This is a genomic window from Ruegeria sp. YTSC199 (assembly GCF_059609725.1).
Window position 1 is genome coordinate 1 of sequence record NZ_JBXWMF010000016.1, and the last position, 55441, is coordinate 55441.

Genomic DNA, 55441 nt, shown 5'->3' on the forward strand with positions numbered 1-55441 from the left:
ATCCAGCAAAATCAACCATCTTGCCACCCAACTCAACATGCAATGAATACAACGGTGTGCGATTAATCTCGGTCATGGGTCCAACCTTTCTTAGGTCATAATCTTTGAATGCCGCATTTGCCCGTTCTGCGCCAAGGCTGTTTGTTGCCCAACTTCCCACGCCTGTGTCGCAAGTCAACAGGCAGGGAACTTTGATCTGTGTCAGGGCTCGCCCGTTGCGGGCCGGGTAAAGGGTATACACCCGTATGCTGCACCCGTGTTTCTGATAGGAAACTTTTTTCTCTTACGCAACATCAAAATTCGGAAATCCAAACAGTCCCACGGCCCGCACCCCCTAAGCTGCTGAGATTTTTGCCGGACGTCCGCCGAACACCTCTGGCCCCTGCTTGCAACCTACCCTAAGACTTTGCCCGAGAGGGACCGCCATGTCACATATAACACTGGTACGCCACGGACAGGCTAACACCGACGCGCGCGATGAAAAGAGCTATGACAAGCTCAGCGAGCTGGGTCACCAACAGGCGCGCTGGCTGGGCGCGCATCTGCAATTCACGCGGACCAGCTATACACGTGTCTATTGCGGTACGCTGACCCGGCACATCGAGACCGCCGCCAGCATGGGACTGACCGAGCCCGTCCGCGATCCCCGGCTGAACGAGATCGAATACTTCACCATTGCCAGGCTGTTCGAAGAGCAGCACGGTGTGGTGATCCCGACGGACCGGGAAGGGTTTGTAGATCATCTGCCTCGCACCTTTGCCGCCTGGGCCAACGGTGAAATCAAAGATGCGCCCGAAACATTCGACGCGTTCGAGGCCCGCGTCTCGGGCGCTCTGCGTGACATCGGCACCGAGGGTGGCCCCGCGATTGTGGTGACTTCGGGCGGGTTGATCTCGATGGTGGTGCGGCAGGCCATGGGGCTGGATATTCCGTCGATGGCGCGGGTGGCCCTTGCCATCATGAACACGTCAATGCATCGTCTGCACCCGATTGGCTCGCAGCTGAGCCCGGTTCTGTTCAACGCTGTTCCGCATCTGGAAGCGCCGGACCGGCAATACGCCCAGACCCACCTGTAACCCCGGAGGTCCCTGATGCAGCTTTACTATGCCCCCCGGACGATCTCGGTCGCCGTTGCCATCGCCTTGGAAGAGGCCGGACTGGAGTATGAAGCGATCCGGCTGGACTTTATCGAGGGCGAGCAGACAAAACCGGCCTACAAGCAGATCAACCCCAAAGGCCGCGTTCCGGCGTTGGCCGTAGAGGGCGGCATCCTGACCGAAACCGGAGCTCTGCTGGAATATATCGCAGCGAAGGCCCCCGAGGCCGGGCTGGTGCCCGCTGATCCGGTCTTGGCTGCTCGCATGCGTGAAGTGATGTTTTACCTCGCCTCGACCATGCATGTGAACCACGCCCACAAGCTGCGCGGATCGCGTTGGGCCGACAAAAAAACCAGCTGGAAGGACATGAAAGGCAAAGTTCCCCAAACGATGACCGCGTCTTGTGACTATATCTCGTCCAACGGGTTGCGCGGGCCGTTTGTGCTGGGCGATGCGTTCTCGCTGGCCGATGCCTATCTGTACGTGGTCTGCAGTTGGCTGGAAGGTGACGGCGTTGACGTATCGGCCTTTCCAAAGATTCTCGCCTTCCGTGAGGCGATGGAGGCTCGGCCTTCGGTTCAGGCGGTGCGCGCCGCAGGAATGCTCTGACAAAAGGAAATACGATGACACATCTCTGGGTCCGGGCAGAACAGCGCCCGAACGAGGAACGGGTCGGGCTGACCCCCAAAGGTGCCGCCACGCTGATCGCTGCGGGCATCCGCGTGACGGTCGAGGAAAGCTCGGTCCGCGCCATCCCGATTGACGGCTACAAGGACGTCGGTTGCGAGATCGCGGCTGAGAATTCGTGGCCTGAGGCCCCGCAGGACGCGATCATCTTCGGGCTCAAAGAGCTGCCCGAGGACGGCACGCCCCTGCCCCACCGCCACATCATGTTCGGGCACGCCTATAAGGGCCAGCATTCCGGCCGCGCGCTGCTGGAACGGTTCAAGGCAGGTGGCGGCACGCTGTATGACCTGGAATATCTGGTGGACGAAAATGGCCGTCGCGTGGCTGCCTTTGGCTATTGGGCCGGGTACGCGGGCGCAGCTGTGACGCTCAAGACATGGGCCGCGCAGCAACGGGATGAGGAATGCCCGCCGGTTGGCGTCTATCCCAGCAAAGACGCACTGAATGCCGAATTGCTGACTGAGCTGGACGCCACCGGCACCGACCGTCCCCGCGCCATCGTCATCGGCGCCTTGGGCCGTGTTGGCACCGGCGCCGCAGACCTGTGCGAAGCGATGGGCGTGAGCGTCACCAAATGGGATATGGCCGAGACCGCCAGCGGCGGGCCATTCCCGGAAATCCTCGATCACAACCTGTTCCTGAATTGCATCTTCGCGCGCCCCGGCACGCCGGTCTTTGTCCCGCAAGAGGCGCTGACCGCCCCGCGTAACCTGACTGCCATTGGCGACGTGGCCTGCGACCCGGACAGTGATTACAACCCGGTCCCGGTCTATGATCGCGCGACCACATGGGACGCCCCCGCTCTACGCGTGGCCTCCGATCCGGTGATGGACGTGATGGCGATTGACAACCTGCCATCGATGCTGCCGGTTGAAAGTTCGGAAGACTACGCCGCGCAACTGCTGCCCTCACTGCTGACTCTGTCCGATCTGGACAGCGGCGTCTGGGGCCGGGCAGATGCAACATACAAAGCGCATATCGAAGGGATCTGAGCAATGACGATTCACTGGTGTGGTACCGGCCTGTCGGCCATCCCCGGCCTGCGCCGCCTGATCGAAAGCGGGCACAAGGTCACCATCTGGAACCGGACCATCGAAAAGGCCAAGGCCGAGGTCGGAGACCTGACCAACGACATCCGTACCTTTGATATCGACGCACTAGGCGCAGTGCTGGAAAAAGGCGACGTGATCGTATCAATGCTGCCGGGCGACTGGCACGTGCCGCTGGCGGAACTGGCGATCTCGAAAGAAGCCAGTTTCGTCTCGTCCTCTTACATCGCACCCGAAATGCGCGCGCTGGACGACAAGGCGCGCGAGGTCGGTGTGGCGCTGGTCAATGAGGTGGGGCTGGATCCGGGCATCGACCACCTGATGGCCCACGTGCTGGTCGCGGACTATCGCGCGTCGGACGCGTTCGATCCGCAGAACCACCTGAGCTTCATCTCGTATTGCGGTGGCATCCCCAAGAACCCCAACCCATTCCGCTACAAGTTCAGCTGGTCACCGCTGGGCGTGCTCAAAGCCCTGCGCTCGCCGTCGAAATCAATCCGCGATTACGCTCCGCTGGACGTCACCCGCCCATGGGATGCGATCACCAGCTACATCGCACCCCTGCCGACACCGGAAAGTTTCGAAGTCTATCCGAACCGCGACTCGATCCCCTTCATGGCCGAGTACCAGTTCGAGGAACACTGGCCGGTCAAGGAATTCGTCCGCGGCACCCTGCGGCTGAACGGCTGGGCCGATGCATGGTCGGACGTGTTCACCGAGATCGAGACACTTTCAGGCCCCGAAGGCGATGCGCGTCTGAAAGAGATGTCTGATCAGTTCTGGGCCGAGAACGCCTATGACGAAGGCGAGCCCGACCGCGTGGTTCTGTGCGTGGGCCTGAAGGCGGAAAAAGATGGTATCCCGGTCTGGCACAAGACCTATGTGATGGATGCGTGGGGCGACGCACGCGGCACCGCCATGGCCCGTCTGGTGTCTGTGCCTGTGTCGCTGGCCGTCGAGGCAGTGCTGAACCGCGCCATCCCCGCCGGTGTCCACGCCGCCCCCAGCGACCCGAAACTGGTGCAGGGCTGGATGGCTGAGATCGACAAACTGGCCCAGCATCTGCAGTTGGTGGAACACTTTAGCTGAACGAATGGCACCGTCCTTATCAAGACTAGGGCGGTGTCATCAGTTCAAAGCGACCTGCGTGAGATCAACGAGGTTGCGGCGCAGTTGCGGACTAAAGATATGCTCGTTTATGTATATCCAGCCCGCTTCGTTTTGTTCTTTAAACCCTTCGTAGTATTCAACCTTACCGTCGTTCACGCATTCGAAAGCCCGATGAAGGATAAGGTACTGAGCCGCGCTTTCAGGAGAATTGCCCGGCGAGACAGCCCCCAAATAAGCAGACTGAAAAACCTCTTTGGACTGCCAGCCCCCGCTCTCAATCAACTCCATCACTGTTTTGGTGTCAGTTTCCGCGAATGCTGCTTCGAGCTTTTCAGGGTTCATTTCTACCCACTTCGTTAATGCCTCATCACAGGTCAACACCGGATAGCCTGCCCGACGTTCGGGTAATAAGGGCGGGCACTCAGGTCCTGCAAATGCACATTCTTCAAAGAAGCCTTCCGCCGTTTGATCGTGTGCCAAATCCAACCAATACGCTTCTCTGAATGCGTCAACTGCTGGCCCATACTGCTTCAATTCAAGCCGCATCCGCCCAAGTTCGCGTGGCATCCATAACAAGCGCTCATTTTCCGCAGCCGGATATTTCTCCATCAACCGAGTATAAAATGCATCGGCCTCTTCGTACCGCTCCAACTTTTTCAAAAGGCGAAAACGCTGTTGCATCGTGTAGGTGTTCGCGGGGCCCAGACGATGGGCCTTTTCGATAGCGTCAAACGCGGCCTCATTATCCCCAAATTCGCCCAGAACATAACTGACCCACTGCCAAGCTTGGCGTTCATCTGCATTGAAAGCAACCGCATCCTCGAAGTCCTGCAAAGCACGCTACAGGTCCTCCCGTGTAACACACGCTCGGCCACGATAGATATGGAGGACTGCCATTTCTTTGGGCTTGTAACTCCTGACCTGCAGAAGCCTGCTGCAGCCCTGAACGGCCGCCTCTGGTGTGGTTTCCGGACTATGGTAACCCTCCGCAACCATATCTGCGGCCAAATCATTACGTTGATTTTGCTGATACAAAATAAATGCAGCGGTCAAAATCAGGCACGCCGCTGCCAGCCTCACAAATCGCCAACTCAATTGCCTGCCCCTACAATGCGCCAATCAACTTAAACGCTTTCTTTCTGGCATAGCTTCTGATGAGTGGCCATCTGCCTCCTCGAAAGTCGGCTGACAAAAAAAGCCATCCCGAAAAGTCGGAATGGCTTATTCTCGATCTGAATTCTCTCAGATGTAGCGCTCGATCACGTCGTCGATATCGCTGCGATTGATACCAAGCTCGGCCAGATCCTGATCGGATAACCAGTTCAGTTCCTGTGCGGCACGTACGATGTCCGATCTGATCGCTTGCAGCCGCATCGCCCGGTCAAACAGCAACACGGAACTGGCGTTTACCGATGGTTCGTTGTTGGGTTTGGAATCCAGCATTCTCTCCTCCATATTTGATGCCCGACGCGGCGCCTGGATCACTGCACTTGGCGGTGATAGGGCTGCTTGTGGTAGACGCTTTCATAGGCGCGCCGATTGATGTCACAGCGGGGAATGCCGATGTCTTCCAATTGCTCGTCAGTCAGCTTTTCCAATGACCGGACGGTTTTGGCGTAAATCCCGCGGCGGAATTGTTCGACCCGTGCTTCGGCGTAATTCGAGAACATACCGAAGAAGAGCCCCTTCTGCGGAGTAACTGTTTGTGCGTATCCCATGACTTTCTCCTTTCAGTCTGAATTGCATTTGTTGTTGCTAAAACAGATAAAGGCAGCCCGCGTTAACGCAGCCGGAGGAGCAGATTAAGACTGGTTAATGTGTTGGGTCAGTGCGCGTTGTCGGATTCCTTCAGATACACATGCGCCAGATCGACAAGGTTTCGACGCAGTTCGGGATTGTATAACCTTTCCGCATCCTCCCGAAGCTCTTCCGCGGAAACTCCACCACCGTCAGGAAAGTGGAATGTGCCCCCGGAAACGCATTCGAACACCCGGGCCTCGACCAATAATCTGCGTGCTTTTTCCGGCGTAGCCCCCTGAGCAAACGAGCGAATGGTCGTCGTGTACACAAACTGAAGCAGAAAGTCTTTTGTCCGGTCTTGTCCTTCAACCTGTTCAACCAATGACGGCTTATCAGCGTCTTCAAAGAGTATTTCGGCCAGATTTGGGTGCAGGGCCGCAAACTCGGCGCTTGCCTGATCACAACTTACGGAAGGATAAGTTGCGCGTGCCCCGGGAAACAACGCCGGGCAATCCGATCCAGCGAGACCACAGGTTTCAACGAATTTCCTGCGCGCATATGCATCGTTGGGATCTTTCCTGAGAGCGCGGGCAAATGCCTGCGCTGACGAAGTGAATTCCTGAGCTTTCCACCGAAAGAAACCAGCATATTTCCACGCCCATGATCCTACTTCATAGTGCTCCACCGCGTGTTCCACAAAGGGTTCGATTTCACTCAACCTGTCCAAACTGCGTAAAAGCTTGGCTTTTGTTTCCATAGAATAGTCATTCCCCGGAGCGATCTTCAGAGCGCCCTCTATCGCTTCCAGAGCCTGCAGGTAATCTTCGCTCCTGATAAAAACCATGGCCTTCCACTGCAACGGCACTTCGCTTTCGGGGTCGGCTGCAATTGCCAGATCGGCCTCACGCTTTGCGGCCTCCCAATCCTTCAACCCCATGTAAAGCCGCATTTTATTGCGGTAAGCCAAAGAGCGCTCAGCCGGATCGGAGACGGTCCAGTCCAACAGCAGATCGCAGGCGTCGAGAGTGGTTTGCACGTCACCCTTATCCGAGCTGCAGATATCAACCAACCTGTCATGTTTCTTGCGCAAAATCGGCAGCGCCACGATACACAGCACGACCAGAACAATGGCAACGCGGACAAATGTCAGTTTGCGTTTCGGGGGATCAACAGGAGTATCAGCGTTCATTCAATCAACCAAAAGTATATTCGGCTGGACTGAATCAAACCTGTACAGGTTTGTAAATTGCCTTGAAAACGATGCCCGCAAAAAGTGCGGGCATTCTATCTACATCAGATCGTTTTCCACATCCTCGGCCGAAATCCCCAGCGCATCCAGACCGTTCTCAAGGTGATCCGAAAGGTGCGGCGTGCCGATCAGGTAGTCGGCGCAAGGGGTCGAGGCCTCGGACTTGGCGGTTGCGATCGCCTCGGCCAGATCCTCGGCGAAAAAGCTCTCGCGCCCGATCCACATGACAGCGACCAGTTCGGCCTGCTCATCTTCGCCCATACGGTCGATAAAGGCGCGCAACTCACCCTCGGCGCGGTTCAGTTCGCGCCCCATCATGGCGACCTGAGCGATTTTTCTTGCCGAGATTTCCAACATGACCCAACTCCTCGTGTTCGCGGTTTCCATCCTAGCACAACCACTCGGCGGCTGCTGAGTCTTTGATCTTACGCAAACAAAGTGGCCTTATGGCTCGCGAATACGGGAAACCGGGTGACCGGGAATGGGGGCGCTGCGAAACGGACGGAACCGGGCTTTTTTGACCCACAGTTTCAACGCCTGCCACAGTATCAGGACAAATGCGCGGCGGGCACCGAACGGGCGGCGCAGCAGCGACCACAGGATTTTGCCATCACTGAGCGGTGCACGCGTCCCGGTCAGCGTTGCAATCAGCCCGCCATCCTTGCGCCCATAGTCGATCCAGACCCCCACCCGGTCGGGGCGATAGTCGAACCGGAAGGTATATGTGCCTTCGACCTTCTGAAACGGCGAGACATGCATCAGCTTTTCCGCCATGATCCGATCCGAGGGCTGGATCGGCGCAAAACCGGGGTTGTGGCACAGGTAACTGTGGCGCGTGCCGTAGGTGTTGGTGACCTCGGCCACCACAGCATAAAGCTGTTCCTCACCGTCGAAGCAAAACCAGAAACTGACCGGGTTGAACACATGGCCGAACACGCGCGGCTGGGTCAGCAGGGTGATACGGGCCGGTTGGGTGACACCCATCTGGTCGAGTTGCTCGCGCAGCCAGACGGCACCGTGCCCTTTGCCCGGCTCTCCGCCGTGATCGCGATTCCGCCAGTTGGTGACATTGACCCGGTTCATGGAAAACAGCAGCGGGGTAGCCGGGTGGCCTTCCGGGTCCAGCAGAATGTAGTCGACGGAATAGCGAAAGGCGTTCTGAACAGCCCCCTTCCGCCCGTGAAAGGTATGGCCTGCGATATGGTCGACCCTGTTCACGCTGCGTTCTCCGCTCTGCCTGTAAACCTTTCAAACGGCATTCTTTTCCTCATCTGTTTGTAACAGATAATACGAAAGTTAGCCCGATACGGATCAAAAACCGCAAACAAAGTGATCCGCCTTGGGCTGCCCCGCGTAATGTGGTTATGTTTACCGAGATCGATACCGCGACCTTGGATGAACCGGTGGCCGAGGGGCCAGCACTCAGGCCTTGGCGCGCTAAAAAACGCATCAGGGGCAAGCCGGTGAACAAAGCGGATGGCAGTTGCGACACCAGAGCTGAGTGGGTGAGCCACGTCAGCCGCATTCGAGATGCTCAGGATCAGGCGGCTTTTGCCGAGCTGTTCCAGCATTTCGCGCCGCGGATCAAGGCGTTCCTGATCAAGTCGGGATCAGACGCGACGCTGGCCGAGGAATGCGCGCAGGAGGTAATGGCGACCTTGTGGCACAAGGCCCATCTTTTTGATCCCACCCGCGCAACCGTGGCGACCTGGGTGTTTACGATCGCAAGGAACAAGCGCATCGACGTCCTGCGCAAACAACGCCGCCCCGAACCCGAGGACTTGTGGTGGGGCCCCGAGGCGGAACCGGAGCAGGACGACGTGATCGCGCTGCAACAGGAAACCGCGCAACTGCGTGACGCCATGGCGGCGTTGCCCGAGGCGCAACGAGAACTGATCGAAAAAGCCTATTTTGGCGATCTGAGCCACCGCGAGATTGCATCGCAGACCGGATTGCCGCTGGGCACGATCAAATCACGCATACGGCTGGCGCTGGACCGCTTGCGCCACGCGATGAACTGAGATGATGACGATGAGCAACAAGATCAAACATCACCTGACAGACGACCTGCTGATGGCCTATGCAGCTGGAACACTGCCCGAGGCGTTCGACCTGATGGTCGCCACGCATCTGTCTCTGTGCGACCACTGCCGCGCCCGAGCCGAGAGCTTTGACGCCGTTGGCGGCTGTGTCCTGCAAGAGCAGGACAGTCCGGTCAGCATGAGCGATGGTGCTTTGGCCGCGACCATGGCGCTGATTGCCCAGGGCGCGCCTATTGCGAAACCGACCCGTCCGGGGTGTTCGGTTCTGCCCGCACCTCTGCAGGATTACGTGGGGGGAGATGTGAACGACATCAAATGGCGCTCTATCGGCATGGGTGTTAAGCAGGCGATCCTGCCGACCTCACGCGAGGCCAGCGCGCGCCTGTTGTTCATCCCCGCCGGTGCAGCCGTGCCGGACCACAGCCACAACGGCGTCGAACTGACGATGGTCCTGCAGGGTGCATTCTCGGATGAGGTGGACCATTTCGCCCGCGGCGATGTCGAGATTGCGGATGAAGACCTGCACCACACGCCGACGGCGGATATCTCGGAAGATTGCATTTGTCTGGCTGTCACTGACGCACCACTGAAGTTCAGCAAACTGATGCCGCGCCTGTTTCAGCCCTTTCTGCGTATCTGAGGCATCGGAGCGGTTCGTGGTACACTAACCCGCTATTGGTCTGGGAGTTGATAATGAAAACGCGTTTGATCCTGAGTTTCGTCTTTGCTGGCCTCGCAAGCGCTGCGTGGGCGCAACGCGCGGCTGAAGTAAAGTTCGAACCCGGAAATTTCGGAACAATGGTCAGCGGAACCATTACCGGAGACGAGTATTTTGATTACAATCTCGGCGCCCAGGCCGGGCAAGAAATGTTTGCCGAGCTTCAAGTCAGCGACACCAACGGCAATGGCGTGATTTACTTCAACATCCTGCCGCCGAATAGCGACGGCGTCGCGATCTACAATGGCTCGATCAACGGCAACACCGCCCGAATCGATCTGCCGGAAGACGGAGATTACACGATCCGGGTCTACCTTATGGGTAATGATCGGGACACCGGCAAGACGGTCGGCTACAATCTGGACCTCTCGATCCAGTAGCCTTACCCCTCAGACTTGCCCAACGGAACGACGTTGGTTTGGTCATCGGGTGCGAGTTCTTCGAAGTCGAAATTGTCCAGCCGCTGCGCCCGGCGCCCGGCCTTCTCTGCGCTGATCTTGATCTCCGAGATGTCCTTGGCCGCCTGCCCGAAATGGCGGTCCAGATTTGACACACGGTCCCCCAGCCGCTCGACATCCTTGTGAAGCAAACCCAATTCCTTGCGGATCGCGCCCGCCTGCTCGCGCATCCGTGCGTCCTTGAGAATTGCGCGCATGGTGTTCAGCGTCGCCATGCAGGTAGTCGGCGAAACGATCCAGACACGTTTCGAAAAGCTTTCCTGCACCAGTTCTGGGAACTTGGCGTGCAGTTCGGCATAAACGGCCTCGGACGGCAGGAACATCAGCGCACCATCGGCAGTTTCGCCGTCCAGAATGTATTTCTCGGCAATGTCGTTGATGTGCTTGCGCACCGTGCTGCGGAACATCTGCACAGCTGCTTTCAGTTCGGCATCATTGGTCGAGGCGATCAGTGCCTCATACGCTTCCAGCGGGAATTTGCTGTCGATCACAATCGGCCCCGGCGGGTTCGGCAGGTGGATCAGGCAATCCGCGCGGCGTCCGTTCGACAGCGTTGCCTGCAGTTGGAAACTGTCCGAGGGCAGCGCCTTCGACACGATGTCGTTCAGCTGAATTTCCCCAAACGCGCCGCGGGTCTGCTTGTTCGACAGGATATCCTGCAGCGACAACACATCACCCGACAGCTTAGTGATGTTGTCCTGTGCCTTGTCGATGGCCGCCAGTCGTTCCTGCAACTGCGTCAGCGAGGTCGCGGTTTGCTTGGACGATCCATGCAGCGATTCCTTCATTCGCTCCTGCATCTCGGCCAAAGCCCGCGCTGATTTCATCGCGTTGTCCGCCAGCCGGTCATTCATCTGCTGCTGCACCGAGGACAGGCGCGATTCAACCGTCTGGATCACCTGCACCTGCGCATTGGCCTGCGTGTCCGAGACATGTTGCAACCCGCCCCGCAACTGCTCCTGCCCCTGCCCCAGTTGCTGCACGTTTTGGCCCAGATGGGCCATCTGCCGCGCCAATGGTTCTGCCATCCGGGCAGACCGCTGCGCCGCCCGCAGCGACAGGAACAGCAGCAGCAGGATCAACGCTATGACGCCGCCCCCGATCAGCATCACGGGGTCATTCAATGCAACTTGGGTGCCAGCAATCTCGATCATGTCGCCTCGGATGTTCTTGTTTTATTCTTCATAACCCGGCAACGCTGCCGGATCAACTGCGGCCGAACAAACGCTCGATATCGCTCAGCTTCAGTTCCACGTAAGTTGGTCTCCCGTGGTTGCACTGACCGGAATGGGGGGTTGCCTCCATCTCACGCAGCAAAGCGTTCATCTCTTCGGCCCGCATCCGGCGGCCTGACCGGACCGAACCATGACAGGCCACCCGGCTGAGGATCGCCTCGATCCGTGCCTGCACCGTCTGGCTTTCGCCCTGATCAGCCAGTTCATCAAGGATATCCAGGATCATCGCACGGGCATCGACCTCACCCAGGATGGCCGGCGTTTCGCGCACAGCGATGGCACCGCCACCAAAAGGTTCCAGCGTCAGCCCAAGGCGCGACAGGTCATCGGCCACCGCCATCAAACGCGCGCAGTCGCCCTCGGACAATTCGACGATTTCGGGGATCAGCAACGCCTGCGCGGCGACGCCATTCTCGGCCATCTGGGTTTTCAGCTTTTCATAAACCAGCCGTTCATGCGCCGCGTGTTGGTCGACAATCACCATGCCATCGGCGGTCTGGGCGATGATGTAGTTCTCATGCACCTGCCCGCGCGCCGCGCCCAAGGGCAGGTCGGCCATTGGCGTTTCTTCTGAAACGGGCGCAACAGGCATCGGTTCAACAACATTGCCACTATAGTCCTGCGATAGTTCCGCAAAGCCCGGAGCTTGCGCCCTGTAGGCCGCCTGACGCGCTGCGGGCGATGGCCGGTCCATCTGATACACGCGCGCAGGTGCAGGTTGAGAGGGGAGCGCCGGTTCGGGTCGCATCGCCCCCAACGTGGCATTGGCAACGGTGGTCGAGGCCCGGTGCCCCGCCTCTGCCAGCGCATGCCGTAGGGCTGAGACGATCAGCCCGCGCGCAACGCCCGGATCGCGGAACCGCACCTCGGACTTGGCGGGATGGACGTTCACATCCACCAGCGTCGGGTCGCAGTCGATGAACAGCGCCGCCGCCGGGTGCCGGTCACGGCTGAGGAAATCGAAATAAGCCGCCCGCAGCGCACCGGTCAGCATCTTGTCTCGCACCGGTCGGCCGTTGACGAACAGATACTGCGCCACCGCCGCGCTGCGGGAATAGGTCGGCAAGGCGGCATAGCCATATAACCGAATACCTTCGCGCGTGGCGTCGATCTGTAACGCATTCTCGGCAAACTCGCGCCCGATCACACGGGCCAGACGGGCATGCAACGCGTCGAACAGATCGCCATTCTCACGGTCGGCACGGAAAGTCACACGCCCCTCACCCCCGCCTGAGACATCGCGCAGGGTAAAGGTGATGGCAGGCTCGGCCATGGCCAGCCGTTTGACTGTATCGGTGATCGCCTGCGCCTCGGCCCGGTCGGTGCGCATGAATTTCAACCGGGCGGGTGTGGCAAAAAACAGGTCGCGCAGCTCGACCACCGTACCAGCTCGCAGGGCGGCTGGTTTGACTGCCTCCATCTTGCCACCAGACACGTGGACCTGCGCCGCGTCGGAGCCCGGCACCCGGCTGGTGATGGTCAGCCGCCCAACCGCGCCCAGCGACGGCAGGGCCTCGCCCCGGAAACCAAACGTGTGAATGTTCAGCAGATCCGAACCGTCGATCTTCGAGGTCGCATGTCGAGACAAGGCAAGCGGCAGGTCCTGCGCCGAAATCCCACAGCCGTCATCGGTGACGCGAATCAACGTCTTGCCGCCATCAGCGATATCAATGGCGATCCGTGCCGCACCGGCATCAATGGCGTTTTCCACCAGTTCCTTGACCGCCGAGGCCGGACGTTCCACCACCTCGCCCGCAGCAATACGGTTGATGGCGGCATCATCAAGTTGCCGGATAATGGGTGGGTTTTCGCTGATATTGGGGTGTGTCTGCGCCATACCACCAGACCTAGCACAGGCGCGCACGATTCTGCCACCGGTTTGGATGCCTGATTTTTGAGGAGGGGGCGTTCGAACAATCGCGCCCTGCCTATTTCAACAAACGGCAAACTGGGTCGCGATTGTCCGAACGATCCGAAGTGAGTGGTGGTCATTCAGAAATATTCTGCAGGCGGCTTAGCACGAATAATGCATAGCAAATCATTAACTCTGCATGCCCTTGCAGTCTGAGCAGGTTTCAGCCGACCGGTCGCGGACAGAGGTGGCAGGAACACGCCGTGTCAAGAGGCCTGGGGCGCTCCGGCGCGGGTACGGCATGGTCCCCACAATGCGGCAGAGGCCAAGATCAGGCCCGACATGGTGGCAATCATGCCCGCCGCGCTGACAGCGTCTGCTCTGCCCAGCCACAGCGGCCCATACCCCGCCAGCACATAACCCGAAACCGCCGAGACACTCGCGAAGACAACGCTCCACGCAATCTGGGTTTCCAGTCGGTTGGTCATCATGCGCGCGGCTGCTGGCGGGCAGATAAACATGGCGATCACGATGATCGACCCCACCGCGTCAAAGGCCGCCACGGCAGATATCGCCGCAACGATCACCAGCGCCATGCCCAGCGCGCCGGTGCGAATTCCGATGGTGCGTGCGAAGCCTTCGTCAAATGTGGAAATCTTCAGCGGTCGCCAGAACAAACAGGTGAACAGGATCACGCCCACCAACGTCAGCGCGATGCGCGGCAGTTCCGGCGGCAACCCGGCCAAGGCCGCCAGGTCCAGCAATGATGACCAACCCACCGCATCCAGCCAGATAAGACTTTCCAGATTGCCATAAAGCGCGTGTTCCACATCCAGATGCACGGTTGAAGTGTCGGTTTGTTCCAGCAACAGTACACCGCCCGCGAACATGGTGGTGAACACAACGCCCATCGCGGCACCAGGCTCGATCTGGCCCAGCCGCCGGATCGCCTCGATCATCACCACGGCCACCACCGCCGCTCCTGCCGCGCCCAGCATCATCGGCCAAGTCGAGATCGCCCCGGCCAGGATAAATGCCACCACGATGCCTGGCAGCACCACATGGCTAATCGCGTCCCCTATCAGCGCCTGCTTGCGCAGCACCAGGAAATTGCCGGGCAGCGCGCAGGCAATTGCAGCGAAGGTGCCAATCAGAAGGGGTGTCAACGAAAGGGGGACGAACTCTTGACCGCTCATCAGGGCACTCCCTGTGGGCCGCCGATCTGGCGGTCGATCTCGGTGATCTGGTCGCGGGTCAACACCGTCTCGATATCGCGCAGCCCGTCATAAAGCGCCGCCGTTGCCTCATGCGCCTGATCGGCGCGGACAATCTCCCAGCGTTTTTCGTCGCGCAGGGCTTTGGCCGCACGGGCCTTGCCGGCCTCGGTGGCGACACCATCGGCGCGGGCCAGCCCGGCGCGTTTCAACAGGCGCACGGTAAGTGGCTCATAGATTTTCTGATCCTGCGCCAGCGCCAGCAGACCTTGCCGGATATGTACCCGGCGCTGAAATCGCAAGTGTTTCAGTACCGCCGCCAGAACACCCCGGACCGGCGCCAACAGCAGGGACAGCGCAAAGAAAGCAAAGCTGACCAGTACGATGATTGGACCCGTTGGCAGGTTCGGAGCCGAGGCCGAAAGCGCCGCGCCCAGATACCCAGCCAAACCACCCGCGAGACCGGCCAGCAGTACCACGCGGTCTGAACGTTCGGTCCAGAACCGTGCCGTAACGGCCGGGATGATCAGCAGCGCCACGATCAGGATCAGCCCGACGATTTTAAGGCCGACTACGGTGACGGCCATCACCAGACCCATCATCGCCAGATCGATGCGATGCACCGGCAAGCCCCGCGCCGCGGCATATTCCGGGTCGAAGGCCACCATCGTCATCGGGCGGCGGATGATCATAACCAGTACCAGTGTTGCCGCCCCGCCAATCGCAATGATCAGCGCATCAGCCCACAGCATCCCAGCAGTTGACCCCAGCAGGAACCCTTCCAGCCCGGCCTGCCGCCCTACGCCCATGGTCTGAATGACGGTCAGCAGCACGACACCAAAGCCAAAAAATACCGATAGCACCGCCCCGATGGCTGCATCCTCGGCCAAACGCGTCCGGCGGGTCAGCCAGTTCATGCAGAGCAGACCGATCCAGGCCGAGATCGCCGATCCGGCCAGCAGGCCGATCAGGTTGCGCCCGTCCCCGCCAAAGGCGACCAGAACAATGAAAGCCAGACACACACCCGGCAGGGTCGCATGGCTGATCGCATCGCTGACCAATGCCCGTTTGCGCAGAAACAGGAACGTTCCGGTGACTCCGGCCGAGATGCCGAGCAAGGTCGCACCAACGGCGACCAGCGTGGCGTTATAGCCAAGCTGCAGGGTAAGAGCGTCCCAAAGCATGGATTAACCCAGCGCGCGTGAAATCTGGTCGATCTGAGCGGTGGCCAGACGGCCCCCGTAAGCCGATTGCAGGGTTTCGGCGGTGAAGGCCTCGGCCACCGAACCCTCGGCCACTTTGCGGGTGTTGATCAGGAAGACGTGGTCGAAATAATCAGTGACGGTGGCCAGATCGTGATGCACGACGACAACGGTCTTGCCCCCCTCTTTCAACGATTTCAGCACCGCAATGATGGCCTTTTCTGTTGCCGCATCGACCCCGGCAAAGGGTTCGTCCAGCAGATAGAGGTCAGCCTCTTGCGCCAACGCACGCGCCAGAAACACCCGTTGCTGTTGCCCGCCGGAAAGCTGGCCGATCTGGCGATCTGCGAAATCGTGCATGCCTACACGGTTCAGGCAATCCATGGCGCGCGACATATGGCGCGCACGGATACGACCCAGCAGACCCAATTGCCGCGACAGGCCCATCAGCACCACGTCGATCACACGGGTCGGGAAGTCCCAATCCACACTGGCGCGTTGCGGCACATAAGCGATACGCGCGCGTTGTTGTTCCAGCGGCTTACCATAGACGGTGACCTGCCCGGACAGCGGTGACACGATTCCCAAAGCGGCCTTGAGCAAGGTCGATTTTCCAGCCCCGTTCGGGCCAATAATGGCCGTCATCGCGCCGGGCTGCACGGTCATGTCCACCGAGAACACCGCTGGCTTCTGACCGTAGGAAACTGTCAGGCCGCGAATTGCCAGAGGGCTATCGTCCAAGCCGTGCTCTGCAACCGAAACACCCTGATTTGTGGCCAACTCCAGCATGACTTAAAACCCCGCCGACAGTTTGCCGTTCATGCCGCGATCAGGCACATCCGCGCCCAGCGCGCCTGCGATGACGGTGATGTTGTGATCCAACATGCCGATATAGGTACCCTCGTAAGTGCCCGGTTCGCCCATGGCGTCGGAATACAGTTCACCACCAACGCCCACATCATGACCTTTGGCCGCAGCCCCTTCGATCAGAGCGCGCATTGATCGGTCAGAGACCGAGCTTTCCACAAACACCGCTTTCAGCTGTTTGTCGACCAGTGTGTCCACTAGCTCTCCGATCCGGTTCAGACCGGCCTCAGACTGGGTCGAGATGCCCTGGATACCCATCACCTCATAGCCGTACTCAGCTCCGAAATAGCCGAAAGCATCATGCGCCGTGACCAATACGCGGTTGGTTTCGGGGACAGACGCGAGCGCCCGACCGGCATAGACCTCCAACTGGTCAATCTCGGCCAGATGCGCTTGCGCATTTGCGGCAAAGATGTCGGCCGAGTCGGGACGCGCTTCGGTCAGTGCTTCCTGCACTTCGACCACCACATCGCGCCACAATGCTGGGCTCATCCACACATGCGGGTCGTATTTATCAGCATAATCATCATGCGCACGCAGTTTCGACGTGTCGATCCCTTCTGCAACGGCGACCACGTTACGCTTGCGGCCCAGGTCGTGAAAGAAATCCTCCATCTGCGCCTCAAGATACAGGCCGTGCCACAGGATCAGGTCGGCACGGGTCATGGCAACGATATCGCTGCGGGTCTGGCGATAGGCGTGCGGATCGACGCCGGGACCCATCAGGCCCTTCACCTCGACCTGATTGCCACCCACCTGACGCGCGGCGTCGGCAATCATGCCTGTGGTGGCGACCACCTTCAGGGGCACCTCGGCCCAGGCCGTCAATGGCGATGCAGCGGCAAATACCAAGGCTGCAAGAAAGCTGCGACGAATCATGTCGGACCCCGATTTGGAACTCAGTTGCAATTGAATATGCGAACCATTCGCAAGTAAGTCAACGCTATTGCGAATTATTCGCAAGAAAATGCCGATTTTGTCCATTTGGTCAAAAAATACACTATTCCCGCTGCTGTATGCCTTTCATTTATCCGCAACCCGTGCGATTTTGACGCAAACCTCCCAAAGGAAGTGAAGATGGATACGCAGAGCTCAGAAAGCCCCGTGCGCACAGCGCATCTGCCGCAAGTGACCGAGCCCAGAAACCCCGGCATGGATCTTGATCTTGACTGGGTGCGCGCCGTACAGGCCAACACCTCGGCGATTGAGCGCCGTGCGGCGACCCTGCCCGGTCGTCGGTCGGTTAAAAAAGAGTATCAGGCCGCATGGCTTCTGAAGGCGATCACCATGATCGACCTGACCACATTGTCCGGCGATGACACCGTGGGTCGCGTGCGTCGTCTGTGCGCCAAAGCGCGTCAGCCAGTGGCACCTTCTATACTGCAGGCGCTGGACATGCCGCCGGTCACAACCGGGGCAGTTTGTGTCTATCACGACATGATCGAAACGGCGGTTGAGGCGTTGAAAGGCACCGGCATCCCCGTCGCGGCCGTGTCGACCGGCTTTCCAGCCGGTCTGTCGCCGTTCCACCTGCGCGTGGCCGAAATCGAGGAAAGCGTGAAAGCAGGGGCGGAAGAGATCGACATCGTCATCTCGCGCCGTCATGTCCTGTCGGGCGACTGGCAGGCTCTGTACGAAGAGATGAAGGCCTTCCGCGTGGCCTGCGGCGATGCCCATGTCAAAGCCATCCTTGCCACCGGAGAGCTTGGCAGCCTGCGCAACGTCGCCCGCGCCTCGCTTGTCTGCATGATGGCGGGGGCTGATTTCATCAAGACCTCGACCGGTAAGGAAAGCGTCAACGCCACCCTGCCCGTGTCGCTGGTGATGATCCGCGCGATCCGCGACTACTATGACCGCACCGGGTATCGCGTCGGGTATAAACCTGCGGGTGGTATTTCCAAAGCCAAGGACGCGCTGGTTTACCTGTCGCTGATCAAGGATGAGCTGGGAGACCGCTGGCTGCAACCCGATCTCTATCGCTTTGGCGCATCGTCCTTGCTGGGCGATATCGAACGGCAATTGGAACACTATGTGACCGGGGCCTATTCGGCCGGTTACCGTCACTCGATGGGCTGAGGACAGAACAATGACAGTCAAAGAGATTTTCGAGACCATGGATTACGGCCCCGCCCCCGAAAGCGCCGCCGAAGCGCTTGCTTGGTTGGTCGATCAGGGCGACAAGTTCGGTCACTATATCGACGGTGCCTTCACCAAACCCGGAAAGGGGTTCGAAAGCCGCAACCCGGCGACCGGAGAGGTGCTGGCCAAGCTGACCCAGGCGAAACAAGCCGACGTGGACGCCGCCATTGCCGCCGCGCGCAAAGTGCAACCGAGGTGGGAGAAGCTGGGCGGTGCGGGCCGGGCGCGGTACCTTTACGCCATTGCGCGCCTGCTGCAGAAACACGCGCGGTTGTTTGCGGTGCTGGAAAGCCTGGACAACGGCAAACCGATCCGGGAATCACGCGACATCGACATCCCTCTGGCGCAGCGACACTTCTACTATCACGCGGGCATGGCGCAGTTGATGGAGAGCGAACTGCCCGATGCGCAAGCGCTGGGTGTCTGCGGACAAATCATCCCGTGGAACTTCCCGCTGCTGATGCTGGCTTGGAAGATCGCGCCGGCGCTGGCAATGGGCAATACTGTGGTTCTAAAACCGGCCGAGTACACTTCGCTGACCGCGCTGCTGTTTGCCGATATCTGCTCGCAGGCTGGCCTGCCCAAGGGCGTGGTCAACATCGTCACCGGTGATGGCGCGGTAGGTGAAATGATCGTGAGCTCGGACGTGGACAAGATCGCCTTTACCGGCTCGACCGTCGTAGGTCGCCGAATCCGTGAGGCCACCGCTGGATCCGGCAAGGAGCTGACATTGGAGCTGGGTGGCAAGTCTGCCTATATCGTCTTTGATGACGCCGATATCGATTCAGCCATCGAAGGTTTGGTCGACGCGATCTGGTTCAATCAGGGTCAGGTCTGCTGCGCAGGTTCGCGCCTTTTGGTGCAGGAAGGTATCGCGGACCGCTTCCATGACAAGCTGCGCGCGCGGATGGACAAGCTGCGCATCGGTGATCCGCTGGACAAATGCATCGACGTGGGCGCTGTGGTGGACCCGGTGCAGTTGCAGACCATCAAAGCAATGGTCGAGAGCAACACCGTTGGTCATGTGCATCAGGCCGCCTGTGAGCTGCCTGAAAACGGCTGCTACTACCCGCCGACGCTGATCTCGGGGCTGGAAACGTCCGATCCGCTGATGCAGGAAGAAATCTTCGGCCCGGTGCTGGTCTCGTCGACCTTCCGCACACCGGAAGAGGCGGTGGAACTGGCCAACAACACCCGTTACGGGCTGGCGGCGACGGTGTGGACGGAGAATGTGAACCTCGCGCTGGATATCGCGCCCAAGCTGGTTGCGGGCGTCGTTTGGGTGAACGCCACCAATCTGTTCGATGCCGCCGCCGGGTTTGGCGGCGTGCGCGAGAGCGGCTTTGGCCGCGAAGGCGGCTGGGAAGGCCTGGCGGCCTACATCAAGCCCAAAGGCAAAGCCAAACCGCTGGCGAAAGTCGAGGTCACAATGGGCGAAGGGGCTCCGGCCGATCCCATCGATCGCACCGCCAAGATGTATGTTGGCGGCAAGCAGGCGCGCCCCGACAGCGGTTATTCCGCACCCATCTGGGGCAAAACCGGCCTGCTGGGCCATATCGGGCTGGCCAACCGCAAGGACGTCCGCAATGCGGTTGAGGCTGCGGCGGGTGCCAAGGGATGGTCCAAGACCACTGGCCATCTGCGGGCGCAAATCCTGTTTTACATCGGTGAGAACCTCTCGGCCCGCGCCAGTGAATTCGCCGCCCGCATCGACGCGATGACCGGCGGGAAAAACGGAGCGAAGGAGGTTGAGGCCTCGATCCAACGCCTGTTCACCGCTGCTGCCTGGGCCGACAAGTATGACGGTCAGGTTCACGGTGTTCCGATCCGCGGCGTGGCAATTGCCATGAAAGAACCGGTGGGTGTCATCGGCGCGCTTTGTGCGGATGAGGCACCTTTGCTGGGTCTGGTCTCGGTCATGGCACCAGCGATTGCGATGGGCAACCGGGCGGTTCTGGTCGCCTCGGAACCCTACCCTTTGGCGGCAACCGACTTCTACCAAATCCTTGAGACGTCGGACGTGCCCGCTGGCGTGGTCAACATCCTGACCGGCAGCCATGCGGAACTGGCGAAACCGTTGGCCTCGCATCTGAACGTGGATGCGGTCTGGTCATTCTCGTCTACCGATCTGTCACAAGAGATCGAGGTCGTCTCGGCCGGGAACCTGAAACGCACATGGGTCAATAACGCGACGGCATTTGATTGGGGCGTAGACCATTCGCGCCGCTTCCTGCAGGCTGCGACCGAAGTGAAAAACATCTGGGTGCCCTACGGCGAGTAGGGCTCCCGCTTTAGGGAGGCCTACATGGACTTTTCAGGAAAAACCGTCATCGTCATTGGCGGCACCAGCGGTATCAATCGTGGCATTGCCGAGGCCTTTGCGGCCTCGGGGGCCAAACTGGCCGTCGCCAGCCGATCGCAGGCAAAGGTCGATGACACCGTCGCCGCGCTGAAAGAAGCGGGCGCACAGGACGCCATCGGGGCGTCGTTCGACGTGCGCGATGCAGAGGCCGTGGCCGAGGGTCTGAAAAAGTTCCACGATGCATTCGGCGATTTCGACGTTTTGGTGTCGGGCGCAGCAGGCAATTTTCCGGCGCTAGCAGCCGAGATGTCAGTCAATGCCTTCAAGACCGTGATCGACATCGACCTTATGGGCACGATCCATGTGATGAAGGGGGCCTATCCGTTCCTCAAACGTCCGGGTGCCAGCATCATCAATATCTCGGCTCCGCAATCCTATCTGCCATACGAAGGTCAATCCCACGTCTGCGCCGCCAAAGCAGGCGTGGACCAGATCACCCGTACCTTGTCGATGGAATGGGGCGTTGAAGGCATCCGCGTGAACTCGGTCGTGCCCGGTTTCATTGAAGGCACCGAAGGCGCAAAACGTCTGGCCCCCACCGAAAACGCCCATGAAGAGCTGCGCCGCGATGTGCCGCTGGGCCGCTGGGGCCAGCCGCAGGACGTAGCCAATGCCTGCCTGTTCCTCAGCTCTGATCTGGCCAGCTATATCAGCGGCACGGTACTAGCTGTGGACGGGGCGCTGTATCAGCGCGGCTCAGGCAAATTCGGTCAGATGATGGGGCATATGCTTCGCAGCGCAGCGGGAAAAAAGGGCTGAGGCGTACTCAGCCCTTTTTTCATCAATTCGTGGTTTCCAGCCCTTCGGGCTTACCGACGACTGTGAAATGCAGCCCTTCGGGGTCCAGCAACTCGTGGGCTATGCGGTTTACTTCGTCCAAAGTCACCGCGTTCACCTTGTCGTTGCGGGTGGCGATGTAATCGATGGGCAAGTTCTCCATCTGCATCCCGACCATGATCCCGGCGATCCGGCCGTTGCCATCGAACCGCAGCGGATAGGCACCAGTCAGATAGGTCTTGGCCTCGTCCAGTTCGGTCTGGGTCACACCTTCAGTGGCGGCGCGGGCCCATTCGTCGCGGATCACCTCGACCGCTTCTGCGATGCGGTCATTTCCCGAGGACACGGACCCCATATAAACCGAGGCCAAATCCTTGGGCACCAGATAGGTCGCTACGCCATAGGTCAGGCCGCGTTTTTCACGCACCTCCTGCATCAGGCGGCTTTCGAACCCACCGCCGCCCAGAATGTGGTTCAGGATGTAGGCGGCAAAGAAATCGGGATCGTCGCGGTCGATGCCCGCATGGCCGAACAAGACGACCGATTGCGGGGTGTCGAATTCAACCACGCTGACCCCGCCCGGGATGCTCACATCGGCACGATCAGGAATCGGCTTGCCGGTTTCAGGCAGATCAGCCAGCAACTTGTCCAGCAACGCACCCAATTCGTCAGGGGTGATGTCGCCCACGGCACCGACATATAGCCGGTCCTTGGCAAAGACATTGTCATAAGCGGTCACGACATCGGCGCGGGTCAGCGCGCTGACGCTTTCGATCGTGCCCTTGCCCTCGGTGCCATAGGGGTGATCGCCATAGGCCACCCGGGCGAAATTACGGCTGGCTATATCGTTGGGGTCGGTCTGATCGGACCGCAGCCCGGACAGAACCTGCGCCTTCACCCGCTCTACTGCATCCTCGTCAAAACGCGGCTCGTGAATGGTGGTACGCAGCAGGTCGGTCACTTCATCGCGGTTCTCGGTCAGGAATTGCGCAGAGATCGAGACCGAGTCATCAGACGCATTGTAACTGAACGAGGCTGCCAGTGATTCCAGTTCGCGCGCATAGGTGCGGGCATTCATGTCACCTGAGCCTTCCTCGATCAGGCCGCTCATCAAGTAGATGGCGCCGCGTTTGCCGGGCTCGTCCAGTGAGGTGCCGCCGCGAAAACGCATCTCCAGCGCGGTGAAGGGGATCGAGTGATCCTCGACCAGCCAGGCTTTGATACCGCCGGGCGAGGTGACCTCTTCGATCTTGATCTCGGCCCAAGCGGGCAACGCGATGACAAAGGCGATCAGGGTTGCGAATACTCGTTTCATTGCGTCACCTCATCGTCGCGCATCAGCCAACCCGTGACCGATGCTTCGGATTGCAGAACCTCGCGGGCGGCGGCGATGATCTCATCCCCCGTCACTGCCTGCAGAACATCGGGCCAGGCCTGCACATCCTCGACCGTCAGACCACTGGTCAGAGCGCGGCCATAGCGGTTGCCGATCCCGTCCACATTGTCGCGCGCAAAGGTCTGGGCCGCACGCAGCTGCATCTTGATGCGGTCAAGATCTTCTTCGTTGACACCTTCGGCGATAAAGTCAGCCACAGCCTGGTCCATCGCGTCCTCGGCCTCTTGCAGGGACACGCCCTGCGCCGGAACAACCAGCAGATCAAAGGTTGTGTCGTCCAACGACACACCTCGGTAAAAGGCTCCGGCATAAACAACCATTTGCTGTTCAAATTGCAGCTTCTCGTTCAGATATGACGTGGTGCTGCCGCCCAGCAACTCGGCCAGCAGGAACAGCGCCGCGGCTTTCTCCTGCTCACCCGGATCACGCTCGGGGGCCAGATAGCTGCGCTGCACATAAGGCTGCGAAACGCGCGCGTCCTTGAAGGTCAGGCGACGTTCGGAAGTCTGCGGAGGCTCTTGCGAGCGGAATCGTTCGGGCAGGTCAGGATTGGCCGGGATGACTCCGTAATACTGTTCGGCCAACGCTTTGACCGCATCGGGCTCCACATCACCGGTCACCACCAAGATGGCGTTATTGGGCGCATAATGGGTCTGGTAGAAGGATAGCGCATCCTCCATGTCCAGCGTTTCCATCTCGTGCCGCCAGCCAATGATCGGTACGCCATAGCGATGGTTGAGGTACTGCGCCGCGTTCATCTGCTCGCCGAACAGAGCGCGGGGGCTGTTGTCGGTGCGCTGGTTGCGTTCCTCCAGGATCACGTCGCGCTCGGTAACGATGTCCTCTTCACTGAGGCGCAGGTTGCGCATCCGGTCCGCCTCCATCCGCATCATCAGCTCCAGCCGGTCTGCGGCGACGCGTTGGTAATAGGCGGTGTAATCATAGGACGTAAATGCATTGTCGTTGCCGCCATTGGCAGCAACGGTGGCCGAGAACTCTCCCGGCGCCAGCGTGTCGGTGCCTTTGAACAGAAGGTGTTCCAGAAAATGCGCCACACCGGACGAGCCGACCGGCTCATCCGCAGACCCGGCCCGATACCAGACCATGTGCTGCACGATGGGCGCGCGGTGATCTTCGACCACAACGACATCCATGCCGTTGTCCAGCGTAAAGGTTGTTACCGCCTCGTGCCCCTCTTTGGCAATCAAAGGGGTGGCGGCGAATAGGGCGGCAGACAAGGCCAGAGCCCGAACCATGGGGCGTCCTCCGTTTCGTTTAATGATGTTCAAACTACGGTGGTGCGGCGCAGGTTCAAGGCTGATGACGGAAAGTTAAGATTTATTCATCCGCCGGAGGCGCAGAAGGCGTCTCGATCCCCGCACGGCGCGCCGCTTCGTTTTGCGCGTCAGCATCAAGTGCCTGACGCTGATAAACCTGCGTATAGCGGTCCACCTTGAACAGGCGCAGGCGGGTCAGGCGGCCCTGCTTCCTGCGGAATTCGGCATCTTCGGTATCGACGACCTGCCGCGTGTTGGACGGTACGCCATAGCGGCTGGAGGCCGTCACCAGTGCTGCATCGGTGGACGGGATGGCGGCATTGGCATTCAATGCTGCCTCGCTGCCGCCCAGTGCTATGATTGCATCCGCCTTCGGGTTCGGGTCGGTCAGGTTTGTCCCACCCGGCGTGGGCGCAGGCAGGAACTTGTAGTCCTTAGGCTGGGTCAACGGTTCCACTGGCATGACCGAAAACTCGTCCGGCCCCTGACCCGGTGCCTCAAGGTGGCGCAAACCGATATCGGCACATCCCGCTACCGCAAGGATAAGTGTCACAGCAAATATGGAACGCGGCAACCGCATCAGAGTCTCCAGCCAGTTTCAGGCGCTTTTATCGCATATCACCCGGCGCGTCACGAGGGCTTTTTGCCCTCGAACAACACAAGCCCGATGGCACCCGCAAAGATGAAGACATCGGCCAGATTGAACACGAACGGGTTGTTGATGCCGCAGCAGGACATGTTCAGGAAATCCAGAACATAGCCATAGATCACCCGGTCCAGCACATTCGCCAGCGCCCCGCCTATCAGCAACCCGCCACAGAACAGCATCAGTTTCGACGGGGTCGTGCGCATCAGCCAGATCAGCACACCGACCGAGATGGTCAGCGAGACACCGATCAGCACCCAGCGGGCGGTGTCGGTATCACCTTGGAGCAGGCCAAAATTGATGCCCCGATTCTCGCCGTATTTGAAAACCAGCAAGGGTGGCAGCACGTCGATATTGCCCTCAGCCACGCGCATCACGTGAACGACCAGATATTTGCTGATCTGGTCGATCAGAAACGCGGCCAGCGCGGCCCAGAGCAGAAGGCGATAGCCCATCAGTGACGGAAGTGGCGCATGCCGGTGAAGACCATGGCCAGACCGGCCTCATCCGCAGCTGCAATCACTTCGTCGTCGCGCATCGAGCCGCCGGGTTGGATGACGCAGGTGGCCCCCGCCTCGGCAGCTTCCATCAGACCGTCAGGGAATGGGAAAAACGCATCCGAGGCCACGGCTGAGCCAATGGTCAGCGGTTGGGCCAAGTCCAGCGCATCGGCCATGCGCTCAGCTTTCTTGGCCGCAATCAGGGCCGAGTCAACGCGGCTCATCTGACCCGCACCCACGCCCACGGTCGCGCCGTCCTTGACGTAGACAATGGCATTGGACTTGACGTGTTTCGCCACTTTCCACGCAAACAGCAGGTCGCGCATCTGCTCGTCGGTCGGGGCTTTTTTGGTGACCACCTTCAGGTCGTCCATGCCGACAAATCCGTTATCCTTGTCCTGAACCAGCAGGCCACCGGCCACCTGACGCACGGTCTTGCCGCCTGCGGTTACATCCGGCAGGCCGTCCGTGGTCAGCAGGCGCAGGTTCTTCTTGACGGCGAATATAGCCTTGGCCTCATCCGATGCACCGGGGGCAATCACAACCTCGGTGAAGACGCCAGTGATCTCCTGTGCGGTTTCGGCGTCCAGCGGCTGGTTCAGCGCAACGATCCCGCCAAAGGCCGAGGTGCGGTCGCAGTCAAATGCGGCCTTGTAGGCCTCAAGCAAAGTCGCGCCTGTGGCAACGCCACAAGGGTTGGCGTGTTTGATAATGGCACAGGCTGCGCATTGTGCCGGGTCGAACTCGGCCACCAGCTCAAATGCCGCATCGGTGTCGTTGATGTTGTTGTAGCTCAGTTCCTTGCCCTGATGCTGCACGGCTGTCGCAACGCCGGGACGGTTGGTGCCATCAGTATAGAAAGCCGCCTGCTGGTGGCTGTTCTCTCCATATCGCAGGGTCTGTTTCAACTCACCGGCAAAGGCGCGGCGTTTGGGGGCCTCAAGTTCGAGCGCGTCAGCCAGCCAGTTGGACACGGCAGTGTCATAGGCGGCGGTGCGGGCATAGGCCTTTTGCGCCAGCTTGCGGCGGAATTTCGGGCAGGTCGCGCCACTGTGTTGATCCATGTCGCCCAGCAGTTTCTCGTAATCCTCGACGTCTACAACCACGTTCACAAAGGCATGGTTCTTGGCCGCTGCACGGATCATCGCCGGACCGCCGATATCGATGTTCTCGACACACTCATCGTAGTCGGCGCCCTTGGCGACGGTGGCTTCGAACGGATAGAGGTTCACCACCAGCAGATCGATGGCTCCAATGCCGTGTTCTTTCATCGCAGCCACGTGGGTGTCATTGTCCCGCAGCGCCAGCAGGCCGCCATGGACCATCGGGTGCAGGGTTTTCACCCGGCCATCCATCATCTCGGGGAAACCGGTGACCTCGCTCACATCCATTACTGCAAGCCCCGCGTCGCGCAGCGCCTTCGCGGTGCCGCCGGTGGACAGCAACTCGACCCCGCGCTCGGACAGCGCCTGTCCCAGTTCGATCAGTCCGGTCTTGTCGGATACGGAAAGCAACGCGCGGCGCACGGGGTGAAGGTCGGTCATGGGTCCAAAGGTCCTTTTGGCGTCAGTCAAACTCGGGCTCGTCCCGGTGCAGGTCGCGCACGGCATAGGCTGTATCCTGCGCCTTGCTCAACGTCCACTGGATGCGGGTCGCATACTCCATTGCGCGCCCGGATAGAACGATCTGTTTTGTCGCGCGTGGCTTTAATCGACCTTTTTCTAGATAAACGCTTGGTTCGACGGCTAATTTTGCAACACCATCATGGCGGAAAACCCAGATCTCACCGCTTTTGAGCGCCATCGACACCGCTGCACCGCCCAAATCGATGGCCGCATCCACATCCGGATGCAGGTGAAACCGAACGTCATACCGAACGCCCTTGAGGCCCGAAGCATCCATTGCCTTGTCGAACTGCCGCTTGGCTTTGTCGGTAGCGGTCAGCAGAATATCCTCGCCGGTCAATTGACGCCCGTCAAACCGCAGCTCGAAAGTACGGGCATGAGTCAGGCCGAAGGTTTTGGTGTAGCCATCATGTCCGACCATAAAGCGCGCGCCTTCGAATGCCTCTTCCGCATCCACCGGTACCTCTTGCGGCGCATCGATCAGCGCCTCGCTCTCGACGCCATTCCCCGCAGGAGCCAGCCGGGCGCTGGAATAACCATCCAGACACAGGGTTGAATGCGAAGGTGTCGCGCGCCCGGCCCGCCGCCATTCCGACCCGAAGCTTCCGCCCGAGCCGCAATTCACGATCAAAGGCCGCCGCCCCGAGGTCAGTTCGAACGCAAGGGTCGAAGCATGGGCATTCAAGGATGCGGCCCCCTTGGGCGGCGCGCTGGCATCCACGATCACGCTGGTCCGCGCAGCGTAGAGACGGGCAAACCCCATTGCCAAACCACGCGCGTGCTGCGGTCGAACCCCGCTTTGGGCAAGCGCCTGATCCAGACGGCCTTCGACCCCGCGCCCGCCGCCGTGAAACCGGGCCAGCGCACCATCGGAATGGCGCAGGCTACGCAACGTGGGCGCCATCCGCTTAATCGCATCGGCCTGTGCGCCTGGCGTTCCCCGTCCCAGATCGCCCAGCGCGGCCGAAGTCCACGACAGCAGGGTGAAGACATCCAACAGTTCTTCGGGATTGCGGGTTGGAATGCCGCCCTTTGCATCGATCTGTTTTTCGCATTCCTTCGCCAGTGCGCGCAGGGCCGGATCGGCCACCTGTTCAAGCCCTTTCAGCGCCAGACCAGCCTGAACCAGCCCGGCCAATGCCTCGAACCGAGGAAGCCCCGGCGTGGCGGCCTGCCAGCGTTTGGATAGGAACCATGTCTGCTGCGCCAGCGCGTGGAAGAAAAGTTTGGCCTGTTTCTCATCCATACCCCGCAACAGGAACACTGCGTGGTTGATCCACCGCGTCACCCGCCGTCCGGTCAGTTCGGGTGCCCATCCAGGCCCCTGCCCGCGCCCATGCGTGTCGATCCAGCCCCAGACCCAGCGCTGTGCCTTATCCCGCGCCCGCATGTCCCCGACAGCAGCCAGATCATCCAACCAGGAAAAGCCGTGGCGCTCATCGTCGAAACCAGCGCTTGGGGCGGTGACGTCCCACAGGTTGGTGTCCTGTGCCTCAACCAGAAAACCGGCAAACAGCAGATTACCCGCAACCAGCTGCCGCCCACGCGCAAAGGATCCAACAGTGCGCGGCTCAGGCTCGGACACAAACCCGGTGACCGCCTTGCGCCGCTGGCTCAGCCGCGCATAGAGACGGTTCTGAAACCGTGCCCACCGGTTGGTCATGGTATCTGAGTTCGACATGACGCTCGTTACTCTGCCCCTTGCGCTCTGCTGGCGCTTGAGACCCAACGATAGACCGCACGGATCGTCAAGTCACCGAAAAGCGTCGCGTCAGGCGGATTTGTTCAGACAGGCGATATAGAACCCGTCCATCCCGCCGCGATCCGCCCAATAGTCGGGCCGCAGGCGCAGGCCACCCTCTTCGGTGATCCAGCCTGGCTCAATCCCGGCGATGTTCAGCGCATCGCGATCCACTGCCATGTCCGGATAGTGGTCCAGGGCCTCTTCGATCTGAACTTCGCCCTCATCCGGCAGCAGGGAACAGGTGCAATAGACCAGCCGCCCGCCGGGTTTCAGCAGGGTCCAGGCATGGGCCAGCATCTGGGCCTGCAACTCGATCAGCCCGCCGAATTCCGAGCCGTCCTTGGCAAAGGGCAGGTCCGGGTGACGACGAATGGTGCCGGTCGCGGAACAAGGCGCGTCCAGCAGGATGGCGTCGTATTGGCCCTGATGCTCGAGTGCATCGCCCGCGATGACGTTGGCTTTCAGACCGACGCGTTTGAGGTTTTCGCGCACCCGCTCCAGCCGCGATTCCGAGATATCCAGCGCGGTGACCTTGGCCCCGGCTGCGGCCAGTTGCAGCGTCTTGCCACCCGGCGCGGCGCAGAGGTCCAGCACGGTTTCACCGGTTTTGGGCGCCAGCACCTGCACCGGCAACGCCGCCGCCGCGTCCTGCACCCACCAGTCGCCTGTGTTGAACCCCGGCAAGGTTGAGACCTGTCCCGCATCCTGTATCCGCAGTGACCCGGTCGGCAGGGCTTCTCCGGGGCCGTTTGCCCCCGGCTTTAGGGTGATATCCAGCGGAGCGCCTGCGAAATGGGCCTGTTCCATGCCTGTGACAGCCTCAGTACTCCAAGCCATGATCAAAGGCTCACGCAGCCATTCGGGCAAGCGCGGCACCCGCATTTTGGGCCACGCTTCGGGCCCTTCGTCCGCCACTTTACGCAGAACCGCATTCACCAGGCCCTTGAGGCGGCCATGCTTGCGCGACCGGCTAACGATCTCGACCATGGAATTGACCACACCATGCGCGGCCTCTCCGTGGCACAGCTCAACCGCGCCAAGGCGCAGAGCGTTGTGGACCGTCAGCGCAGGCGTCCTGTTCAGGTGGTTGTCCAGCAGACGATCTGCACGTTCGAGACCACGCAGGGTTTCCAGCGTCAGGCGTTGCGCCCGCGCGCGATCTTCCGGGCCCAACCGATCCAACGCGCCTGCAGCCAGACACTCGGGCAGCAGCCGGCCTTCCCCCAGGATCTGATCCAGCAGATAGATCGCGCTGCGTCGCGCCGCTGTTGCGTTGTCGGACATGGAACCGCCTTTGATGTGACCCTCGCCCGCATTGCCAAACGCGGACGGGGGCGTATATCAAGCCCATGCACGGAAAGGAACCCGATGTCATGAGTGACGACCGCAAAGACCTGCCCCCTGCCGCTCAGCGCGCTCTGGCCGAGGCTGCAGAGCGGCGTAAGAAAGCCGAGGCTGAGGCAAAAGAGATGCCCAAGGAACTGGGTGGGCGCGATGGTCCCGACCCGGCCCGCTATGGCGATTGGGAAAAGAAAGGCATCGCGATCGACTTCTGATCGCTTAGCCCCGCAACGCCTGCAGAAAACCGTCAATCAACGCGCGCTGTTTTTTCGACCGCACCCGGTCTTCGGGCCAGGTCAGCCAATAGCCTTCGCGCGTTTCCAGCTTTGGCAGGTCCAACCTGCTCAGTTGACCGGTGCGCAAATGCCCCGACGCCAGCGGCACCGAGCCCAGAACCACCCCCATGCCCTGCCGGGCCGCCGTGATCGCGTGACCCATTGAATCGAAGCTGACCCGAGCGGGTGGCAAATCATCCATCCCCGCTGCTGTAGCCCACTCGCGCCAACCCGGTCGCTCGCCGCGCTGATCGACCAGTGGCGCCCCCCAAGCGACCCCAGGCGCGGTCATCGGCACCAGAACCTCCTGCGCGATCAGAGCGGCCTCGCGCCCCGGCCACGCGCCACGACCATAGCGTATTTGCAGCCATGTCTTTTCCTCATCCAGCGAAGACCGGCGCGCCACGGAATCTGTCAGGACCTGTACCTTGGGCCGCATCTCAAGGAATTCGGGAAGGCAAGGCAGAACCAGCGCATCAATATGGGAGGACAAACCCGCGACGCGCAGCTCACGCGGGGACTTGCCGAACAGATCCTCGGTGTTGCGCTCCAGCGCCTGCAAGCTGTCTTGCACCAGCGGCAGATAGCTCTCACCCTCAACGGTCAGTGACACGCCCCGCGGTTCGCGCACAAACAGCGTCCGGCCCAGCCAGGCCTCAAGATTCGCGATCCGCTGGCTGACCGCAGCCTGAGTCAGCCCGAACTCCTTGGCGGCGGCCGAAAACCCGCCCAACCGCCCGGATGCTTCGAACACCCGCAGCCAGTCCAAAGGCGGCAATCCGATCTTTTTCCTAGCCATAATTTTTTCTAAGCCTCAGCAGAAAGAAGGATTAATTGTCGTAATGCCACGCGGCGCGTATTTCCTCAAGCAAAGCCGCGCTGAACAGGAGACCCCCATGCTGCGCACCGCCACCCATGACGCCTCGGTCGTGACTGTTGAATTCGACACCGGAATCCAGGCCCGCTTTCATGCCATCTGGCTGCGCGACAACGCGCTGGACCCCGAGACCCGCGCGCCGGGCAATGGCCAGCGTCTGATCACCATCGGTGACATTCCCGCCGACATCTCGATCAGTGCCGCCGAGGTTCTGAATGGTGACCTGAGTGTCACCTTCCAACCCGAAAACAAGACCGTGACCTTCCCCGCCGTTTGGCTGGCCGATCACATTTATGACTGCGACCGGATGCAAGAAACCGGCCGCATCGCCCCCGACATCACTACGTGGGAACGCGGCATCGACGCGCCCAGCGCAGAGTGGAACGCAGTGCATGCCAATCCCGGCGCCAAGCGCGACTGGCTGGCTGCCGTGGCCGAATTCGGCTTTGCCAAGCTGACAAATGGCCCGTCTGAGCCGGAATCGCTGCTGAAGGTGGCCAATCTGTTCGGCTATGTCCGTCAGACCAATTACGGCCCCTATTTCGAGGTCCGGACCGAGGTGAACCCGACGAACCTCGCCTATACCGGACTGGGGCTGCAGGCCCATACCGATAACCCCTATCGCGATCCGGTTCCGACACTGCAAATTCTGTACTGCCTCGAAAACAGCGCTGAGGGAGGTGACTCGATCGTCGTCGACGGTTTCCGTGCGGCCGAGAAACTGCGCGACCGGAACCCTGATGGCTTTGCCTTGCTGGCCGGTTACCCGGCGCGGTTCGAATACAAAGGCTCTGACGGCGTCTGCCTGCGGTCTCGCCGTCCGATGATCGAACTGTCGCCGGAAGGTGAGTTGATCGGCATCCGCTTCAACAACCGCTCGACCGCGCCGCTGGTCGATATCCCCTTCGACCGGATGGAAGCTTATTACGCCGCCTATCGCCAACTGGGCGAGATCATCGACGACCCCGCAATGGGCGTGTCGTTCAAGCTGGAACCGGGTGAGAGCTTCATCGTCGACAATACACGTGTTCTGCACGCGCGCCTGGGCTATTCCGGCGTAGGTTCGCGCTGGTTGCAGGGGTGTTACGCTGACAAGGACGGGCTGCTGTCAACTCTCGCGGCAATGGATATGGCCCAACCGGAGGCAGCGGAATGAAACCGGATTTTTCGACACTGGGCCAGAACAATATCGTCGATTTCATCGGCGACATCTTCACCCGTCGCGGCAGCGAGGAATATCTGGGCGAGCCCGTCACCATGGCCGAACATATGCTGCAAGGTGCCACCATCGCCGAGCAAAACGGGATGCCCGAGGAAATCATCGTCGGCGCGTTGCTGCATGATATCGGCCATTTCACCTCCGAGTTCGGCAGCTACCACCCGGACGACACCGAAGACCGCCACCACGAGGACGCGGGTGCTGCGGTGCTGGAGCAGTTTTTCCCCTCGGTCATCACCGATTGCTGCCGCTATCACGTGGCAGCCAAACGCTATCTCTGCGCCACCAAGCCCGAGTATTTCAACCGCCTGTCCGACGCCTCGGTCCATACCCTGGAACTCCAGGGCGGCCCGATGAGCATCGAGGAAGTGGCCGCGTTCGAGTCTAACCCGAACCTGAAAGCGATCATCCAGGTCCGCTATCTGGACGAGGCAGGCAAGCGCCCGGACATGGAAACGCCCGACTTTGCCCATTTCGCACCAATGGTGCAGCGCATGGTCGACAAACACATGGGGACGTCATGAACGCGCCGGAATATATCTTTGAAGCCAGCACCAAACCCTCGCTGCCCTGGCACGAGGTCCCGCTGATCCGCGCCACCAACGAGTCGGTCAAAGGCTATGGCTGTCTGGTCGGTGACCCCGAAGGGTTCGAGATCGAAATCACCCGGTGGCCGCAGCAAGGCTGGCGGCCCATCGACCAAGGCACTGGCGACGAAGGCGGCTGGGTCGAGGGCACATTCTACGGCGAATGGAAGGGCGATGTGCTCTATGGCCGGAACGAAGCGGTGAACGGTCACTATGTGCTGGGATGGTCGACAGATCCACAACAGGCGCAAGCAGAGCGCCAAACCGCGCCGCGCGATCAGGTGTTGTTGTGGCACATGAACTACCATCCCGATGGCGGACAGATGTTTTGGCCGCTGGACAACAAGCCCTTCATCATCCCCGCCGCTCTGCCCGGAGACAATCTGACGCCCGAAAAGGTGGTGGCCTTTTGGTGCGACGGCGCGCGCGGACTCTATATCCATCCCGGTATCTGGCACGAAGGGATTTTCCCCGTTGAGGACAACCAACGCTTTCTTGACCGGCAGGGCGCAGTTCACGCACGGGTCAGCGCGGATATCGGCAAGGAATTCGGCGTCTACCTCGCCTGTCCGCTGCGCGCAGACAAGATAAGGGACCTCTGACGCCGCTTTCAGAAACCCTTAACCTTTGCCGCCAACATCTGTGATACGCTCGAACCAGTCCAAATTGGCATGGGAGGCATCAGATGGGACTGAACAGACGTAGGGTGGTCCAGTTGGGAACTGCGGCAACGGTCGGCACGCTGCTGCCGCGCGTAACACTTGCGGCAGCCGACCAAAATGAGGCGTTCGAACAGGGCTTCAGCGATACGCTCACGCGCCTGAGAACATTATTCGCAGAGGCCGGGTTCACCGAGTCCGAGCCGCTCTCGATGGTATCGGGGGTCGTGGACTACAACGGTGGGCTGCGACACGATTTCGATCAGTCCGTCCTGCCGTCCAACGCCTTTGTCATTCAACCCTTGGCACGGGTGGCGGATGTGGACGAGAAACACCGCCCGGACGTGCTGCCCCTGTTCCATGAGGTCGGCTGTCACCCCACGGACGCCGATGGTCAGACGACGACCCGCCTGATGTTGCGCATTTTGACCGAGGGGATCGGCCTCGATCCATCCCGCATTGCCTTTGTCAGCGTGCCGCAGTCCGAAGACATGCGCCCGGTGCTGGACGAGATGGGACTGCCTTTTGCGGAAAAAGTCCTGATGCGAAATGAGGCCGAGGCTCTGGCAGCCCGCGACGCCTCGGGCTTTTTCTTCCCCGATCCGTTCGGAGAAGACTACATCGTGACCATGGGCGTCTATTACCGTGTCGGCGATACGGATGAACCCGCCCCCTCAGCCTATCCTCCGTCGGCGAACTGGACCGAGATCGGCGAGATCGTTATCGAAGGTGAGGCTGCCCCCCTTGGCATTTCCATCGGGGCCGAGCGCCTTACCTATGCCCGAACCGGCCAGTACCCAACTTGGGATCAGCGGCTGGTGCAGCTCTTTGCAACGGCAGAACAGGGTGGCGCGGAACCGCCCGGTCTGGCCGCGTTTCGCTGAACGGGATTACAGCCCCAGCACATCCACCATGTCATATTGACCAGGCGCCTTGCCTTGCCCCCATAGCGCTGCCTTCAACGCACCGCGGGCAAAGATGGCGCGGTCGGTTGCCAGATGGCGCAGGACGATCCGCTCTCCGGGGGCGGCGAACAGGACGTCGTGTTCACCGACGATGTCCCCGCCGCGGATGGCGTGAAAACCAATATTGCCGCGTTGGCGCGCGCCGGTGATGCCGTCGCGGCCCCGGTCGGACACGTCGGCCAGATTGACACTGCGCCCTTCGGCGGCGGCCTCACCCAGCATCAACGCGGTCCCCGAGGGCGCATCGACCTTGTGGTGGTGGTGACCTTCAATCACTTCGATATCGAAATCTTCATCCAGCGCAGCGGCGACCTTTTTGGTCAATTGCACCAGCAGGTTGACGCCCAGGCTCATGTTCCCTGCCCGCACGATCACCGCATGGCGCGCCGCCGGTTCCAGTGCGGCGATCTGTTCGTCACTCATGCCGGTGGTGCCTATCACATGCACACACCGCGCCTGTGCGGCCAGAGCGGCAAATTCCAGCGTTGCCTCGGGCGCGGTAAAGTCGATCACCGCCTGGGCCTGCGCAAACGCCTCAAGCGGATCATCGGTCACGGTGACGTCCAGCGCCTGACCGCCCATCGCCGTACCCACGTCCTGACCGATCCAGTCATGGCCCGCACGTTCGACCACGCCGACCAAACGCGCCTGATCGCTCTCAGTCACGGTCCTGATCAGCATCTGCCCCATTCGGCCCGAAGCCCCTGTGATGACGATCCCCGGAATATGGGTCATTGCGCTGGTCCTTTTCATAAAGTCGGCTCAAAGCCTCCTACCCCGTTCGCGCCCGCTTGGCAAAGCCCCGCTTTGGGCTTAGATCGGGGATATGGCAAAGAACAAATTCCACGATGGCCCCGGCCCCTCCCAACGACAGCTGCGCGTCGGCGAACTGATACGTCGTACCCTGTCCGAGGTTCTGGCACGCGGAGATATCCACGACCCCGACCTGAACCGTATGTCGATAACTGTTGGCGAGGTGCGCACCTCGCCCGACTTGAAGATTGCCACCGCCTATGTGCTGCCCCTGGGCGGCAAAGGGCAGGAGGATGTGATCGAACTGCTGGCCCGCAACAAGGGTGAGCTGCGGCGCATGGTCGGCAAAAAGGTCGGCCTGAAATTCTCGCCCGATCTGCGGTTCCGTCTGGATGACACGTTCGACCGTCTGGATGACACCCGTCGCATGTTCGAGCAGGACGCGGTGCGCCGCGATCTGGACGAGTGATCCGCGCACTGGCCACGTTGGGCGCAGTCCTTTGGGCGGCACAGGCCTCTGCGGTCACCTGCGAAAAGCTGACTCACGAGGACAAGCGGTACACCATCTGCGAAGTGGATGCCGCATCCGAAGACCTTCGCCTGTTTCTGAAGGACGAAAACGGCGATCTGCTGGGGCATTTCTCCTCGGTGAACGAGGCGCTGGCCCCCGGCGGCAAACGGCTTGCCTTTGCGATGAACGCGGGCATGTATCACGACGACCGCTCGCCGGTCGGCCACTACGTCGAAGAGGGTCAAGAGCAAATGCGCGTGATCCCCAACGCCGGTCCCGGCAATTTCGGCCTGCTGCCTAACGGCGTGTTCTGCATCCGCGACGACCGCGCCGATGTATTCGAGACGCTGGACTATCTCGACCAGACGCCCGGATGCCGTTTTGCCACCCAATCCGGCCCAATGCTGGTGATTGACGGCGAGTTGCACCCGCGTTTCCTGCCCGATTCGACCTCGCGCTACGTGCGCAACGGGGTCGGCACCAGCACCGATGGTACGCGCGCGGTGTTTGCGATCTCGGAAGACTACGTCACCTTCCACGAATTCGGCAGCCTGTTTCGCGACGTGTTGAAAACACCGAACGCGCTATTTTTGGATGGCAATATCTCGCGGATGTATGAACGGGTTGGCAACCGGTCTGATGTCGGCTTCTCACTGGGGCCAATCGTGGGTGTGGTCGAAGACATCCCCACAAATTGACAGGGGCAGAGTGATCCGCTAGGTCGCGCGCCTCGGCAAGATTCAGGGTGTAGAATGGGACGTAAACGCAAGGGTCGCGACATTTCCGGCTGGCTGGTGGTGGACAAGCCTGCAGGTATGACCTCGACCGCGGTGGTCAACAAGGTGCGTTGGGCGATGGACGCCAAGAAGGCGGGCCATGCGGGTACGCTGGACCCCGAAGCAACCGGCGTTCTGGCGGTGGCCTTGGGTGAGGCAACCAAGACCGTGCCCTATATCACCGACGCGTTAAAGGCCTACACCTTCACCGTGCGTCTGGGCCAAGCCACCAATACTGACGATGCCGAGGGCGAGGTCATTGCCGAAAGCGAAACACGCCCTTCGGACGAGGATATCAAACAGGCCCTGACCCCGTTTCTGGGCGATATCATGCAGGTGCCGCCTAAGTTTTCGGCCGTGAAAATCGACGGCCAGCGCGCCTATAAATTGGCCCGCGATGGTGAGGATGTTGAACTGAACGCCCGGCCTTTGTGGGTTGAGGAGCTGATTCTGGTCGACCGCCCCGACGAAGATCACGTCGTTTTGGAGATGACCTGTGGCAAGGGCGGTTACGTCCGCTCGATCGCGCGTGATCTGGGTGAGGCATTGGGCTGTCACGGCCACGTCCGGGAACTGCGCCGCATCTGGTCCGGTCCGTTCGAGGCTGAGGATGGTTTGAGCATTGCGCAAATCGACGAGATGGCTAAGACCACTGCGCTGGACGACTATCTGCACCCGCTGGAGACCGGCCTGTCGGACCTGCCCGAGTTGAAATGCACCCCCGAAGGCGCCACACGTCTGCGCAACGGCAATCCGGGCATGGTTCTGGCCTCGGACGTAGAATACGGCGACGAGGCCTGGGCTTCACTTGATGGCAAGGCGGTGGCCGTGGGGGTCTATAAATCCGGAGAGTTGCATCCCAGCCGGGTGTTTGTGGACCCGACCTGACGGTTTTTGATTGTTGTCCGCTTTACTTACGACCCATTGAAACCTGCACTGCAGAGCCGCCCCAAAGCCCCATTCTGGACGCCGATTGAGATTTTGCGTCTGCATACGATTGGACCAAAAGCCCTAAATCTGATATATTCGACCTTATTTTCTTGGTTTGAGAGGGGCGAATATGTTGATCGCAACCCGAAGTTTTGTTTCAAAAGCACTTGGCATGTCGCTGGCTCTGGCGACTTTTTCGGCCACAGCTGCAAACGCAATTACGGTAACCTATGGGATCGAAATTGACGGTGCGATTGGGTCGTTTGAGGCACCCGACACCGGGGGGGCTGTTGACCAGTTTCAATATCACTATTGACGGCGTCACATTCGATACTCTTGAAGTTGGCACTGGTGCGCCCGTCTACGATGCGGCAAACAATGATATCCGTGGCAATCCCGGCACGGAGGGTTTCATCTTGAACTCCGCGGCAGGGCCAGGTTGTTTGGCGCTAGAATGTGTTCTGGGCCTTGAGGATTCTACTGATCCAGGTGTTGTCCCGCCTTTATTTGCGATCTTTCCGCTGGTTGGTGGATTTCCCGGCGGTGTGACCAACTCTGGTGCATACGCCATTACAGTGCCACCACCGGTGAGCCCGGTCCCGCTGCCAGCTCCGCTAGCCCTGTTGGCAGCGGCAATAGCGGCCCTGGTTACTCAATCTCTTTGGGGGCGGTTCCTGCCCAACAAGCGCCGGAACGGGCGATTGTACGAGGTCGGGTAGGACACAAAACATCGAAAGCCGAGCAGGCGCAACGCTTGTGGTGCCTGCGCGCGAAGCGTGTTACGCGGTTTGCATGATCACCCGAACCCACACCAAGGGCGATGCGCCCTCGACCGCCATTTACTCCGATTGCGAGAAATACCGTTACAGCCTGACCCGCGTCTGGGACACAGGTGGACGCAAGGCGTTGTTTGTGATGCTGAACCCGTCCACCGCGACCGAGGTGCAAAACGACCCTACAGTGGAACGTTGCGAACGCCGTGCGCGGACGCTGGGGTTCGGAGCGTTTCAGGTCACCAACATCTTTGCCTGGCGCGACACCGACCCACGCAAGATGCGCGCTGCAACCGATCCGGTGGGCCCCGAAAATGACAGGGCGATTCTGGACGGCGTGAATTGGGCCGATCAAGTGATTGCCGCGTGGGGCACCCACGGCGCACACTTGGATCGTGGTCCGGCAGTAGAAACCCTGCTACGCGAGACCGGCCAGCCGCTGTTTCATCTGGGGCTGACCAAGGACGGACACCCGAAGCATCCGCTCTATATCGCTTACACCCAGCAACCCGAAGCGTGGTGACAAAAGGTTAACCACAAGATCAGTCTGGCTTTGACCAAGTCACTGATCGCATGAGATATTTACCCTCGGACCAGTGCGTTCACGGAGGGTTCCCATGTTTTTGGTCGGATTGCTTGGACTGGCCGCCGTCGGTGGCGCTGCCTACGCCATGAGCGACGCTTTCATACCCGAAGATGAGCCCGAAGAGGACGACATCGCCGAAGATCAGGTCGACGAAATGATCGAGGGCAATTATCTTGAGATCGATGACGACGTCGAAAATCCCTCGCCCCCCGATGACGCCCGCGAGATAGACGAAACCGTCAAGACCGAAGACCCCGCCCCGTCTACCGAGACCATTATCTCGGAATTCCAGGGCGATCTGGTCATTGCAGGGACCGAAGATACCGATGCCCTGACCGGGCAGGACGGCGTCGATCAGATCAACGGTTTCGGCGCGGATGACGTGATCCATGGCGGTGCTGGTAATGACGTAATTTACGGGGGTGCTGGTGCGGACACCGTCTCGGGTGGGGACGATGACGACATTCTCCACGGTGAGGGCGGCGATGACTTGCTGAACGGGGATGAGGGGGACGACGAGCTCTATGGCCATTTCGGCGCCGACCGGATGGAGGGCGGTGATGGCGACGACACGCTGCATGGCGGGCAGAACGACGACATCCTGGACGGTGGCAAAGGCGATGACGCGCTGCATGGTGGCTATGGTGACGACACACTGCGCGGTGATGCAGGTGAGGATGTTCTGTTTGGCGGGGACGGCGATGACATTCTGACCGGCGAGGATGGTGAGGGCGAACAGGCCTCCGACTTCCTGAACGGCGGTGCCGGAGAGGATACGATTCTGGCCGACAGCGGGGATATCATCACCGGCGGCGATGACGCGGATGCGATCGTCCTTGACCCCGAACCCGAGGATGAAGCCGTGACGGTGATGGATTTCCAACCCGGTCAGGACAAGCTGTTTGTGTCATGGGATGGCCTGGACGACCCCGACATCCAATTCGAGCAGGACGCTGAGAACGAAAACCTGACGCACGTGCTGATCAACGGGCAGGATGTGGCGCAACTGCTGGGGGCCGAGGGGTTGACGGCAGATGACATCCAACTGATCACCGATGCCGAGCTGGCGCAGCTGACCGCGCTGGTCTGACCCGTCAGAATCCCTTTGCCATTTGCCGAAAATGCGCTTATACGCGCGCATCCGCATCGGAATCGGTGCGGTTTTCTCCATGGGCCTGCGCTGGACGACATCCCGGCCTGCGCCATTAACTCTAACCTTCAAAGGAGACCCCGATGTCGATTACTACCGCTGAAAAAGCACGCGTCATGAAAGAATTTGGCACCAAAGAGGGCGACACCGGTTCGCCTGAAGTCCAGGTTGCCATCCTGACTTCGCGCATCACCACCCTGACCGAGCACTTCAAGACCCACAAAAAAGACAACCACGGTCGTCGCGGTCTGCTGAAAATGGTCGCCCAGCGCCGTAAGCTGCTGGACTACCTGAAAGGCAAAGAAGAAGCGCGCTACCAGGACCTGATCAAAAAACTGGGCATCCGCCGCTAAGCACCCTGTGCATGGGCGTCAAACCCGGTTTATCTGAATTCAACGCCCGCCGTTTTGGCGGGCGTTTTTTTTGTTCCTCCGCAAACCGGCAACCACCAGCCAAATCCGCAGTGAATGCCGAAATGCGGTCCCGCTATTGATGCGCAAAGCTATTCGGCCGCCAAGTGTTTCTGACGGCAATAGCAGGACGCGCGCACAGGCACTTCTGCACGCGCGGCGGCTTTGTCGAGTTGCAGCTTGATGTGTGCGGCTTCTACGCTTTCACCCCGGCGGGTCAGACACTCGTGCAATCCGTGCAGGCTCCAGACATTTCCCGGGTGTTGGCAGGCACGGCTCAGCGTTGCGTCAAGTCCGAGATCGGCGCGATAGACAGCCTCAGCCTCTTCGACCTGCCCCTGTTCGAGCAACAGGGCACCCAAGGCGTGGCGGGTCGGCTGCATCCAGCCCCAAGGCTCATCGTAAGGAAGGTTGTCGTCAATTTCGACCGACTTCCTCAGATGTTCGAACGCAACCTCGTGCTGATTCTTCTGATACGCCAGTTCGCCCAGCATCATTTGTTCAGCCACTTTCAGGATATCGCAGCATGTGTTGTTGAACAGCACGCGGCTTTCAGGAACTTTTTCATAGGCTTGATAGAACAGGTCACACTCGGCTTCGGCCTCGGCAATCCGCTGCAGATTGGCCAGCGCTACTGTGCGGGCATAGCGCATCATTGCCAGTGTGACGCTGTACAAGTCCTCATCTGCGGGCAATGTCTGATCAAGGATATCCTGCCAACGCCCAAACCGGATCAGAACATGCTGCTTCATCGGAATAAAGCCTTCGAACCAATCCGCCATTGGCCGTAGGGTTTCCGTGGGCAAGGTCGCGTTCAGTTCTTCGGCAGCCTCCAGCGCGGCAGTCGGCTGCCCCAGGAACATCGCGCCATAGATTTTAAAATGATAGTTGTGACAACGATAGACCGAGTAGAAATTGTCCGGTCCCTCACGGTCCAGAAATTTCCGATCCGCGACAATAGCCGTGTGGTTGCGCAGAACCACATTCATGTAATCGCCGCACAGAACGTCGATATGGGTTGGCATATGCAACAGATGCCCGGCTTCGGGGACCAGTGTGCTAAGCGCATCACCATGACGCAGCGCCCTTTCGGGGTGCGGCGACATTTCCATAAGGTGAATATACATGTGCAACAGTCCCGCGTGCTGCCATGCCCCGGGCAGGCTGTCAAAAGCTGTATCGAGGACCGAGATGGCCTCGAGCGTGTCCGCGCCTTCCGCCGGCTCGCCGGTTGGCAAATCCCAAAGCTGCCATGGCGTGCGGTTCATCAGAGACTCGGCAAACAGGGCACAAACATCAAGATCGTCGCTGAAAGCCGCATGCACCTTGCGCATAGCGTCGGCAAAAGCATCATTCCACGGGCTGAAATCCTCGATATCCGAAGAGGCGGGATAGCGCGATGGTAACGCGTCGATCAGCGCACGCTCGACCGCCGACAGCTGATCCAGCCGTTGGGTAGCCGCGTCGATTGACGCCTTTGCCAGCGCAACGCAGTCCGGCTTTTCCTCATCTTCGAAGGTTTCCCATGGCTTGTTGTAGTTGGGGCCGATGCAATATGCGATGCCCCAATGGGCCATGGCGCAATTCGGATCGGCTGCTAAAGTTTTCCGAAAACACTCGATCGCTTCTTCGTGGTTATAGGCATAGGTCCACGCCAAGCCGCGATCGAACCATAGCTGTGCGTCTTTGGAAGATGTTGAGATCGGTCGCGAATAAGTTCCCAGATCAAAATAGCTCATTACGTTAGCCCCCCTTGCTTCCAGAAAATCATGTCGCAGATTTGGAACCGCTATTGGCCATATGCAAAACGCCCGCCAAGGCGACGGGCGTTTCGCGTTTCACGGCGTCCTTACATCTTTGCCCGCTCTGATTTCAGCGCCAGCCACAGGCAATAACACATCACCAGAACAACCAGCGTAAACGGAATGCCGGTTGAGACCGCAGCGCCTTGCAGGGCCGACAGGCCGCCGCCGAGCAGCAGCGCGATAGCGACCAGACCTTCAAGCGTGCACCAGAACACGCGCTGGATCACCGGCGCGTCCATCTTGCCGCCTGCGGTGATCGTATCGATCACCAGCGAGCCCGAATCCGACGAGGTGACGAAGAACACCACGATCAGCACCAGCGCGATAGGTGCGACAATGCCGTAGAGCGGCAGCTCTTTCAGGAAGCCGAACAGCGCGCCTTCGGGGGCATAGCTGTCGATCACCGTGGCGCGAACGCCTTCCGCTCCGCCTGCGTTCAGCATGTCGATGGCGGCACCGCCGAAGGTCGACATCCACAGGGCACAGACCGCCGTGGGGGCCAGCAGGGCGCAGATCACGAATTCACGCACGGTGCGACCCTTGGAGATACGGGCGATGAACATGCCCACGAAGGGTGACCATGCAATCCACCAGGCCCAGTAGAAGGTTGTCCAGCCGTGGAAATAGCTGGTGTCTTCTCGCCCGAACGGGTTCGACAATGCGGGCAGGTGTATCACGTAATCCGTCATCACGCTGAAGTATCGCGAGATTGCCGTGCCGATGCCGGTCACCGCGATGACAAAAACAAACAGACCAACTGCCATGATCATGTTGATCTCGCTCAACCGTTTGACGCCCGCATCCATGCCCATCAGGACCGAGCCCAGCGCAATCATCGTGATGCCGATGATCAGCAGGACGGTCACGGTCGGGCTGGGTTCGATGCCGAACACCTCATTGAGCCCGGCGGCGACCTGCTGTGCGCCGAGACCCAGCGATGTGGTCAGACCAAAGAGCGTGGCAAACACCGCCAGTGTGTCGATCATGTGGCCCCACCAGCCCCAGACACGCTCGCCCAGAATTGGGTAGAACGCCGAGCGCAGGGTCAGTGGCAAGTCTAGGTTATAGGCAAAGATCGCAAGGCTCAGGCCAACGGCCGCATAAACTGCCCAGCCTTCGAGGCCCCAGTGGTGGATGGTTCCGACGACGCCCGCATATTCATTGCCCGGCACCGCGATATCGATGCCCAGAGGCACTGCGTTGCCGTCCTCTGCGAAATTGTAATAGACCGGCTCCATCACGCCGAAGAACAGCAGCCCGATGCCGATACCGGCGGCGAACATCATCGCGATCCAACCGGCATAGGAATAGTCGGGCTTGGCGTCCTTGCCGCCGATCCGAACCTTGCCGACCGGCAAGAGGATCAGCGCCAGACAGAACAGGGTTATGGCGTCGACCGACAGGACCAGAAACCAGTCAAACGTGCTGGTCAGCCAGGGCCGGAGCCAGCCGAAAAACGATGCCGCAGCTTCCTGATTGGCCAATGCGATCAGAACGAAGGCAAAGATCAGGATACTGGATATCAGGAAGACCGGATTGTGGATATCCAGACCGAACGGGCGGACGTTGTCCTGCCCCAGTTCGTACTCTGTTTCGAAATCATAGATCCGTGGATCCGGATCCAGCATTTTTTTGCTTTGAGCCATTCGATGCCCCTCTGTTTGCCAGATGCAAACGCCAAGGTATTCGGGCGGCCGACGGGTATGAGTGTTCTATCCCCTGGCGCGTTTCCGTCCTTTCGACCGCGGGTTCAGTGGTAACAGCCTACACTGCAACCACTTTTTTACAAAACGCATTCATTTGTCGGAATATTAGCGATAGATGCAACCATTTTCTGCGAGGTGCGGACCGCAACTTTTTGGAACGCCTGGCTGACAGGCAAACCGATCCTGCACACCAAATCCCGGGTTCACACCCTTGGGTGCTGGTACCCGGAACCTCATTCAACGCGCGCCCCTTTTTCGCTTGCAAGCAACTCACCTTTGGGTAGTTCTCTGCACTATTGCCTTTCGTTGATAGTGGTGTTTGAACGACGGAATTGACCCGCCAGAGATTTCGTCGCGCACGCCAGAAAAACCTGATTTACAGTCCGCCCCCATAATGCTCATCCTCAATTCTCTTCTGCTGTCGTTCCGCGTAACACTGTGCATGATCGTCCCCGTACTTGTGATCAGCCTTGCATCAATGGTTGTTTGGACCGTTCTGGGAGTTTTCACACTCGGGATGGCCGGGCATATCAGCGAGCCGGTCACAACGGCTTTTTTCACTCTGTTCGGGATACGTACAGCCCTGGAACTGAAAGGGGACAAACGACACACGGATTACCGAGCCATGGCCCTGTACTCGATGATGTATGGGTTGTTCTGTGCTGCGGTACTGACCATACTGGCTCTTGTCGTCAATTTATCCGCGATGGCTTTTGCCATGTGGCAAGTGGGAGAGCCTCTGTCCTAGGCCGCAATTCAGGATGCCGCGAAATCCACGCAAATTGCATTTGCATTCATCGCCTTAGGCAGCAGTCTGATCGTTATGTCCATCGTACTGGCCGCGTTCTACGCAGCCATGGCCGTGCCCGTTGCCAGCGCTGCGCATTCCGCTGGTCGCCGAGCTCCAAGTCACGCGTTTTTCAACGGGTTCGGACGCAGCTTTGTTCCACTGTTCTGCGTGTTTTTTGCATCGATCTTCTTGCAGCTCTATTTCGGTTTTTTCACAGCCTTGTACGCCCTGTTGCCGATCCTTGTTTCGGTTGTCTCGATCCTTACGACACAGAGTTTGCCAGATTTCGACCTTGAGATCATTCTAAGAGGCATCGCCGCAAGCGGGGCGTTGCTGTGGCTGTATTCCTGGCTCTGGTCAATCTCGGCACTGGCGTTTCTAAAGTCCGAGAAACTCCACGCAGAACACCCGGCACAGACGCCCGAGGCGGAACCCGCGCAAGACATCCGTGCGTTGCGTAAATCGCGTGAGGGATCTCTTTAGGCCGCGATCGCGCCATTCCGAGGCTTATCGGCGTTATATGCCATGCGGTTTCCCTTTCCTTTGACCGCAATCTCATGTATGCGCGCTGCATCTGAGACGTTGTGCCCTGACCCTGGCACTCAGACGAAAGTAAAATGGGGTCGGCGGCAATGGGGCCGCCAAGCAAACGGGAGACCCGCAGGGGCGGGAGTGCTCCCATCTAGGATACGCATATGTTTGATGTAACGAAGAAATCTATGCAGTGGGGCGAAGAGACGCTCACACTGGAAACCGGCAAGGTTGCCCGTCAGGCGGACGGCAGCGTGATTGCCACGCTGGGCGAAACCAGCGTCATGGCAAACGTGACCTTTGCGCGGGCTCAAAAACCGGGTCAGGACTTTTTCCCGCTGACCGTCCACTATCAGGAAAAATACTATGCCGCCGGTAAGGTTCCGGGTGGCTTCTTCAAGCGCGAGGCGCGCCCGACCGAAAAAGAGACGCTGACCGCGCGTCTGATCGACCGTCCGATCCGCCCGCTGTTTGTTGACGGCTTCAAGAACGAAGTACTGGTGATGTGCACCGTGCTGAGCCACGATCTGGTCAACGACCCCGACATCGTCGCAATGATCGCAGCGTCGGCTGCGCTGACCATCTCCGGCGCGCCGTTCATGGGCCCGATCGCCGGTGCCCGCGTTGGTTTTGAGGATGGCGAATACATCCTGAACCCGACCGTCGACGACATGCAGGACCTGCGCCTGAACCCTGAACAGCGTCTGGATCTGGTTGTAGCCGGCACCAAAGACGCCGTGATGATGGTGGAATCGGAAGCGTACGAGCTGTCCGAGGCGGAAATGCTAGGCGCTGTGAACTTTGCGCATGAGCAGATTCAGCCGGTCATCGACCTGATCATCTCGCTGGCCGAAGAAGCCGCGAAAGAGCCGTTCGACTTCCAGGCGCCGGATTACTCGGAACTGTATGCCGCCGTTAAGGCTGCCGGTGAAGAGCAGATGCGCGCCGCATTCGCGATCACTGACAAGCAGGAGCGCACCGCTGCTGTTGCCGCTGCCCGCGAAGCGATCAAAGAAGCGTTGACCGAAGAGCAGCTGGAAGACGGCAACCTCGGTTCCGCGATGAAAAAGCTGGAAGCCGGCATTCTGCGCGGCGACGTCGTCAAAGGCGGCAAGCGGATCGATGGTCGCTCGACCACCGATATCCGTTCGATCGTGGCCGAGACCTCGATGCTGCCCCGGACCCACGGTTCCGCCCTGTTCACCCGTGGTGAAACACAGGCGCTGGCCGTAACCACGCTGGGCACCGGTGACGATGAACAGTTCATCGACGCCCTGCATGGCAACTTCAAATCTAACTTCCTGCTGCACTACAACTTCCCTCCGTATTCGGTTGGTGAAGTTGGCCGCGTAGGTGGCCCCGGCCGTCGTGAGATCGGCCACGGCAAGCTGGCATGGCGCGCGCTTCAGGCGGTTCTGCCTGCGGCGACCGACTTCCCCTACACGATCCGCATCGTGTCGGAGATCACTGAATCCAACGGATCCAGCTCGATGGCGTCTGTCTGCGGCGGTTCGCTGTCGATGATGGATGCGGGCGTTCCGCTGAAAGCACCGGTTGCCGGTGTGGCCATGGGCCTGATCCTGGAAGATGACGGCGATTACGCCATCCTGTCGGACATTCTGGGTGACGAAGACCACCTGGGCGACATGGACTTCAAGGTGGCGGGTACCGAAAACGGCATTACCTCGCTGCAGATGGACATCAAGGTCGCGGGCATCACGCCTGAGATCATGGAGAAAGCCCTGGCGCAAGCCAAGGACGGCCGGATGCACATCCTGGGTGAGATGGGCAAAGCCCTGTCCGAGACCAACGAATTCTCGGTCCACGCGCCGCGCATCGAAACAATGAACATCCCAACCGACAAGATCCGTGAAGTGATCGGTTCGGGCGGTAAGGTCATCCGCGAGATCGTCGAGGTTTCGGGTGCCAAGGTCGACATCAACGACGACGGCGTCATCAAGATCGCCTCGCCCGATGGGGAATCGATCCAGAAAGCTTACGACATGATCCACTCGATCGTGGCTGAGCCGGAAGAAGGTCAGGTCTACACCGGTAAAGTGGTCAAGATCGTCGACTTCGGCGCTTTCGTGAACTTCTTTGGCAAGCGCGACGGTCTGGTCCACGTGTCCCAGATCGAAAACCGCCGCCTGAACCATCCGTCGGATGTTCTGAAGGAAGGTCAGGAAGTAAAGGTCAAGCTGCTGGGCTTTGACGATCGCGGCAAGGTCCGCCTGTCGATGAAAGTTGTCGATCAGGAAACCGGCGAAGAGATCGTTCCCGAGAAGAAAGAAAAGAAAGAGGAAAGCGCAGAGTAATCTGCACCCTTTTTCAAGTGACGAAGGCCCCGGCGGAACCGACGGGGCCTTTTTTGTGGCACGGTGCCCTGGTTGGGAGGGTTTCGCTGAAGCCTGGTTTCCCTCATAAACCTTTGTTCAATTCCCGACCTTTCAACCAAAAGCCAATCGCAACACTATCGCATCACCCCCAGCTCATTCGCATCGCCACAACGCAAAAAAGGAGATGCGATATGGAAACGTTGAAACTGCTGACTCTGACTGGATTGATCGCAACCGCGCCCGTTCTTGCTCTCGCTAATGTCGGGCTGGGTGACAAGCTAGGTACCACCGAGGCTGACATCCGTACGACCCTTGAAGCACAAGGGTACCAGATCGAAGAAATCGAGTTCGAAGACGGCGAGATCGAGGTTGAACTTCTCAAAGATGGCGTGGAGACTGAACTGGTCCTGTCCAAGACCGACGGCGTGGTGACCGCCATCGAGCTTGAAACGGACGACGACTGATCGGATGATTTCGCAGGGGCCGCATGAAGCATTCTCAAACGTCATTGCTTTGGCTCCTTTTGGTGGTGCAGGCTGTCTGCGCCGCCTTTTTCATGACCGACGCGATACTGGACTGGACCGGAGGTGAAAGCGCGGGCTTTCGTCACCTGCACAGTTTTGAGCTGATTCTGGCACTGGCCCTGATCGGAGGCCTTGCCGCGACCGTCACACTGATCCGATCCCAGAACAGGCGTGTGCGCCAGTTGCAGCGGCAGTTGAGCGTGGCGCAAGGCGCGTTTGCACAGCTCATCGATACCCAATTCGGTGACTGGAACCTCAGCGAAGCCGAACGCGACGTTGCCTTGTTGTCGATCAAAGGTTTGTCCATTGCCGAAATCGCCCGATTGCGACAGACCAAAGAGGGCACAATCAAAGCCCAAAGCGCTGCAGTGTACCGTAAGGCAGGCGTTGCCGGACGGCTGCAGTTGCTCAGCTTTTTCATTGATGAATTGCTGTCCGAACCACTGATCAAACAGAGATCCGAGGAGCCGAATTCAGCGCCCTGATCTCGTCGGCCACGGCTCCGTGCCACTGGCTGGCTTATTCACTCACAGGAGCAAAAAAACCTGTGAAACGAAGTGAAGGTCTCGCGTCTTTCCTTCCTGCCGGCATCGCCCACATGTGCGCCATACCAAACTCGGAACAAAGGACATGGTTATGGTTACGCGTCTCATTTTGGCCTCGGCGGCCCTGACGATCAGCGCATCGGGATTGGCCGCGCAAAGCTTGTCGGAAGGCCTGTATATTCATGGCTTCGCCGGTTACAGCCAACTGCAGGACAGCGACTTCAGCGGCACGGTCAACGGGTCGTCGCAGTCGGTGGATACGGATTTTGAGTCCGGCTACGGGGTGGGCATCGCGGTCGGGACTGAAATCCCGCAATGGTCCAACGACCGGTTCGGCACGCGGGTTGAACTGGAACTGTCCTACCGCGACAGCGACGTGGACGGCGTGAACTTCTCGGGCAACGGTCCAAGTGCCGAGGGCAACGTCTCGGGCGACGTTACGCAGACCTCGCTGTTCGCCAACGTTTTGGTCGATTTCAAACAGGCCGGAGCCTTCACACCCTATGTCGGCCTTGGCCTGGGTGCCACCTATTCCGATGTGGATTTCGTTTATGGTCCGGGCGTGGCACTGGATGACAGCGATACAAACTTCGCGGCGCAGATCATCGCCGGTGTTGCCTACGAGATCAACTCGAACGTCGCGCTAACACTGGACACCCGTTATTCCCGCGCCTTTGACGTTTCGTCCGAACGTCTGGCCGCCAACGGTGCTTCCACCGGAACGGTCGAAGACGATATCGACGCGTTCAGTGTCAATGTCGGCCTGCGCTACGGTTTCTGAGTGCACGGGGGAGGCGTTCCTCTCCGGTTTCTCTTTCCCCCCCTGTTCCCGTGTTCTATGCACGGGAACATGCGTTCCTTTGTCATCCATATGTCTTCCAGCACGGTCCGGCGGCCCAATGCCGACCAATTGTGCGCCGACCTGCCCAATGCCGAACTGTTCGAGGCCGTGAACGGTCGCGACCCGGATCAGATCGCCGGGGTCCAACTGTATCCGGGAAACCTGCACCGGCCGCGCTACCCCTTTGCCCTGCGTCCAGCCGAGATTGGTGTTTTCGAAAGCCACCGCCGCATCTGGCGCAAGCTGGTTGAGGAAAAGATCGATCTGGCCATCATCACGGAAGACGACCTGCGCATCGACCCGGACCGCATGGCCGAGGCGCTTGACATGCTGACCCCGATCGCCACCCCAGATCACTATATCCGTATCCCAGTGAAACAACGCGAGGTGCCCGCCCAAATCTTGGCCGAGCAGAACGGGTTGCGCCTGATTCTACCCAGGGTGATCGGTCTGCAATGCGTGTGTCAGGTGGTGGGACGGCGCGCCGCCGAACGCCTGTTGGCCGCCACCAATCAGATCGACCGACCGGTGGATACATTCCTGCAGATGCACTGGCTGACCGGCCAGCCCATCCACGCCCTGCAAGGCAGCGGTAATCAGGAGGTTGCGGGCGAAATCGGCGGCTCGACCATCCAGACCAAACCGCCGCTGTCAGACAAGCTGACCCGCGAAGTCAAACGCGCGACTTATCGGGCGCAGCTCCACCTGCACCCGCAGCGCCCACCTGCTTCACCTGGCTGAAAACACCTACGGGGAAGTCGCGAGGTGGTGCGATTGGGGGGCAGACACCCCCCTGTCCCGGCCTCGCTTTACGACGGTGCCTTGGTCTTGCGCAGATAGGGGAAGATGGTCTCGAACTCGCCGAACTTTTCTGTTGCTTCGTCATTCGATACCGAAGGCGGAATGATCACATCCTCACCCGGCATCCAGTTGGCCGGAGTCGCCACGCCTTTGGCCGACATCTGCAGCCCGTCCAGAGCGCGCAGGATTTCGGCAAAATTCCGGCCCACGGTCATCGGATAGGTCATCGACAGCTTTAACTGTTTGTCCGGACCAATGATAAAGACCGACCGCACTGTGGCGCTGTCCGCAGGAGTGCGGCCATCGGGCAGGTAAGCCTCGGCGGGCAGCATGTCGAAGGCCTTGGATACGGCCAGCCCGTCATCGGCAATGATCGGGAAGCCCGGGTTGGCCTTGCCGTATTCTTCGATGTCTTTCTTCCACTTCTTGTGGTCCTCGACATTGTCCACCGATACACCAATCACCTTGGTCCCCCGCGCCGCCCATTCGTCGTTCAGCTGCGCCACAGCCGAAAACTCGGTGGTGCAGACAGGGGTGAAATCCTTGGGGTGCGAAAACAGGATGGCCCAGCTGTCACCGATCCAGTCATGGAACTGAATGGTGCCCTGATCCGTTTCTGCGGTGAAATTCGGAACCGTATCGTTGATGCGCAAACCCATTGTGAATCTCCTTTTCTGTGAAAAACCGAGTCGGTTGTCGTAAACCTAAACACTTTGCGTAATTGTTAAACCGTCTGTGAGCGTGAAAAAATTTGATCAAATTATCACTTGCCGCGCCTCGGCGCTGGTGCCAGAGTGGCCACAACGTACCGATTTCGGGCCACTGGATCAGGAGGATGCACCATGATCGAAAAACGCGATTTTTACATCAACGGCCAGTGGGTCGCCCCATCGGCTGCCAATGATTTTCACGTGATCAACCCCTCGACCGAGGAGCCCTGCGCAGTGATTTCTCTGGGCGCCAAGGCGGATACGGATGCCGCCGTCGCCGCCGCCAAGGCGGCCCTGCCCGGCTGGATGGGCACACCGGTCGCCGACCGGATCGCATTGGTCGAAAAACTGGCCGAGATTTATCTGACCCGGTCCGAGGATCTGGCGCAGGCCATGTCGCTTGAGATGGGCGCGCCGCTGGACCTGTCGCGCAGCGCGCAATCGGGCGCCGGGATATATCACCTGAAGAACTTCATCAGCGCCGCCAAGGCGTTTCAGTTCGAACGCCCACTGGGCGACCACGCCCCCAATGACCGTATCATCTATGAGGCCGTCGGTGTTGCCGCCCTGATCACGCCGTGGAACTGGCCGATGAACCAGATCACGCTCAAGGTTGGAGCAGCAGCGATCGCGGGATGTACAATGGTGCTGAAGCCCTCGGAGCAAAGCCCGCTGAACGCGATGATCTTTGCCGAGATGATGGACGCCGCCGGCTTCCCGGCCGGAGTGTTCAACCTGGTCAACGGCGATGGTGTCGGCGTGGGGTCGCAACTGTCGACGCATCCGGATGTGGATATGGTCAGCTTTACGGGTTCGACCCGCGCTGGCACGGCAATTTCCAAAAACGCGGCCGAGACGCTGAAGAAAGTGCATCTGGAACTGGGTGGCAAGGGCGCGAACGTGGTCTTTGCGGATGCGGATGAAAAGGCCGTCAAACGCGGCGTACTGCACATGATGCAGAACACCGGTCAAAGCTGTAACGCCCCCAGCAGGATGCTGGTGCAGCGGCCGATCTATGATCAGGCGGTTGAGACAGCTGCCGAGGTGGCAAATATGGTCAAGGTCGGACCGGCACTGGAAGAAGGCCGCCATATCGGACCAGTGGTCAATGAGGTCCAATGGACCAAGATTCAGGAACTGATCCAGAAAGGCATCGACGAAGGGGCCCGTTTGGTTGCGGGCGGCACCGGTCGGCCCGAGGGTCTGAACAAGGGCTACTATGTGCGACCCACGGTTTTTGCCGATGCAAACAACCAGATGACCATCGCCCGCGAAGAGATCTTTGGTCCGGTTCTGACCATGATGCCCTTCGACACCGAGGAAGAAGCGGTCGAGATTGCCAATGATACGCCCTATGGCCTGACCAACTATGTCCAGACGCAGGACGGCGCACGTGCCAACCGCATGGCCCGCGTGTTGCGATCCGGCATGGTGGAAATGAACGGCCAATCACGCGGCGCAGGGTCTCCGTTCGGGGGAATGAAACAATCCGGGCACGGGCGTGAAGGCGGTGTTTTTGGTCTCGAGGATTTCCTTGAGGTTAAAGCCGTCGGTGGCTGGGCAGCGGAATAGGCCAATCCCAGATCTCTGAAGAACCGGGAGAGGCCTTGTGCCTCGCCCTTTTTTATTCCGGACGCACCACAAGTTGCGGTTCGCCGTCCGATGTTTGCCGAGCAGATCGTCCATCCCACCCTATTTCACCCGTCACTCGCTGCCGAAAGGATGAAAAACTGTCGAACCGGACAACATCAACCGGTTCGTCAAATTGCAGCGTCAGACGGCGGTGGGAGCCATCGCCTAACATAGTCATCCCACGGATTTCGGCAGTAAAAGGCTGACCCAGGTAGCGCCCGGAAACACGATCACCCACGCGCAGGTGCATCCGGTTCCCAGCCTGCGCATGAAGGGTATTCCAGTCGCGGACACCATATTGGTGTGCGATCAGTTCCAGAGCTTTGCTGTGGGATATCTGGACGCCTTCACCCAGCAGTTTTCGGCGCAAGCGTTTTGCCTGCGCTTTAAGCTCCTCAAGCGGAGCAATAGAAGTAGTTTCATTCATCATCTGCCTCGTTTCCTTGAACGGGCGCGAGAAAATGGACGGGGTTCGCATTGCCATCCGCGCGCCGTGAAAGGGCAACAGATGATTTTCGACAGGGTTTCACCAAAGCCTAAGGCCGCGAACGGCAGGGGACCCAAACCTGCCGCGATCTTTGGCACCGGCCAGGCCATCTGTCAATCAGGCATCCGCCTGCGCAGCCTCATAGGCCAACATTGCGCGCTTTACCGGCAGACCCCAGTGATAACCGCCCAGGCCGCCGGACTTTCGCAAAGCGCGGTGGCACGGGATCAGCCAGCTGACCGGGTTGCGCCCGACCGCTGTGCCCACAGCGCGCACCGCTTGCGGCGAGCCCACCCGTTCCGCGATCTCGGAATAGGTTGTGACCTGACCGGATGGGATGTGCATCAGCGCTTCCCAAACTTTGATCTGCAAGGGCGAACCGATCAGGAACAAAGGCGTCGGCTCCAGCCGGTCACTGGCTGCACCAAAGGCGCTGAGGACCCATGGGCGCAGGCGCATCGGATCCTCAACGAACTCCGCCTGCGGCCAGCGGAACAGCATGTCTTCCATCGCCTCTTCCTCGCCGGTCTCGGCTCCGAAAGCCATGCCGCAGATGCCTTTGTCTGTACCCATGACCAACGCCGGGCCGAACGGGCTTTCGAACCAGCCCCAGTAGATTGTTAGGCCTGCTCCCTTGCGGGCGTATTCACCGGGACTCATGGATTCCCATTTCAGGAACAGATCGTGCAGACGGCCACTGCCCGAAAGGCCAACATTATGCGCGGTCTCGAGCGTGGTGAAACGTTCGCGCAGCAGTGCCTTGGCGTGGCCCAGTGTTAAGTATTGTTGGTAGCGTTTCGGCGACACACCGGTCCAACGCGAAAACAGGCGCTGGAAATGGGCCGGGCTCATGTCCATCTGGCGGGCCAGTTCCTCAAGGCTGAGGCTCTCGCCGCCCTGATCAATCAACTCGATCGCGCGCCGCATGACGTTGTAGTGATAGCCGCTTTCAGGGGTCTGGACGTTCATGTCTCTCACCTCATTGTCTGGAATAAAGCATAGCGCGCGGGACACGCCCCCGCGACCCGGAACATGCGCATTGGCTTTGGGCTTGTGTCACGGCCCCTCGGGCGGCATTAAGGCCCGGATGGCAAAACAACTCGGATATCACAAGATCCGCGAGATCTTTACCCGCTTTCACCAGGCCGACCCCGAACCCAAGGGCGAGCTGGACCACGTGAACGTCTATACTCTGGTCGTGGCCGTAGCGCTGTCGGCGCAGGCGACCGATGCGGGGGTAAACAAGGCAACCAAAGAGTTGTTCAAGATCGCCGACACGCCACAAAAGATGTTGGATCTGGGCGAAGAGGGTCTGATCGAGCATATCAAAACCATCGGACTGTTCCGCCAGAAGGCAAAGAACGTCATCAAACTCAGCCGGATACTGGTAGAAGATTACGATGGCGAAGTGCCCAATTCCCGCGCTGCACTGCAATCGCTGCCGGGTGTCGGGCGCAAGACGGCCAATGTGGTGCTGAACATGTGGTGGCGATACCCGGCGCAGGCGGTGGACACGCATATATTCCGCGTCGGCAACCGTACCGGCATCTGCCCCGGCAAGCATGTGGACGCGGTCGAACGCGCCATTGAGGATAACATCCCAACCGATTTCCAGCTCCATGCACATCACTGGCTGATTTTGCATGGCCGCTATCACTGCAAAGCCCGCAAACCCATGTGCGGGACTTGTATCATCCGCGATCTCTGCGAATTTGAGGACAAGAATCTATGAAAACCTACCAGCTTGTTGGCATCGGCAATGCCGTTGTGGACGTGATTTCTCAGGCCGATGACAGTTTCCTGGAACTTATGGGCATCGAAAAAGGCATCATGCAACTGATCGAGCAGGAACGCGGCGAAGTTCTGTATGCCTCGATGGAAGGCCGGGTGCAGACGCCGGGTGGGTCCGTGGCCAACACCATCGCCGGGGCCGGT

The 55441-nt window shown here is 59.8% G+C and carries 60 protein-coding genes (1 of these 60 cut by a window edge); 34 read left to right on the forward strand and 26 right to left on the reverse strand.

Features of this window, described 5'->3' with window-relative positions; all coding sequences use genetic code 11:
• The first annotated feature begins 425 nt into the window (after positions 1–425).
• From AC2FEE_RS15520 to AC2FEE_RS15535, 4 genes are read left to right on the forward strand one after another with little or no spacing between them, the layout of a single operon-like run.
• A complete protein-coding gene (locus tag AC2FEE_RS15520; protein WP_496866231.1) occupies positions 426–1076 on the forward strand; it encodes a histidine phosphatase family protein in 651 nt (216 codons plus the stop codon).
• A gap of 15 nt (positions 1077–1091) precedes the next feature.
• Complete coding sequence (locus AC2FEE_RS15525; RefSeq protein WP_496866232.1) at positions 1092–1706, forward strand: glutathione S-transferase family protein; 615 nt, start codon at positions 1092–1094, stop codon at positions 1704–1706.
• Between the two features lie 14 nt (positions 1707–1720).
• Positions 1721–2776, forward strand: a complete 1056-nt coding sequence (locus tag AC2FEE_RS15530) for a saccharopine dehydrogenase (RefSeq protein WP_496866233.1) — start codon at positions 1721–1723, stop codon at positions 2774–2776.
• Positions 2777–2779: 3 nt separating this feature from the next.
• Complete coding sequence (locus tag AC2FEE_RS15535) at positions 2780–3922, forward strand: saccharopine dehydrogenase family protein (protein ID WP_496866234.1); 1143 nt, start codon at positions 2780–2782, stop codon at positions 3920–3922.
• A 39-nt stretch (positions 3923–3961) separates the two neighbouring features.
• On the opposite strand, the gene AC2FEE_RS15540 is transcribed toward AC2FEE_RS15535, so the two are convergent.
• The 6 genes from AC2FEE_RS15540 to AC2FEE_RS15565 form a co-directional block, all read right to left on the reverse strand.
• The gene (locus AC2FEE_RS15540; protein ID WP_496866235.1) at positions 3962–4777 is read right to left on the reverse strand and encodes a tetratricopeptide repeat protein; all 816 of its coding nucleotides are present in this window, start codon (positions 4775–4777) and stop codon (positions 3962–3964) included.
• A gap of 408 nt (positions 4778–5185) precedes the next feature.
• Entirely contained in the window at positions 5186–5386 is a 201-nt protein-coding gene (locus tag AC2FEE_RS15545) for a DUF1127 domain-containing protein (RefSeq protein ID WP_496866236.1), read from the reverse strand.
• Positions 5387–5424: 38 nt separating this feature from the next.
• On the reverse strand, positions 5425–5661 hold the full coding sequence (locus AC2FEE_RS15550; protein ID WP_496866237.1) for a DUF1127 domain-containing protein: 237 nt from the start codon (positions 5659–5661) through the stop codon (positions 5425–5427).
• A gap of 107 nt (positions 5662–5768) precedes the next feature.
• Positions 5769–6872 (reverse strand): tetratricopeptide repeat protein, encoded by a 1104-nt coding sequence (locus AC2FEE_RS15555; RefSeq protein ID WP_496866238.1) that lies wholly within the window; start codon positions 6870–6872, stop codon positions 5769–5771.
• A 99-nt stretch (positions 6873–6971) separates the two neighbouring features.
• A complete protein-coding gene (locus AC2FEE_RS15560) occupies positions 6972–7289 on the reverse strand; it encodes a DUF3775 domain-containing protein (protein ID WP_170326413.1) in 318 nt (105 codons plus the stop codon).
• Positions 7290–7376: 87 nt separating this feature from the next.
• Positions 7377–8150: a DUF1365 domain-containing protein gene (locus tag AC2FEE_RS15565; RefSeq protein WP_496866239.1), complete on the reverse strand. Its 774-nt coding sequence runs from the start codon at positions 8148–8150 to the stop codon at positions 7377–7379.
• A 146-nt stretch (positions 8151–8296) separates the two neighbouring features.
• Here AC2FEE_RS15565 and AC2FEE_RS15570 point away from each other — a divergent pair, with 146 nt between their 5' ends.
• The 3 genes from AC2FEE_RS15570 to AC2FEE_RS15580 are packed head-to-tail and all read left to right on the forward strand — an operon-like array spanning position 8297 to position 10072.
• Positions 8297–8953 carry a sigma-70 family RNA polymerase sigma factor gene (locus AC2FEE_RS15570; RefSeq protein ID WP_496866240.1) on the forward strand — a complete coding sequence of 219 codons (657 nt, stop codon included), beginning with the start codon at positions 8297–8299 and terminating at the stop codon, positions 8951–8953.
• A 10-nt stretch (positions 8954–8963) separates the two neighbouring features.
• Entirely contained in the window at positions 8964–9614 is a 651-nt protein-coding gene (locus AC2FEE_RS15575) for a ChrR family anti-sigma-E factor (RefSeq protein WP_496866241.1), read from the forward strand.
• A gap of 53 nt (positions 9615–9667) precedes the next feature.
• Complete coding sequence (locus tag AC2FEE_RS15580) at positions 9668–10072, forward strand: hypothetical protein (RefSeq protein WP_496866242.1); 405 nt, start codon at positions 9668–9670, stop codon at positions 10070–10072.
• 2 nt (positions 10073–10074) lie between these two features.
• Here AC2FEE_RS15580 and AC2FEE_RS15585 read toward each other — a convergent pair whose 3' ends face one another.
• The 6 genes from AC2FEE_RS15585 to AC2FEE_RS15610 form a co-directional block, all read right to left on the reverse strand.
• Entirely contained in the window at positions 10075–11304 is a 1230-nt protein-coding gene (locus tag AC2FEE_RS15585) for a DNA recombination protein RmuC (RefSeq protein WP_496866243.1), read from the reverse strand.
• A gap of 52 nt (positions 11305–11356) precedes the next feature.
• Positions 11357–13222, reverse strand: coding sequence for a DNA mismatch repair endonuclease MutL (gene mutL, locus AC2FEE_RS15590; protein ID WP_496866244.1), 1866 nt, complete (start codon positions 13220–13222; stop codon positions 11357–11359).
• A gap of 281 nt (positions 13223–13503) precedes the next feature.
• Positions 13504–14433 carry a metal ABC transporter permease gene (locus AC2FEE_RS15595; protein WP_496866245.1) on the reverse strand — a complete coding sequence of 310 codons (930 nt, stop codon included), beginning with the start codon at positions 14431–14433 and terminating at the stop codon, positions 13504–13506.
• On the reverse strand, positions 14433–15635 hold the full coding sequence (locus AC2FEE_RS15600; RefSeq protein WP_496866246.1) for a metal ABC transporter permease: 1203 nt from the start codon (positions 15633–15635) through the stop codon (positions 14433–14435). Before AC2FEE_RS15600 ends, AC2FEE_RS15595 begins: the two co-directional genes overlap by 1 nt.
• Positions 15636–15638: 3 nt before the next feature.
• Positions 15639–16442 (reverse strand): metal ABC transporter ATP-binding protein, encoded by an 804-nt coding sequence (locus tag AC2FEE_RS15605; RefSeq protein ID WP_496866247.1) that lies wholly within the window; start codon positions 16440–16442, stop codon positions 15639–15641.
• A 3-nt stretch (positions 16443–16445) separates the two neighbouring features.
• Positions 16446–17399 carry a metal ABC transporter solute-binding protein, Zn/Mn family gene (locus AC2FEE_RS15610; protein ID WP_496866248.1) on the reverse strand — a complete coding sequence of 318 codons (954 nt, stop codon included), beginning with the start codon at positions 17397–17399 and terminating at the stop codon, positions 16446–16448.
• Between the two features lie 198 nt (positions 17400–17597).
• On the opposite strand from AC2FEE_RS15610, the gene deoC reads away from it, so the two are divergent.
• From deoC to AC2FEE_RS15625, 3 genes are read left to right on the forward strand one after another with little or no spacing between them, the layout of a single operon-like run.
• A complete protein-coding gene (deoC, locus tag AC2FEE_RS15615) occupies positions 17598–18596 on the forward strand; it encodes a deoxyribose-phosphate aldolase (RefSeq protein ID WP_496866249.1) in 999 nt (332 codons plus the stop codon).
• Positions 18597–18606: 10 nt separating this feature from the next.
• Entirely contained in the window at positions 18607–20940 is a 2334-nt protein-coding gene (locus AC2FEE_RS15620; protein ID WP_496866250.1) for an aldehyde dehydrogenase family protein, read from the forward strand.
• Between the two features lie 24 nt (positions 20941–20964).
• Positions 20965–21780 carry an SDR family oxidoreductase gene (locus AC2FEE_RS15625; RefSeq protein ID WP_496866251.1) on the forward strand — a complete coding sequence of 272 codons (816 nt, stop codon included), beginning with the start codon at positions 20965–20967 and terminating at the stop codon, positions 21778–21780.
• 22 nt (positions 21781–21802) lie between these two features.
• Here the strand turns inward: AC2FEE_RS15625 and AC2FEE_RS15630 are convergent, their stop codons facing one another.
• From AC2FEE_RS15630 to AC2FEE_RS15660, 7 genes are all read right to left on the reverse strand, one after another.
• A complete protein-coding gene (locus tag AC2FEE_RS15630) occupies positions 21803–23113 on the reverse strand; it encodes a M16 family metallopeptidase (RefSeq protein WP_496866252.1) in 1311 nt (436 codons plus the stop codon).
• Positions 23110–24450 (reverse strand): M16 family metallopeptidase, encoded by a 1341-nt coding sequence (locus AC2FEE_RS15635; RefSeq protein ID WP_496866253.1) that lies wholly within the window; start codon positions 24448–24450, stop codon positions 23110–23112. Before AC2FEE_RS15635 ends, AC2FEE_RS15630 begins: the two co-directional genes overlap by 4 nt.
• Positions 24451–24532: 82 nt before the next feature.
• Positions 24533–25051: a DUF3035 domain-containing protein gene (locus AC2FEE_RS15640; RefSeq protein ID WP_496866254.1), complete on the reverse strand. Its 519-nt coding sequence runs from the start codon at positions 25049–25051 to the stop codon at positions 24533–24535.
• Positions 25052–25101: 50 nt separating this feature from the next.
• Positions 25102–25572 carry a signal peptidase II gene (gene lspA / locus AC2FEE_RS15645; RefSeq protein WP_496866255.1) on the reverse strand — a complete coding sequence of 157 codons (471 nt, stop codon included), beginning with the start codon at positions 25570–25572 and terminating at the stop codon, positions 25102–25104.
• The gene (gene purH, locus AC2FEE_RS15650; RefSeq protein WP_496866256.1) at positions 25572–27161 is read right to left on the reverse strand and encodes a bifunctional phosphoribosylaminoimidazolecarboxamide formyltransferase/IMP cyclohydrolase; all 1590 of its coding nucleotides are present in this window, start codon (positions 27159–27161) and stop codon (positions 25572–25574) included. The genes lspA and purH overlap by 1 nt, the downstream gene beginning before the upstream one ends.
• A 22-nt stretch (positions 27162–27183) precedes the next feature.
• Complete coding sequence (locus tag AC2FEE_RS15655; RefSeq protein ID WP_496866257.1) at positions 27184–28923, reverse strand: heparinase II/III family protein; 1740 nt, start codon at positions 28921–28923, stop codon at positions 27184–27186.
• A gap of 90 nt (positions 28924–29013) precedes the next feature.
• Positions 29014–30270 carry an RsmB/NOP family class I SAM-dependent RNA methyltransferase gene (locus AC2FEE_RS15660; RefSeq protein WP_496866258.1) on the reverse strand — a complete coding sequence of 419 codons (1257 nt, stop codon included), beginning with the start codon at positions 30268–30270 and terminating at the stop codon, positions 29014–29016.
• 89 nt (positions 30271–30359) lie between these two features.
• Here AC2FEE_RS15660 and AC2FEE_RS15665 point away from each other — a divergent pair, with 89 nt between their 5' ends.
• Positions 30360–30542 carry a DUF1674 domain-containing protein gene (locus AC2FEE_RS15665; RefSeq protein WP_496866361.1) on the forward strand — a complete coding sequence of 61 codons (183 nt, stop codon included), beginning with the start codon at positions 30360–30362 and terminating at the stop codon, positions 30540–30542.
• Positions 30543–30546: 4 nt separating this feature from the next.
• Here the strand turns inward: AC2FEE_RS15665 and AC2FEE_RS15670 are convergent, their stop codons facing one another.
• The gene (locus AC2FEE_RS15670; RefSeq protein WP_496866259.1) at positions 30547–31401 is read right to left on the reverse strand and encodes a LysR family transcriptional regulator; all 855 of its coding nucleotides are present in this window, start codon (positions 31399–31401) and stop codon (positions 30547–30549) included.
• A 97-nt stretch (positions 31402–31498) separates the two neighbouring features.
• Between AC2FEE_RS15670 and tmpA the strand changes: the two genes are divergently transcribed.
• From tmpA to AC2FEE_RS15690, 4 genes are all read left to right on the forward strand, one after another.
• Complete coding sequence (gene tmpA / locus AC2FEE_RS15675; RefSeq protein WP_496866260.1) at positions 31499–32635, forward strand: 2-trimethylaminoethylphosphonate dioxygenase; 1137 nt, start codon at positions 31499–31501, stop codon at positions 32633–32635.
• Complete coding sequence (gene tmpB, locus AC2FEE_RS15680; protein WP_496866261.1) at positions 32632–33222, forward strand: (R)-1-hydroxy-2-trimethylaminoethylphosphonate oxygenase; 591 nt, start codon at positions 32632–32634, stop codon at positions 33220–33222. Before tmpA ends, tmpB begins: the two co-directional genes overlap by 4 nt.
• The gene (locus tag AC2FEE_RS15685; RefSeq protein WP_496866262.1) at positions 33219–33887 is read left to right on the forward strand and encodes an ureidoglycolate lyase; all 669 of its coding nucleotides are present in this window, start codon (positions 33219–33221) and stop codon (positions 33885–33887) included. The genes tmpB and AC2FEE_RS15685 overlap by 4 nt, the downstream gene beginning before the upstream one ends.
• A gap of 83 nt (positions 33888–33970) precedes the next feature.
• The gene (locus AC2FEE_RS15690) at positions 33971–34828 is read left to right on the forward strand and encodes a hypothetical protein (RefSeq protein ID WP_496866263.1); all 858 of its coding nucleotides are present in this window, start codon (positions 33971–33973) and stop codon (positions 34826–34828) included.
• 6 nt (positions 34829–34834) lie between these two features.
• Here the strand turns inward: AC2FEE_RS15690 and dapB are convergent, their stop codons facing one another.
• Entirely contained in the window at positions 34835–35644 is an 810-nt protein-coding gene (gene dapB / locus AC2FEE_RS15695; RefSeq protein ID WP_496866264.1) for a 4-hydroxy-tetrahydrodipicolinate reductase, read from the reverse strand.
• A gap of 91 nt (positions 35645–35735) precedes the next feature.
• On the opposite strand from dapB, the gene rbfA reads away from it, so the two are divergent.
• From rbfA to rpsO, 9 genes are all read left to right on the forward strand, one after another.
• Complete coding sequence (rbfA, locus tag AC2FEE_RS15700; protein WP_496866265.1) at positions 35736–36131, forward strand: 30S ribosome-binding factor RbfA; 396 nt, start codon at positions 35736–35738, stop codon at positions 36129–36131.
• The gene (locus tag AC2FEE_RS15705) at positions 36128–36871 is read left to right on the forward strand and encodes a phosphodiester glycosidase family protein (protein WP_496866266.1); all 744 of its coding nucleotides are present in this window, start codon (positions 36128–36130) and stop codon (positions 36869–36871) included. Before rbfA ends, AC2FEE_RS15705 begins: the two co-directional genes overlap by 4 nt.
• A 54-nt stretch (positions 36872–36925) precedes the next feature.
• Positions 36926–37837: a tRNA pseudouridine(55) synthase TruB gene (gene truB / locus AC2FEE_RS15710; RefSeq protein ID WP_496866267.1), complete on the forward strand. Its 912-nt coding sequence runs from the start codon at positions 36926–36928 to the stop codon at positions 37835–37837.
• Positions 37838–38009: 172 nt separating this feature from the next.
• Positions 38010–38195, forward strand: coding sequence for a hypothetical protein (locus tag AC2FEE_RS15715; protein ID WP_496866268.1), 186 nt, complete (start codon positions 38010–38012; stop codon positions 38193–38195).
• The gene (locus AC2FEE_RS15720) at positions 38170–38598 is read left to right on the forward strand and encodes a hypothetical protein (protein ID WP_496866269.1); all 429 of its coding nucleotides are present in this window, start codon (positions 38170–38172) and stop codon (positions 38596–38598) included. The genes AC2FEE_RS15715 and AC2FEE_RS15720 overlap by 26 nt, the downstream gene beginning before the upstream one ends.
• Positions 38599–38671: 73 nt before the next feature.
• Positions 38672–39175, forward strand: coding sequence for a DUF1643 domain-containing protein (locus tag AC2FEE_RS15725; RefSeq protein ID WP_496866270.1), 504 nt, complete (start codon positions 38672–38674; stop codon positions 39173–39175).
• 94 nt (positions 39176–39269) lie between these two features.
• Complete coding sequence (locus tag AC2FEE_RS15730; RefSeq protein WP_496866271.1) at positions 39270–40328, forward strand: calcium-binding protein; 1059 nt, start codon at positions 39270–39272, stop codon at positions 40326–40328.
• 31 nt (positions 40329–40359) lie between these two features.
• Positions 40360–40491 carry a hypothetical protein gene (locus AC2FEE_RS15735; protein ID WP_496866272.1) on the forward strand — a complete coding sequence of 44 codons (132 nt, stop codon included), beginning with the start codon at positions 40360–40362 and terminating at the stop codon, positions 40489–40491.
• Positions 40472–40741 (forward strand): 30S ribosomal protein S15, encoded by a 270-nt coding sequence (gene rpsO / locus AC2FEE_RS15740; protein WP_496866273.1) that lies wholly within the window; start codon positions 40472–40474, stop codon positions 40739–40741. Before AC2FEE_RS15735 ends, rpsO begins: the two co-directional genes overlap by 20 nt.
• Positions 40742–40890: 149 nt before the next feature.
• Here rpsO and AC2FEE_RS15745 read toward each other — a convergent pair whose 3' ends face one another.
• Positions 40891–42537 carry a hypothetical protein gene (locus tag AC2FEE_RS15745; RefSeq protein WP_496866274.1) on the reverse strand — a complete coding sequence of 549 codons (1647 nt, stop codon included), beginning with the start codon at positions 42535–42537 and terminating at the stop codon, positions 40891–40893.
• 110 nt (positions 42538–42647) lie between these two features.
• Positions 42648–44249 (reverse strand): BCCT family transporter, encoded by a 1602-nt coding sequence (locus AC2FEE_RS15750; protein ID WP_496866275.1) that lies wholly within the window; start codon positions 44247–44249, stop codon positions 42648–42650.
• A gap of 454 nt (positions 44250–44703) precedes the next feature.
• Here AC2FEE_RS15750 and AC2FEE_RS15755 point away from each other — a divergent pair, with 454 nt between their 5' ends.
• The 7 genes from AC2FEE_RS15755 to AC2FEE_RS15785 all read left to right on the forward strand — a co-directional run bounded on the left by AC2FEE_RS15755 (position 44704) and on the right by AC2FEE_RS15785 (position 50617).
• On the forward strand, positions 44704–45057 hold the full coding sequence (locus AC2FEE_RS15755; RefSeq protein ID WP_496866276.1) for a hypothetical protein: 354 nt from the start codon (positions 44704–44706) through the stop codon (positions 45055–45057).
• A 75-nt stretch (positions 45058–45132) separates the two neighbouring features.
• Positions 45133–45582, forward strand: a complete 450-nt coding sequence (locus tag AC2FEE_RS15760) for a hypothetical protein (protein ID WP_496866277.1) — start codon at positions 45133–45135, stop codon at positions 45580–45582.
• Between the two features lie 212 nt (positions 45583–45794).
• Positions 45795–47945, forward strand: a complete 2151-nt coding sequence (pnp, locus tag AC2FEE_RS15765; RefSeq protein ID WP_496866278.1) for a polyribonucleotide nucleotidyltransferase — start codon at positions 45795–45797, stop codon at positions 47943–47945.
• Positions 47946–48157: 212 nt separating this feature from the next.
• Positions 48158–48430, forward strand: coding sequence for a PepSY domain-containing protein (locus AC2FEE_RS15770; RefSeq protein WP_496866279.1), 273 nt, complete (start codon positions 48158–48160; stop codon positions 48428–48430).
• 23 nt (positions 48431–48453) lie between these two features.
• Positions 48454–48975 carry a helix-turn-helix transcriptional regulator gene (locus AC2FEE_RS15775; protein WP_496866280.1) on the forward strand — a complete coding sequence of 174 codons (522 nt, stop codon included), beginning with the start codon at positions 48454–48456 and terminating at the stop codon, positions 48973–48975.
• Positions 48976–49126: 151 nt separating this feature from the next.
• Complete coding sequence (locus tag AC2FEE_RS15780; protein WP_496866281.1) at positions 49127–49816, forward strand: outer membrane protein; 690 nt, start codon at positions 49127–49129, stop codon at positions 49814–49816.
• Between the two features lie 69 nt (positions 49817–49885).
• Positions 49886–50617, forward strand: a complete 732-nt coding sequence (locus AC2FEE_RS15785; RefSeq protein ID WP_496866282.1) for a glycosyltransferase family 25 protein — start codon at positions 49886–49888, stop codon at positions 50615–50617.
• A 68-nt stretch (positions 50618–50685) separates the two neighbouring features.
• Here the strand turns inward: AC2FEE_RS15785 and AC2FEE_RS15790 are convergent, their stop codons facing one another.
• Positions 50686–51336, reverse strand: coding sequence for a peroxiredoxin (locus AC2FEE_RS15790; protein ID WP_496866283.1), 651 nt, complete (start codon positions 51334–51336; stop codon positions 50686–50688).
• A 183-nt stretch (positions 51337–51519) separates the two neighbouring features.
• On the opposite strand from AC2FEE_RS15790, the gene AC2FEE_RS15795 reads away from it, so the two are divergent.
• A complete protein-coding gene (locus AC2FEE_RS15795; RefSeq protein ID WP_496866284.1) occupies positions 51520–52959 on the forward strand; it encodes an aldehyde dehydrogenase family protein in 1440 nt (479 codons plus the stop codon).
• 52 nt (positions 52960–53011) lie between these two features.
• Here the strand turns inward: AC2FEE_RS15795 and AC2FEE_RS15800 are convergent, their stop codons facing one another.
• Together AC2FEE_RS15800 and AC2FEE_RS15805 are read right to left on the reverse strand one after the other, a co-directional pair.
• Entirely contained in the window at positions 53012–53449 is a 438-nt protein-coding gene (locus tag AC2FEE_RS15800) for a glyoxalase superfamily protein (protein ID WP_496866285.1), read from the reverse strand.
• A 174-nt stretch (positions 53450–53623) separates the two neighbouring features.
• Complete coding sequence (locus AC2FEE_RS15805; RefSeq protein WP_496866286.1) at positions 53624–54475, reverse strand: methylated-DNA--[protein]-cysteine S-methyltransferase; 852 nt, start codon at positions 54473–54475, stop codon at positions 53624–53626.
• A 118-nt stretch (positions 54476–54593) separates the two neighbouring features.
• On the opposite strand from AC2FEE_RS15805, the gene nth reads away from it, so the two are divergent.
• Both nth and AC2FEE_RS15815 read left to right on the forward strand, forming a co-directional pair.
• Complete coding sequence (nth, locus tag AC2FEE_RS15810) at positions 54594–55238, forward strand: endonuclease III (RefSeq protein WP_496866287.1); 645 nt, start codon at positions 54594–54596, stop codon at positions 55236–55238.
• On the forward strand, positions 55235–55441 hold the beginning of the coding sequence (locus tag AC2FEE_RS15815) for an adenosine kinase (protein ID WP_496866288.1). It continues 783 nt past the right edge of the window; only the first 207 of its 990 coding nucleotides appear in the window; the start codon lies at positions 55235–55237; its stop codon lies off the right edge, out of view. The genes nth and AC2FEE_RS15815 overlap by 4 nt, the downstream gene beginning before the upstream one ends.

Bases quoted from the DNA above. Each gene is read 5' to 3' on its own strand.
- AC2FEE_RS15520 (WP_496866231.1), top strand. From the start codon at position 426: ATGTCACATATAACACTGGTACGCCACGGACAGGCTAACACCGACGCG.
- AC2FEE_RS15525 (WP_496866232.1), top strand. From the start codon at position 1,092: ATGCAGCTTTACTATGCCCCCCGGACGATCTCGGTCGCCGTTGCCATC.
- AC2FEE_RS15530 (WP_496866233.1), top strand. From the start codon at position 1,721: ATGACACATCTCTGGGTCCGGGCAGAACAGCGCCCGAACGAGGAACGG.
- AC2FEE_RS15535 (WP_496866234.1), top strand. From the start codon at position 2,780: ATGACGATTCACTGGTGTGGTACCGGCCTGTCGGCCATCCCCGGCCTG.
- AC2FEE_RS15545 (WP_496866236.1), bottom strand. From the start codon at position 5,386: ATGCTGGATTCCAAACCCAACAACGAACCATCGGTAAACGCCAGTTCC.
- AC2FEE_RS15550 (WP_496866237.1), bottom strand. From the start codon at position 5,661: ATGGGATACGCACAAACAGTTACTCCGCAGAAGGGGCTCTTCTTCGGT.
- AC2FEE_RS15555 (WP_496866238.1), bottom strand. From the start codon at position 6,872: ATGAACGCTGATACTCCTGTTGATCCCCCGAAACGCAAACTGACATTT.
- AC2FEE_RS15560 (WP_170326413.1), bottom strand. From the start codon at position 7,289: ATGTTGGAAATCTCGGCAAGAAAAATCGCTCAGGTCGCCATGATGGGG.
- AC2FEE_RS15570 (WP_496866240.1), top strand. From the start codon at position 8,297: ATGTTTACCGAGATCGATACCGCGACCTTGGATGAACCGGTGGCCGAG.
- AC2FEE_RS15575 (WP_496866241.1), top strand. From the start codon at position 8,964: ATGAGCAACAAGATCAAACATCACCTGACAGACGACCTGCTGATGGCC.
- AC2FEE_RS15580 (WP_496866242.1), top strand. From the start codon at position 9,668: ATGAAAACGCGTTTGATCCTGAGTTTCGTCTTTGCTGGCCTCGCAAGC.
- AC2FEE_RS15585 (WP_496866243.1), bottom strand. From the start codon at position 11,304: ATGATCGAGATTGCTGGCACCCAAGTTGCATTGAATGACCCCGTGATG.
- mutL (WP_496866244.1), bottom strand. From the start codon at position 13,222: ATGGCGCAGACACACCCCAATATCAGCGAAAACCCACCCATTATCCGG.
- AC2FEE_RS15595 (WP_496866245.1), bottom strand. From the start codon at position 14,433: ATGAGCGGTCAAGAGTTCGTCCCCCTTTCGTTGACACCCCTTCTGATT.
- AC2FEE_RS15600 (WP_496866246.1), bottom strand. From the start codon at position 15,635: ATGCTTTGGGACGCTCTTACCCTGCAGCTTGGCTATAACGCCACGCTG.
- AC2FEE_RS15605 (WP_496866247.1), bottom strand. From the start codon at position 16,442: ATGCTGGAGTTGGCCACAAATCAGGGTGTTTCGGTTGCAGAGCACGGC.
- AC2FEE_RS15610 (WP_496866248.1), bottom strand. From the start codon at position 17,399: ATGATTCGTCGCAGCTTTCTTGCAGCCTTGGTATTTGCCGCTGCATCG.
- deoC (WP_496866249.1), top strand. From the start codon at position 17,598: ATGGATACGCAGAGCTCAGAAAGCCCCGTGCGCACAGCGCATCTGCCG.
- AC2FEE_RS15620 (WP_496866250.1), top strand. From the start codon at position 18,607: ATGACAGTCAAAGAGATTTTCGAGACCATGGATTACGGCCCCGCCCCC.
- AC2FEE_RS15625 (WP_496866251.1), top strand. From the start codon at position 20,965: ATGGACTTTTCAGGAAAAACCGTCATCGTCATTGGCGGCACCAGCGGT.
- AC2FEE_RS15630 (WP_496866252.1), bottom strand. From the start codon at position 23,113: ATGAAACGAGTATTCGCAACCCTGATCGCCTTTGTCATCGCGTTGCCC.
- AC2FEE_RS15635 (WP_496866253.1), bottom strand. From the start codon at position 24,450: ATGGTTCGGGCTCTGGCCTTGTCTGCCGCCCTATTCGCCGCCACCCCT.
- AC2FEE_RS15640 (WP_496866254.1), bottom strand. From the start codon at position 25,051: ATGCGGTTGCCGCGTTCCATATTTGCTGTGACACTTATCCTTGCGGTA.
- lspA (WP_496866255.1), bottom strand. From the start codon at position 25,572: ATGGGCTATCGCCTTCTGCTCTGGGCCGCGCTGGCCGCGTTTCTGATC.
- purH (WP_496866256.1), bottom strand. From the start codon at position 27,161: ATGACCGACCTTCACCCCGTGCGCCGCGCGTTGCTTTCCGTATCCGAC.
- AC2FEE_RS15655 (WP_496866257.1), bottom strand. From the start codon at position 28,923: ATGTCGAACTCAGATACCATGACCAACCGGTGGGCACGGTTTCAGAAC.
- AC2FEE_RS15660 (WP_496866258.1), bottom strand. From the start codon at position 30,270: ATGTCCGACAACGCAACAGCGGCGCGACGCAGCGCGATCTATCTGCTG.
- AC2FEE_RS15665 (WP_496866361.1), top strand. From the start codon at position 30,360: ATGAGTGACGACCGCAAAGACCTGCCCCCTGCCGCTCAGCGCGCTCTG.
- AC2FEE_RS15670 (WP_496866259.1), bottom strand. From the start codon at position 31,401: ATGGCTAGGAAAAAGATCGGATTGCCGCCTTTGGACTGGCTGCGGGTG.
- tmpA (WP_496866260.1), top strand. From the start codon at position 31,499: ATGCTGCGCACCGCCACCCATGACGCCTCGGTCGTGACTGTTGAATTC.
- tmpB (WP_496866261.1), top strand. From the start codon at position 32,632: ATGAAACCGGATTTTTCGACACTGGGCCAGAACAATATCGTCGATTTC.
- AC2FEE_RS15685 (WP_496866262.1), top strand. From the start codon at position 33,219: ATGAACGCGCCGGAATATATCTTTGAAGCCAGCACCAAACCCTCGCTG.
- AC2FEE_RS15690 (WP_496866263.1), top strand. From the start codon at position 33,971: ATGGGACTGAACAGACGTAGGGTGGTCCAGTTGGGAACTGCGGCAACG.
- dapB (WP_496866264.1), bottom strand. From the start codon at position 35,644: ATGACCCATATTCCGGGGATCGTCATCACAGGGGCTTCGGGCCGAATG.
- rbfA (WP_496866265.1), top strand. From the start codon at position 35,736: ATGGCAAAGAACAAATTCCACGATGGCCCCGGCCCCTCCCAACGACAG.
- truB (WP_496866267.1), top strand. From the start codon at position 36,926: ATGGGACGTAAACGCAAGGGTCGCGACATTTCCGGCTGGCTGGTGGTG.
- AC2FEE_RS15715 (WP_496866268.1), top strand. From the start codon at position 38,010: ATGTTGATCGCAACCCGAAGTTTTGTTTCAAAAGCACTTGGCATGTCG.
- AC2FEE_RS15725 (WP_496866270.1), top strand. From the start codon at position 38,672: ATGATCACCCGAACCCACACCAAGGGCGATGCGCCCTCGACCGCCATT.
- AC2FEE_RS15730 (WP_496866271.1), top strand. From the start codon at position 39,270: ATGTTTTTGGTCGGATTGCTTGGACTGGCCGCCGTCGGTGGCGCTGCC.
- AC2FEE_RS15735 (WP_496866272.1), top strand. From the start codon at position 40,360: ATGCGCTTATACGCGCGCATCCGCATCGGAATCGGTGCGGTTTTCTCC.
- rpsO (WP_496866273.1), top strand. From the start codon at position 40,472: ATGTCGATTACTACCGCTGAAAAAGCACGCGTCATGAAAGAATTTGGC.
- AC2FEE_RS15745 (WP_496866274.1), bottom strand. From the start codon at position 42,537: ATGAGCTATTTTGATCTGGGAACTTATTCGCGACCGATCTCAACATCT.
- AC2FEE_RS15750 (WP_496866275.1), bottom strand. From the start codon at position 44,249: ATGGCTCAAAGCAAAAAAATGCTGGATCCGGATCCACGGATCTATGAT.
- AC2FEE_RS15755 (WP_496866276.1), top strand. From the start codon at position 44,704: ATGCTCATCCTCAATTCTCTTCTGCTGTCGTTCCGCGTAACACTGTGC.
- AC2FEE_RS15760 (WP_496866277.1), top strand. From the start codon at position 45,133: ATGTCCATCGTACTGGCCGCGTTCTACGCAGCCATGGCCGTGCCCGTT.
- pnp (WP_496866278.1), top strand. From the start codon at position 45,795: ATGTTTGATGTAACGAAGAAATCTATGCAGTGGGGCGAAGAGACGCTC.
- AC2FEE_RS15770 (WP_496866279.1), top strand. From the start codon at position 48,158: ATGGAAACGTTGAAACTGCTGACTCTGACTGGATTGATCGCAACCGCG.
- AC2FEE_RS15775 (WP_496866280.1), top strand. From the start codon at position 48,454: ATGAAGCATTCTCAAACGTCATTGCTTTGGCTCCTTTTGGTGGTGCAG.
- AC2FEE_RS15780 (WP_496866281.1), top strand. From the start codon at position 49,127: ATGGTTACGCGTCTCATTTTGGCCTCGGCGGCCCTGACGATCAGCGCA.
- AC2FEE_RS15785 (WP_496866282.1), top strand. From the start codon at position 49,886: ATGCGTTCCTTTGTCATCCATATGTCTTCCAGCACGGTCCGGCGGCCC.
- AC2FEE_RS15790 (WP_496866283.1), bottom strand. From the start codon at position 51,336: ATGGGTTTGCGCATCAACGATACGGTTCCGAATTTCACCGCAGAAACG.
- AC2FEE_RS15795 (WP_496866284.1), top strand. From the start codon at position 51,520: ATGATCGAAAAACGCGATTTTTACATCAACGGCCAGTGGGTCGCCCCA.
- AC2FEE_RS15800 (WP_496866285.1), bottom strand. From the start codon at position 53,449: ATGATGAATGAAACTACTTCTATTGCTCCGCTTGAGGAGCTTAAAGCG.
- AC2FEE_RS15805 (WP_496866286.1), bottom strand. From the start codon at position 54,475: ATGAACGTCCAGACCCCTGAAAGCGGCTATCACTACAACGTCATGCGG.
- nth (WP_496866287.1), top strand. From the start codon at position 54,594: ATGGCAAAACAACTCGGATATCACAAGATCCGCGAGATCTTTACCCGC.